Origin of the sequence: Parafrankia elaeagni (genome assembly GCF_000374165.1) — a bacterium.
GTDB classification, from domain to species: Bacteria; Actinomycetota; Actinomycetes; order Frankiales; family Frankiaceae; genus Parafrankia; species Parafrankia elaeagni.
Genome location: NZ_KB893750.1, coordinates 56,359 through 114,029 on the forward strand (window position 1 = coordinate 56,359; position 57,671 = coordinate 114,029).

48 protein-coding genes, 1 tRNA gene and 1 riboswitch (2 of these 50 only partly in view) are annotated in these 57,671 nt (G+C 72.9%); of the genes, 24 read left to right on the forward strand and 25 right to left on the reverse strand.

What is annotated here, in order from left to right:
• The 5 genes from B207_RS0123570 to B207_RS35230 all read left to right on the forward strand — a co-directional run.
• Positions 1–38, forward strand: partial view of an enoyl-CoA hydratase-related protein gene (locus tag B207_RS0123570; RefSeq protein WP_018639065.1) — the end only. It extends 622 nt beyond the left edge of the window; 38 of the gene's 660 nt are visible here — the last part of the coding sequence; the start codon falls outside the window, past its left edge; the stop codon is at positions 36–38.
• Between the two features lie 25 nt (positions 39–63).
• Entirely contained in the window at positions 64–252 is a 189-nt protein-coding gene (locus B207_RS0123575; RefSeq protein WP_018639066.1) for a ferredoxin, read from the forward strand.
• 238 nt (positions 253–490) lie between these two features.
• Positions 491–1,138: an excalibur calcium-binding domain-containing protein gene (locus B207_RS37220; RefSeq protein WP_230205183.1), complete on the forward strand. Its 648-nt coding sequence runs from the start codon at positions 491–493 to the stop codon at positions 1,136–1,138.
• 346 nt (positions 1,139–1,484) lie between these two features.
• Entirely contained in the window at positions 1,485–2,672 is a 1,188-nt protein-coding gene (locus B207_RS0123585; protein WP_018639068.1) for a cytochrome P450, read from the forward strand.
• A gap of 635 nt (positions 2,673–3,307) precedes the next feature.
• The gene (locus B207_RS35230) at positions 3,308–4,747 is read left to right on the forward strand and encodes a pyridoxal phosphate-dependent decarboxylase family protein (RefSeq protein ID WP_018639070.1); all 1,440 of its coding nucleotides are present in this window, start codon (positions 3,308–3,310) and stop codon (positions 4,745–4,747) included.
• Positions 4,748–5,015: 268 nt separating this feature from the next.
• Here the strand turns inward: B207_RS35230 and B207_RS0123600 are convergent, their stop codons facing one another.
• The 4 genes from B207_RS0123600 to B207_RS0123615 form a co-directional block, all read right to left on the reverse strand.
• The gene (locus B207_RS0123600; RefSeq protein ID WP_018639071.1) at positions 5,016–5,660 is read right to left on the reverse strand and encodes an NAD(P)-dependent oxidoreductase; all 645 of its coding nucleotides are present in this window, start codon (positions 5,658–5,660) and stop codon (positions 5,016–5,018) included.
• Between the two features lie 510 nt (positions 5,661–6,170).
• Positions 6,171–6,257: transfer RNA gene (locus tag B207_RS0123605), tRNA-Ser, on the reverse strand.
• 85 nt (positions 6,258–6,342) lie between these two features.
• Positions 6,343–6,825, reverse strand: coding sequence for a tRNA adenosine(34) deaminase TadA (gene tadA / locus B207_RS35235; protein WP_051102640.1), 483 nt, complete (start codon positions 6,823–6,825; stop codon positions 6,343–6,345).
• Positions 6,826–6,841: 16 nt separating this feature from the next.
• Positions 6,842–7,327 (reverse strand): tRNA adenosine deaminase-associated protein, encoded by a 486-nt coding sequence (locus B207_RS0123615; RefSeq protein WP_018639073.1) that lies wholly within the window; start codon positions 7,325–7,327, stop codon positions 6,842–6,844.
• Between the two features lie 445 nt (positions 7,328–7,772).
• Here B207_RS0123615 and B207_RS0123620 point away from each other — a divergent pair, with 445 nt between their 5' ends.
• The 3 genes from B207_RS0123620 to B207_RS0123630 all read left to right on the forward strand — a co-directional run bounded on the left by B207_RS0123620 (position 7,773) and on the right by B207_RS0123630 (position 10,550).
• Positions 7,773–9,023 carry a MurT ligase domain-containing protein gene (locus B207_RS0123620; protein WP_026311372.1) on the forward strand — a complete coding sequence of 417 codons (1,251 nt, stop codon included), beginning with the start codon at positions 7,773–7,775 and terminating at the stop codon, positions 9,021–9,023.
• Positions 9,020–9,772 carry a type 1 glutamine amidotransferase gene (locus B207_RS0123625; RefSeq protein WP_018639075.1) on the forward strand — a complete coding sequence of 251 codons (753 nt, stop codon included), beginning with the start codon at positions 9,020–9,022 and terminating at the stop codon, positions 9,770–9,772. Before B207_RS0123620 ends, B207_RS0123625 begins: the two co-directional genes overlap by 4 nt.
• Positions 9,773–9,878: 106 nt before the next feature.
• Positions 9,879–10,550 carry a plasmid partitioning protein gene (locus B207_RS0123630; RefSeq protein ID WP_018639076.1) on the forward strand — a complete coding sequence of 224 codons (672 nt, stop codon included), beginning with the start codon at positions 9,879–9,881 and terminating at the stop codon, positions 10,548–10,550.
• Between the two features lie 1,042 nt (positions 10,551–11,592).
• Here the strand turns inward: B207_RS0123630 and B207_RS0123635 are convergent.
• Positions 11,593–12,486 (reverse strand): C40 family peptidase, encoded by an 894-nt coding sequence (locus B207_RS0123635; RefSeq protein WP_018639077.1) that lies wholly within the window; start codon positions 12,484–12,486, stop codon positions 11,593–11,595.
• A gap of 220 nt (positions 12,487–12,706) precedes the next feature.
• Positions 12,707–12,883: riboswitch (cyclic di-AMP (ydaO/yuaA leader) on the reverse strand.
• A 790-nt stretch (positions 12,884–13,673) separates the two neighbouring features.
• Positions 13,674–14,066, reverse strand: coding sequence for a hypothetical protein (locus tag B207_RS0123640; protein WP_018639078.1), 393 nt, complete (start codon positions 14,064–14,066; stop codon positions 13,674–13,676).
• A gap of 1,047 nt (positions 14,067–15,113) precedes the next feature.
• Between B207_RS0123640 and B207_RS0123645 the strand changes: the two genes are divergently transcribed.
• The 6 genes from B207_RS0123645 (at position 15,114) to B207_RS0123670 (ending at position 22,348) form a co-directional block, all read left to right on the forward strand.
• Complete coding sequence (locus B207_RS0123645; protein WP_018639079.1) at positions 15,114–17,030, forward strand: DUF4139 domain-containing protein; 1,917 nt, start codon at positions 15,114–15,116, stop codon at positions 17,028–17,030.
• Between the two features lie 165 nt (positions 17,031–17,195).
• Positions 17,196–17,942 carry a hemerythrin domain-containing protein gene (locus B207_RS0123650; RefSeq protein ID WP_026311374.1) on the forward strand — a complete coding sequence of 249 codons (747 nt, stop codon included), beginning with the start codon at positions 17,196–17,198 and terminating at the stop codon, positions 17,940–17,942.
• A gap of 267 nt (positions 17,943–18,209) precedes the next feature.
• The gene (locus tag B207_RS0123655) at positions 18,210–19,409 is read left to right on the forward strand and encodes a PP2C family protein-serine/threonine phosphatase (RefSeq protein WP_035741992.1); all 1,200 of its coding nucleotides are present in this window, start codon (positions 18,210–18,212) and stop codon (positions 19,407–19,409) included.
• 44 nt (positions 19,410–19,453) lie between these two features.
• Positions 19,454–21,082, forward strand: a complete 1,629-nt coding sequence (locus tag B207_RS0123660; protein ID WP_035741994.1) for a sensor histidine kinase — start codon at positions 19,454–19,456, stop codon at positions 21,080–21,082.
• A complete protein-coding gene (locus B207_RS0123665; RefSeq protein WP_018639083.1) occupies positions 21,079–21,519 on the forward strand; it encodes a response regulator in 441 nt (146 codons plus the stop codon). Before B207_RS0123660 ends, B207_RS0123665 begins: the two co-directional genes overlap by 4 nt.
• 169 nt (positions 21,520–21,688) lie before the next feature.
• Positions 21,689–22,348 (forward strand): TIGR03085 family metal-binding protein, encoded by a 660-nt coding sequence (locus B207_RS0123670; RefSeq protein WP_154675580.1) that lies wholly within the window; start codon positions 21,689–21,691, stop codon positions 22,346–22,348.
• 191 nt (positions 22,349–22,539) lie between these two features.
• Here the strand turns inward: B207_RS0123670 and B207_RS0123675 are convergent, their stop codons facing one another.
• From B207_RS0123675 to B207_RS0123710, 8 genes are all read right to left on the reverse strand, one after another.
• On the reverse strand, positions 22,540–23,724 hold the full coding sequence (locus tag B207_RS0123675) for a glycoside hydrolase family 26 protein (RefSeq protein ID WP_018639085.1): 1,185 nt from the start codon (positions 23,722–23,724) through the stop codon (positions 22,540–22,542).
• A 453-nt stretch (positions 23,725–24,177) separates the two neighbouring features.
• The gene (locus tag B207_RS35240; RefSeq protein WP_018639086.1) at positions 24,178–24,921 is read right to left on the reverse strand and encodes a cytochrome b/b6 domain-containing protein; all 744 of its coding nucleotides are present in this window, start codon (positions 24,919–24,921) and stop codon (positions 24,178–24,180) included.
• Entirely contained in the window at positions 24,908–25,567 is a 660-nt protein-coding gene (locus B207_RS0123685; protein WP_018639087.1) for a molybdopterin-dependent oxidoreductase, read from the reverse strand. The genes B207_RS35240 and B207_RS0123685 overlap by 14 nt, the downstream gene beginning before the upstream one ends.
• Before the next feature lie 189 nt (positions 25,568–25,756).
• A complete protein-coding gene (locus B207_RS0123690; protein WP_018639088.1) occupies positions 25,757–26,626 on the reverse strand; it encodes a hypothetical protein in 870 nt (289 codons plus the stop codon).
• 271 nt (positions 26,627–26,897) lie between these two features.
• A complete protein-coding gene (locus B207_RS0123695; protein ID WP_154675582.1) occupies positions 26,898–27,392 on the reverse strand; it encodes a hypothetical protein in 495 nt (164 codons plus the stop codon).
• A 221-nt stretch (positions 27,393–27,613) separates the two neighbouring features.
• Positions 27,614–28,576, reverse strand: coding sequence for an acyl-ACP desaturase (locus B207_RS0123700; RefSeq protein WP_018639090.1), 963 nt, complete (start codon positions 28,574–28,576; stop codon positions 27,614–27,616).
• A 158-nt stretch (positions 28,577–28,734) separates the two neighbouring features.
• Complete coding sequence (locus B207_RS35245) at positions 28,735–29,508, reverse strand: dTMP kinase (protein ID WP_018639091.1); 774 nt, start codon at positions 29,506–29,508, stop codon at positions 28,735–28,737.
• A 9-nt stretch (positions 29,509–29,517) separates the two neighbouring features.
• On the reverse strand, positions 29,518–30,768 hold the full coding sequence (locus B207_RS0123710) for an amidohydrolase family protein (RefSeq protein WP_051102635.1): 1,251 nt from the start codon (positions 30,766–30,768) through the stop codon (positions 29,518–29,520).
• Positions 30,769–31,067: 299 nt separating this feature from the next.
• Here B207_RS0123710 and B207_RS0123715 point away from each other — a divergent pair, with 299 nt between their 5' ends.
• Together B207_RS0123715 and B207_RS0123720 are read left to right on the forward strand one after the other, a co-directional pair.
• Positions 31,068–32,528: a type I glutamate--ammonia ligase gene (locus B207_RS0123715; RefSeq protein WP_018639095.1), complete on the forward strand. Its 1,461-nt coding sequence runs from the start codon at positions 31,068–31,070 to the stop codon at positions 32,526–32,528.
• A 255-nt stretch (positions 32,529–32,783) separates the two neighbouring features.
• Complete coding sequence (locus B207_RS0123720) at positions 32,784–36,173, forward strand: pyruvate carboxylase (protein ID WP_018639097.1); 3,390 nt, start codon at positions 32,784–32,786, stop codon at positions 36,171–36,173.
• 81 nt (positions 36,174–36,254) lie between these two features.
• Here the strand turns inward: B207_RS0123720 and B207_RS0123725 are convergent, their stop codons facing one another.
• The 4 genes from B207_RS0123725 to B207_RS0123740 all read right to left on the reverse strand — a co-directional run bounded on the left by B207_RS0123725 (position 36,255) and on the right by B207_RS0123740 (position 42,752).
• Positions 36,255–37,574: a bifunctional glycosyltransferase family 2/GtrA family protein gene (locus tag B207_RS0123725; RefSeq protein WP_051102641.1), complete on the reverse strand. Its 1,320-nt coding sequence runs from the start codon at positions 37,572–37,574 to the stop codon at positions 36,255–36,257.
• A gap of 255 nt (positions 37,575–37,829) precedes the next feature.
• Positions 37,830–40,241: a glycosyltransferase family 39 protein gene (locus tag B207_RS0123730; protein ID WP_018639101.1), complete on the reverse strand. Its 2,412-nt coding sequence runs from the start codon at positions 40,239–40,241 to the stop codon at positions 37,830–37,832.
• 52 nt (positions 40,242–40,293) lie between these two features.
• On the reverse strand, positions 40,294–42,045 hold the full coding sequence (locus B207_RS0123735) for a sensor histidine kinase (protein ID WP_018639102.1): 1,752 nt from the start codon (positions 42,043–42,045) through the stop codon (positions 40,294–40,296).
• Between the two features lie 11 nt (positions 42,046–42,056).
• A complete protein-coding gene (locus B207_RS0123740) occupies positions 42,057–42,752 on the reverse strand; it encodes a response regulator transcription factor (protein WP_018639105.1) in 696 nt (231 codons plus the stop codon).
• A 215-nt stretch (positions 42,753–42,967) separates the two neighbouring features.
• Between B207_RS0123740 and B207_RS37225 the strand changes: the two genes are divergently transcribed.
• The 3 genes from B207_RS37225 (at position 42,968) to B207_RS0123755 (ending at position 45,192) form a co-directional block, all read left to right on the forward strand.
• Positions 42,968–43,945: a hypothetical protein gene (locus tag B207_RS37225; RefSeq protein ID WP_051102636.1), complete on the forward strand. Its 978-nt coding sequence runs from the start codon at positions 42,968–42,970 to the stop codon at positions 43,943–43,945.
• Positions 43,946–44,016: 71 nt separating this feature from the next.
• Complete coding sequence (locus B207_RS0123750; protein ID WP_018639107.1) at positions 44,017–44,724, forward strand: response regulator transcription factor; 708 nt, start codon at positions 44,017–44,019, stop codon at positions 44,722–44,724.
• Positions 44,725–44,775: 51 nt separating this feature from the next.
• On the forward strand, positions 44,776–45,192 hold the full coding sequence (locus B207_RS0123755; protein ID WP_018639109.1) for a response regulator: 417 nt from the start codon (positions 44,776–44,778) through the stop codon (positions 45,190–45,192).
• Between the two features lie 35 nt (positions 45,193–45,227).
• On the opposite strand, the gene B207_RS0123760 is transcribed toward B207_RS0123755, so the two are convergent.
• From B207_RS0123760 to B207_RS41820, 4 genes are all read right to left on the reverse strand, one after another.
• On the reverse strand, positions 45,228–47,867 hold the full coding sequence (locus B207_RS0123760; RefSeq protein WP_154675583.1) for an ABC transporter permease: 2,640 nt from the start codon (positions 47,865–47,867) through the stop codon (positions 45,228–45,230).
• A complete protein-coding gene (locus B207_RS0123765) occupies positions 47,864–49,552 on the reverse strand; it encodes a sensor histidine kinase (RefSeq protein ID WP_018639112.1) in 1,689 nt (562 codons plus the stop codon). Before B207_RS0123765 ends, B207_RS0123760 begins: the two co-directional genes overlap by 4 nt.
• Positions 49,549–50,307, reverse strand: a complete 759-nt coding sequence (locus B207_RS0123770) for an ABC transporter ATP-binding protein (protein WP_230205185.1) — start codon at positions 50,305–50,307, stop codon at positions 49,549–49,551. Before B207_RS0123770 ends, B207_RS0123765 begins: the two co-directional genes overlap by 4 nt.
• 367 nt (positions 50,308–50,674) lie before the next feature.
• The gene (locus B207_RS41820; RefSeq protein WP_018639114.1) at positions 50,675–50,956 is read right to left on the reverse strand and encodes a hypothetical protein; all 282 of its coding nucleotides are present in this window, start codon (positions 50,954–50,956) and stop codon (positions 50,675–50,677) included.
• On the opposite strand from B207_RS41820, the gene B207_RS41825 reads away from it, so the two are divergent.
• The gene (locus B207_RS41825) at positions 50,937–51,212 is read left to right on the forward strand and encodes a hypothetical protein (RefSeq protein WP_230205186.1); all 276 of its coding nucleotides are present in this window, start codon (positions 50,937–50,939) and stop codon (positions 51,210–51,212) included. The two genes, B207_RS41820 and B207_RS41825, sit on opposite strands and share 20 nt — an antisense overlap.
• A 271-nt stretch (positions 51,213–51,483) precedes the next feature.
• Positions 51,484–51,966 (forward strand): DUF3237 family protein, encoded by a 483-nt coding sequence (locus B207_RS0123780; RefSeq protein WP_018639117.1) that lies wholly within the window; start codon positions 51,484–51,486, stop codon positions 51,964–51,966.
• Here the strand turns inward: B207_RS0123780 and B207_RS0123785 are convergent.
• Positions 51,963–54,878 (reverse strand): helix-turn-helix transcriptional regulator, encoded by a 2,916-nt coding sequence (locus B207_RS0123785; protein ID WP_084692290.1) that lies wholly within the window; start codon positions 54,876–54,878, stop codon positions 51,963–51,965. The genes B207_RS0123780 and B207_RS0123785 overlap by 4 nt on opposite strands.
• A 66-nt stretch (positions 54,879–54,944) precedes the next feature.
• Here B207_RS0123785 and B207_RS0123790 point away from each other — a divergent pair, with 66 nt between their 5' ends.
• From B207_RS0123790 to B207_RS0123800, 3 genes are all read left to right on the forward strand, one after another.
• The gene (locus B207_RS0123790; RefSeq protein WP_018639120.1) at positions 54,945–55,733 is read left to right on the forward strand and encodes a maleylpyruvate isomerase family mycothiol-dependent enzyme; all 789 of its coding nucleotides are present in this window, start codon (positions 54,945–54,947) and stop codon (positions 55,731–55,733) included.
• 147 nt (positions 55,734–55,880) lie between these two features.
• The gene (locus B207_RS0123795) at positions 55,881–56,693 is read left to right on the forward strand and encodes an oxygen-binding di-iron domain-containing protein (protein WP_026311381.1); all 813 of its coding nucleotides are present in this window, start codon (positions 55,881–55,883) and stop codon (positions 56,691–56,693) included.
• 46 nt (positions 56,694–56,739) lie between these two features.
• Positions 56,740–57,042, forward strand: a complete 303-nt coding sequence (locus B207_RS0123800; protein WP_018639123.1) for a YdhR family protein — start codon at positions 56,740–56,742, stop codon at positions 57,040–57,042.
• A gap of 47 nt (positions 57,043–57,089) precedes the next feature.
• On the opposite strand, the gene mscL is transcribed toward B207_RS0123800, so the two are convergent.
• A complete protein-coding gene (gene mscL / locus B207_RS0123805) occupies positions 57,090–57,584 on the reverse strand; it encodes a large conductance mechanosensitive channel protein MscL (protein ID WP_018639125.1) in 495 nt (164 codons plus the stop codon).
• A gap of 69 nt (positions 57,585–57,653) precedes the next feature.
• Positions 57,654–57,671, reverse strand: partial view of an Hsp70 family protein gene (locus tag B207_RS0123810; RefSeq protein WP_018639126.1) — the 3' portion only. 2,331 nt of this gene lie beyond the right edge of the window; only the last 18 of its 2,349 coding nucleotides appear in the window; its start codon lies off the right edge, out of view — the gene reads right to left on this strand; it ends in the stop codon at positions 57,654–57,656.

Sequence of the window (57,671 nt, forward strand, 5' to 3'; positions counted from 1 at the left end):
ACGCTGCCGTGCTGACCGTGCTCCGCGGTCAGGGCTGACGGAGAGCCACGAAGGAGAGCAGCGATGAAGGTCTCGATCGATTCCGACCTCTGCCAGGGGCACGCCCGGTGCTGGGACATCTGTCCCGAGGTATTCGAGGTCGACGAACAGGGCTACGGATTAGTGGCCCTTCCGGAGGTCCCGCCCATCCACGAGGCCAGGGCGCGTGAGGCGGCGGAGAACTGCCCGGAACGGGCGATCACGATCGACTGAGGCGCGTCCGTCTCCCGTGAGGGGCGCGGCACCCGCCGGCACCCGCCGGCNCCCGCCGGCCCGTGTCGGGTGGCCGCGGGAGATCAGTTCCCGCCAAAAAGTGTAAGACTGTCCACGTAGAGCCATAAATGTCCCATTTCTGTCGAAACTATCCGTCGACAGAGGGAGACATGAGATGTGGCACGGCCCAGCGAAACTCAGGAACCGGATCGGCGGCTGGACCAGCCGGCATCCGCGGGTGAGCACCGGAGCTGGTGGGATCTTCCTGCTGCTGCTCCTCGGTGTTGCCCTGCTGCCGGCTCCGCGGTCGGCCGCGGAGCGGAGCGGCTCCGCGGCCGAGTCCAGCGGCCATCCGGGTGGGGCGATCGCCGGTACCGCGGATCGGGCGCCGACACCCGTCCCGTTGCCGCCTGCCTCGGGCACGCGGACGGGTCTCTCGGCGTCGCTGGCACCCTCGGTGCCGCCCGTCCGCGCCGCGACAGGTCCAGCCACCCCGATCGTCGCCGCTGAGCCGGTCGCTCCGGGCGCCGGTGAGGCCGTGGCCGGACTGGTGTCCACCGCCCCGCGTTCCACCGCCCCGCGCTCCGGTGCGCCCGGGGCGCCGTCCACGTCGCGTCAGCGGACGAAGCCGGGCTCGCCGACGCCCTCGGCGGCCGCGGAGGGATCTGCGTCCGCCTACTACCGGTCGTGCGGTGAGGCTCGCGCGGCGGGCGCCGCCCCGCTGGCCGCCGGGCAGCCGGGCTACCGGGCCGGCCTCGACCCGGACGGGGACGGGGTGGCCTGCGGGCGCGGCGGGCCGGCGGCGCGGTGCTCGACCGAGGGCTCGCGAGAGGTCCCCTTCTTGACCCGTTTTGGTTGCTGGATCTCGGGGCTGGGATCGTCCTGACGGGTAACTTTCCGTGTTTTGGCGGCTGCCGTTGAGTCACGAGTTAAGCGGAATGCATTCGTCCGGTTTCCTCGGGTGGCGGTTCGGGCCCGCTGGGCCGGCCGAGGCGGGTCCGGGGGCATGCTCCCTGCGCCGCAGGGGGTGGCTACGCCGCGTACCGGCGCGGGGAGTTCCTTGCTCGTGGGGTGTGAAACACGTCAATCTGCTCGTAGGCGTTGACGATCCAAGTGGCGCCCGCCCGGCGCTGTGCACCTGCCCGGGGTGTGGGACGCGGCTGACGTCGCGGAGACGGACTGTCCGTGGTGCCGATCGGCGCGGGCAAATGGCATGGGAAAGGGCTCGAACTGTGACGGACGACCTGTACTGGGACCCCTTCGACAAGATCGTCGATGTCAACCCGTACCCCGTGTGGCGCCGGATGCGGGACGAGATGCCGGTCTACCGGAACGACAAGCTCGACTTCTACGCGCTCTCCCGGCACAAGGACGTCGACGACGCGCACATCGACCCGGCGACCTTCAGCTCCGCGCACGGCACGGTCCTGGAGCTCATGGGCCCGGAGCCGTTCGAAACCGGACAGATCATCTTCATGGACCCGCCGACGCACACCCTGCTGCGGGTTCTCGTCTCCCGGGCGTTCACCCCGCGCCGGGTCAGCGCGCTGGAGGGGCACATCCGGCAGATCTGCGCCGACCTGCTCGACCCGCAGATCGGCGCCGGCGGCTTCGACTTCGTCCAGGACTTCGCGGCCCAGCTGCCCTCGCTGGTGATCTCGCAGCTGATCGGGGTCAACCCGGAGGACCGTGAGGAGATCCGCCAGACGATCGACCAGACCTTCCACATCGAGGAAGGCAAGGGGATGATCAACGACGTCTCCTTCGCCGCCCAGATCAAGATGCACACCTACTTCTCCGAGCAGATCGACATCCGGCGCCGCGAACCGCGAGACGACATGATGACCGGCCTCGCCCAGGCCGAGATCACCACCGACGAGGGGCCGCGCAGCCTGACCACCTCCGAGGCGGCCGACTTCACCAACCTCCTCGTCGCCGCCGGGACGGAGACCGTCGCCCGGCTGCTCGGCTGGGCCTGCGACCTGCTCGACTCGCACCCCGACCAGCGTGCCGACCTGGCCGCCGACTCGTCGCTGCTGCCGAACACCATCGAGGAGACGCTGCGCTACGAGGCGCCCTCACCGGTACAGGGCCGCACCACCACACGGGACGTCGAGCTGCACGGCACGACGATCCCGGCGGGATCGCGGGTGCTGCTGCTGACCGCCTCGGCCGGTCGCGACGAGCGGGCGTACCCCGACGCCGACACGTACGACATCAGGCGCAACTTCGACAGCCACGTCTCGTTCGGGCGCGGCCCGCACTTCTGCCTGGGCGCGGCGCTGGCCCGGATGGAGGGCCGCATCGCCCTGGAGGAGGCACTGCGCCGCTTCCCGAACTGGGAGGTCGACCGGGACCGCGCCGTGCGCCTGCACACCAGCACCGTGCGCGGCTACGAGAAGCTGCCGGTCATCGTCTGACCTCACCCTGCGGGCAGGTGCTCTGGCCTCGTGGCCGGTGGCTCGCGGTGGCACGGCTTCCGCCGCGAGCCCGGCCGCCCCTGGCCAGGGACCCCTGCCCGATCGGTACCAGTCCGGGCAGGACCAACCTGGGCAGGACCAGCGCGGGCACCCAGTGGGAAACGTGAATGCGCAGAAACCGGCAGCCTTCTTCCTGGCGGGGCCGCATGGTAATTCGGGCGTTCTGCGGAGTGCTGGTCGAGGTGTTCCCGGCTTCGGGTACGACTGTGAGGTGCCTGGATCGTCCGGGAAGAGTTCCCGTGGTGGTCCCGGCGCGCCGGGACCCAACAGAAATCCGCTCCCGGACAACGCTTCTTCACTTCCGCGCGGCAGGCCGATAGGGGCTTCCTCGGCCGGTATCATGTTTCCATGAACGTGGTGGTGGCCGGCGAGGTCGGTCACCACCAGTCCTCATCGTGGAGGTTTCGCATGAAGCGTGCCGGGCTTGTTGTCATGTTCTTCGCTCTCGTTGGCGGTGGTTTCCTCGTGCGGCGCCAGCGCGGCCAGTAGAGACCTTGTGGGCGGTGGTCGCCGCCTGCGAAGGCACCCGTTGATCGCCTCGGCGGTGGGGCCGGGGTCGACCTAGACTTCGGCGGGTGCACCGACCCGACGCTGCGATCTTCGATGTACTCGGCCCCGGCCTTGAAGAGGCGGTTGTCGACTACGCACGGGCGAGGATGAATCTCGATCCCGCCCCGCTGGACGGAACGGCCGCACCGGCCGAACTCGCGCGACAGGCGGGGCGCACGATCACTCCGGAAGGCGTCGGTGGGCTCGCGGCCCTGCGCGTCTTCGACGAGGTCCTGTCCCGGGCGTGCATATCGGCCGATCACCCGCGCAATCTGGCCTTCATCCCGGCTGCGCCGACACGGGCGTCGATTCTGTTCGACCTCGTCGTCGGTGCCTCGTCGATCTACGGCGGGAGCTGGCTCGAGGGCAGCGGTGCCATCCACGCCGAGAACGAGGCGCTGCGCTGGCTGTCCGATCTGGTCGGCTTCCCGCCCAGCGCCGGTGGCGCGTTCGTGCAGGGCGGCACGGTCGGGAACCTCTCGGCGCTGGTCGCGGCGCGGCACGCGGCGCGTGCCCGCCGGGTGGCCCTTGGGCTGCCGCTGCCGGCCCGCTGGTGCTTCCTGTGTGGGGCCGAGGCCCACTCGTCGCTGCGGCAGGCCGCCGAGGTGATGGACGTCGATCTCGTCTTCGTCTCCGCCGACGGCAGCGGGCGGCTGACCGGGGCCGCTGTGGCCGCCGCGCTGGACGCCCACAGCCTGGACCCGGTCGAGCGCGGTGCCACCGGCCGGAACGCACCGGGTACCGGAGTGTTCGCGGTCGTCGCGACGGCGGGGAGCACCCAGTTCGGGATCGTCGATGACATCGGCGGGATCGTCGACGCCGCGCACGCCCGGGACATCTGGGTGCATGTCGACGGCGCCTACGGTCTTGCCGGTATCGCCGCGCCGTCCGTTCGTCACCTCTTCGCCGGGGTCGGTGCTGCCGACTCCTTCATCGTCGATCCCCACAAGTGGCTGTTCGCACCCTTCGACGCCTGCGCGCTGGTCTACCGCGATCCCGCGGCGGCCCGGCTGGCGCACGCCCAGCAGGCGGGCTACCTGGAAGTCCTCGATCGGGACAGCGCCTGGAACCCGTCCGACTACCAGATCGGGCTGTCCCGGCGGGTGCGCGGCCTGCCGTTCTGGTTCTCCCTCGCGACCTATGGGACGCAGGCCTACGGACGGGCGGTGGAGCGCTGCCTCGCGACCGCCCGCGCCGCGGCGGACCTCGTGCGGGAGCTGCCCTACGTGGAGCTGGTCCGCGAGCCGGAGCTGTCGATCGTCGTCCTGCGCCGGCTCGGGTGGTCGCCGCCGGACTACCACCGGTGGTCCGACTGCCTGCTGCGCGGCGGGCTGGCCTTCGTCACCCCGACCGTGCACAACGGCGAGACGGTGACCCGCTTCGCCATCGTGAACCCGCGGACGACCTCCGACGACGTCGGGCGCATCCTCGCCACCATGGCGGACGACGCCCTCCCCACCTGCTGACGGCGCTGCCCCCACCCGCTGACGGCGCCGTCGGCGGACGTGCCGCGGGCCGGTCTCTCCGGGCCGGAAAGCCGGATGGCCGGGCCCGGACTGCGTACGTCCGGGCCCGGCCTTTCCCTGCTTCTGAACACGATCGGGGCTGACCGGGATCAGACCGGTCACCTCACGGGATCAGCGAACAGTCGGACCGCAGGGAATCAGCAAACGACTGACAGGCGGCTGTGGCGGCTGTGGCCGCTGCTGGCCGCGTCGCGCCGAAGAACGGGGCTCAGTACCCCACCGTGTAGCGCTTGTTGCGGAACTTCGGCTTCTCCGCCTCGTCCAGGACGGCGATGGCGAAATCCTCGTGCGAGATTCCCATGTTTCCCTGGGAGTCCATCACCGGGCGGTCGCCGGCGGTGCGGTAGGCCTCCCGGCGGCGCCCCGGGCCGAAGTTGCGCGGCGGCGGGGTGATGTACGACCACTTCACGCTGCCCTTGGCGGCGCGGAGCACATCAAGCGCGTCAGCCTGGTCCAGGGCCTCCTTGCGCTCGCCCGCGGGGAACTCCTGCGTGTCGACGATCCGCTCGCCGTCGGTGTTCTCCAGCAGCCCGCCGTTTCCGACGTGGATGACCGCGGGAGCCTTGTTCCCGAGCTTGCTCGCGACGTCGACCATCACGCGGGCGACGTTCGCGTGCTCGGGGCGGGCGCACCCGGCCAGCGCGACCACGACCACGTCGGCGCCCTGCGCCTGCTGGGCGACGACGTCGCGGGACGTGACATCCCCGGTCATCGGGTTGGCCTGCCGGGGAAGCGACTTCATCTGGTTCTGGTCCTGGTCGACCGCCGTGACCTCGTGACCGCGCTTGACGGCCTCGGCGACGATGGACCGACCTACCTGACCACCGGCACCGAGAACAACGATCCTTGCCATTACTGACCTCCGGATTGCGTTGACTGAGCCACCATGGAAATCGATCCGCTGGATCTGGCTTTGACCGCGGCATGGTCACGGTCTTTCACCTTGCGCATCGACTATGACACGCTCCGGAGTCGGCGCAACCTGAGTCCGTCTACGATCGAAGCGGAGATCCGGAACAAAGATCGGTGCGCCGGCACCCGGGATCAGAATCAACCGGCGTTCCGCGCGCTGCCGGCGCCGCGGTGGCGTGAAAATGGCGTGGGGTGGGGTGCATGGCGCCGAATTATTCCTTGCAGGTCGGTCGACCTTCGGCCAGGTCGCCCGGCACACGGGCTTCGCGACCGGGATCTCGCTGCGTCAGCGCTTCCGAGCCGCGACGGGTGTCTCACCAACCGCCTATCGGCAGACCTTCCGCGATTGCGGCGGTGCGACTCTCAACGGCCCAGCCCCGAAAAGCACGAAGCCCTGAACCCGAGATCGTGGGTTCAGGGCTATGCCGATGTCCCAAGACATCACACACGGCGGTGGAGGTGGGATTTGAACCCACGGAGGGGTTGCCCCCTCACACGCTTTCGAGGCGTGCGCCCTCGGCCACTAGGCGACTCCACCGCAGGCTAGCTTACGCGACGCCGTCCGGGTCCGGCCGACCGGGGGGTCGGTGTCCGTTTCGCGCCTGGCCGTTCGCGCCTGGCCGTCAGAGATCCGGGCCCGGTCCCGGGCTGTCGGATGTCCGCGCGGAGTGCGCGGAGCGCCGGGCGACGAAGAAGGCAGCCAGGTGCTCCGAGCACTCCTGTGCGCGAACGCCGGAGATCACCTCGGGACGGTGGTTCAGGCGCCGGTCGCGGACGACATCCCACAGCGAGCCCACGGCGCCGGCCTTGTCGTCGACGGCGCCGTACACAAGCCGGCCGACACGGGCGAGTACCAACGCCCCCGCGCACATCGTGCACGGCTCCAAAGTGACCACCAGCGTCGTCCCGTCGAGCCGCCAGGCCCCCAGCTCGCGCGCCGCGGCCCGGAGCGCGACCACCTCCGCGTGGGCGGTCGGATCCCCGCCGGCCTCCCGGGCGTTGTGCCCGCGCCCCAGGACGCGGCCGTCGGGCGCCACGACGACCGCCCCCACCGGCACGTCACCGGCCGCCTCGGCCAGCGCGGCCTCGGCGAGGGCGAGGCCCATGGCGTCGTGGTACCGATCAGCCACGGACGTCGTCGAAGATCTCCCCGGCGCCGGCCCGTTCGCTGACCGCGCTGATCACGTCGGCGGGCAGCATGCCCTCCTCGGCGATCAGCTCGAGCAGCGCCTCCGTCGGCGTCCCCAGATCGGCGAGGAGGTCCAGGTCACCGACCGGTGAGGCCTGCCCGACCGGTGCGTCGTCGTCCGAGTCGTCGTCGAGCCCGGCCATCGACGGCAGGGCGTCGGCGAACAGCCGCTCGGCATGGTCGGAAGTGAGCAGCACGCGCCGGTCCGAAAGGAAGACCTTCGGGTCGGGATCACGCGCCGTGATCCGCACGATGGCGAGATACTCGTCGTCCTCCTCGACGAACGCGATGACCGTCCCCGAGGAGAGGTCGTGCATCGCGTCGACGAGCGAGTCGAGATCCTCCATGTCGGCGATGTCGAGGTCGTGGGCCGTCCATCGCCCGGCGTTCTGGGCGATCGCTATCCCCTTGGTGCTCACAGTTCGTCCTCACGTCCCTTCCCGCCGGGCCTGCGTCGGTCCTCAGGCGATCTGCGTTCCTGCCGACCCGGGGTGCTGCCGTGTCCCTTCTGTGATTCTCACCTTCGAGCGTCCTACTCATCCATCAGGGGCCGGGCATGCCTACTCGAGAGTGCTCCGCCCCACCGGCGGGCGCCCGGCGACCCAGCGCCCTTCGGCGCCGTCCCGCCTGTGGCGGCGTTCCCGTGCCGGCGCGGCCAGGACACCGTGGGGCAGGAGGCGACCCGGCGGAACACGAGAACGGCACAGCGGAGTACGAGAAGAACACGGTGAGGCACGAGAAGGGCGTCGCGGGGCGCGGTGGTGGGCTGCGGCGGGCGGCGGTGGCGGGAGCGATCGGCGTGAACCGGCACACAGCGCGGGGCACGCATCACACCCGCGCGGGCTCATGGCACTCTGAGACGCGATGATGACACGCCTGCCACGCCGGATCTCCGCCCGCACGCGGTTCGCGCTCGCCGCCGAGCGGCTGGCCTCGGAGACATCCCGCCGCCTGGGCCGCGGCTCGGGTGAGATGATCGGCGGAAAGATCGCCCTGCGGATCTCTCCGGACGCACTGGCCGAGGTCGGTACGAACCGCCCCACCGCCTGCGTCTCGGCCACCAACGGCAAGACGACGACCACCCGGCTGCTGGCCCGCGCGCTCGGCACCCTCGGCCCGGTGAAGTCGAACAGCGGCGGCGCGAACATGGCGCCGGGCGTTCTGGCGGCCATGTCCAGGCCACCGTACGACAGCCCCGCGGCCCTGGAGGTCGACGAGATCTGGCTGCCCCGGGTGGCCAGGGCGATCGTGCCGCGGGTGGTGCTCCTGCTCAACATCTCGCGCGACCAGCTCGACCGGTCGAACGAGACCCGCCGCATCGCCGCGCTGTGGCGGGAGCTGGGCGAGGACCTCCACGACACGGTCGTCGTGGCGAACGTCGACGATCCGCTTGTGGCCTGGGCGGCCATGACCTGGTCGCGCCAGGTCTGGGTCGCCGCCGGCCAGAACTGGACCGCCGACGCGATGGTCTGCCCGCAGTGCGCCCGGCTGCTGCACCGCAACGCCTCCGGCTGGTGGTGCGAGTGCGGCCTGGCCCGGCCGGAGCCGATCGTCTCGGTGGCCGGGCTCGACGAACTGATGTGGTTCGGCCGCCGCATCCCGGCGCGCATCGACCTTCCCGGGCGGGTCAACCTCGCCAACGCGGCCATGGCCGCCGCGGCCGCCCGTGAGTTCGGGGTCGAGGTCGAGGACGCCCTCGCCGCCATGCGGGGCATCGGCGACGTCCAGGGGCGCTATCAGGAGGTGCCGCTCGGCCCGGACGGGAAGCGGGCCCGGCTGCTGCTGGCGAAGAACCCGGCCGGCTGGGTGGAGATGATGGAGCTGCTGAACTCCGGCCCCCCGCGACCGGTCGTGATCGATTTCAACTCGCAGACGGCGGACGGCCGTGACCCGTCCTGGATCTGGGACGTGCCCTTCGAGCGGCTCGCCGGCCGCCAGGTGCTGGTCACCGGGGGCCGCAAGGAGGACATGAGCGTGCGTCTGGCCTATGCCGAGGTACCCCACACCGTCCACGCCGACGCCGAGGCCGCCGCCGCGGCGGCGAACGACAAGGGCGTGGACGTCGTGGCGAACTACACCGCGTTCCGTGACCTGCTCGTCCGGACCACCCGGTGATCCGCCAGTCGGCGACCCGGATCGCCCTGATCTACCCGGAGCTGCTCGGCACCTACGGCGACGGCGGGAACGCGACCGTCCTGGCCCAGCGGCTGCGCTGGCGCGGCCTGCACGCCGAGATCGTCGAGGTGCCGGCCGGCGAGGTGGTGCCGGCCGAATGCGACATCTACCTGCTGGGCGGCGGTGAGGACGAGCCGCAGGTGCTCGCCGCGGACGGCATGCGCCGCAACCGGTCCCTGGCGCGGGCGGTCTCGGGCGGTGCGGCCGTGCTGGCGGTGTGCGCCGGGTACCAGGTGATCGGCGCCACGTTCCCGGCCGGTGACGGGCGGATCCACGAGGGTGTTCACCTCGTCGACGTGGAGACCCGCCGGTCCTTCGACCCGCCGGACGCCCCGCTGCCGCCCCGGGCGGTCGGCGACATCGTGGTGGAGCCTGGTCCGGAGCTCGGGCTGCCGACGCTGTACGGGTACGAGAACCACGGCGGGCGGACCCGCCCGCTGCCCGGCTTCCGCGGGATCCCGCTCGGGACGGTGCGCCTCGGTGTCGGGGACGGCACTCCTGCCCGCACCGATGGTGTGGTCGACCGCAAGGTCATCGGCACCTACCTGCACGGGCCGGTGCTGGCCCAGAATCCGGCTCTGGCCGACCTGCTGCTGAGCTGGGTGCACGGCCCGCTGGCGCCGCTGGACGGCCCCCGTGAGGTCGGAGTTCTCCGGGCTGCCAGGGCCCGCGCGCTCGCGGCCACGTGACCGGCCACGTGACCGGCCACGTGACCTGATGCCGCGCCGCTCGGCGTCGTCCTGACCGGGTCTGCCGGGACGCGCTGAGCGGAATCCGGCGATTTCCGGAGGCGCGGTGTGGTTCGGTTGGATCGTGGCGTCGAATCCCCTTGCCGGTTGGTGGGGCAAGAACAAGAAGAATGTGATCATTGTCGGAGTCGCGCTGGTTGCCGTGTGGTGGCTGGTGGCGGGCCGAGGTCGACCCGAGGTCGAGCAGGTCGACATCCCGGACGACTATCCGTCGGCCGGGCGGGAACTACGCGTTCAGGCGCCGTCCGACCCCGATGAGCCGCTGCCCCTGGTCATCATCCTGCACGACGACAATGCGGATGCGCAGTCGCTGGAACGGGCGAGCGACGCGTCCTCGCTGGCCAATCGCCGGGATTTCGCGCTCGCCTTCCCGGAGGCGGTCGCGGGAACCTGGCGACTGGACGACCCGAATGGCCCGGATCTGCAGTATCTGCGCGACGTCGTACGTTTCATGGACGAGGAACGCACGGATGTCGACCTGGACCGGGTGTACATCTGGGGCATCGGCGAGGGCGCCCGGCTCGCGTTGCTCGCTGCCTGCGGACCGGGCGATCCGGTGTACGCCGGGGTCGGGGTCGTTGGGCAGTTCGAGACGGAACCCGGTCCGACCTGTGATGCGGTTACCCCGCATGGCCGGGTCGCGGAGACCGCGTGGGACGATGACGTGACGGACGCCCTCTGGGACTTCTCCCATGACAAGCGGCGGCGTTCGGCGTGACGCCCCGGGTGTGGCTGCGTGCGCGGCGCCGGCTTCCAGTGTCACCGGGCCCGGTGCCGCCCCTGGCGGGCGGAGCCGATGCGGTGGCAGGGGCTAGCTGATTTGTGTTAGTTGCAAAGAACTAGTCAACTTCGTCCTCGGACCGCCGAACGACTGTCGGCGCGGGCCCCAGTAGTCAGTTCGGCTCTTGCGCCCGCTGCTGCGGGCGGATCCGCCCGCCCCGTTCGCGGGAGATCCGAGCTCCTGTCGGCAGGGCGGTGGGGTTCCGTGCCCCGGCCGCAGCCCCTTGCAAGGGGCTGCGGCCGGGGCCGGTGCGGTCTGTCGGCGTCGCCGGGAGGGGGTTAACGGCCCCGACAGACCCAGAGGTGGCCGGATGGCTGGCCGGAGAGTCCGCTGGTCGCCCGGTCCGATGGGGGGGGGATCGGGACGAGCGACCAGCGGAGTCCGGGGCCTTCCGGCCGGACGGACGTCAGATGGGGGGGGATCTGACGTCCGTCCGGCCGGAAGGATCTCGGTGGTGCGCCGGTGTGGTTCAGGTGTTTCCGTCTTCGATCTGTAGGGCGTTCGTTGATGCCCGATGGTCGCATTCTGGACGGTTTTCGCCCCATCTACACCGCTTATGCCGAAGTAGAATGATGTCGCAACGGCCTACCGGCCTTGGAGTCCGCAGCTCGCCTGAGGCGGGCGTTTCCCAAGGTCACAGACGTTGTGACGAGTTCAGGGCAAGGCGGAGCGATCACTGAGGGCTGCGCCGGTCCGGTGCAGGGGACCTGTCGACGGGGTCTGGTTGGTGCGCCGTCCAGTGGCGTGCGGTCTGGAACCGCGCGTGGTCTGGTGCCCGCCGGGTCGGAGTCGATCCCGACAACCCCGACCCGGCGGCGAAGCCGTGCGCGACCGGAGGGGGAGATCGCGCGGCGGCTCGTTCCGGGGACAGGGTTGCCAGCGCTGCTGGCCACCCCGTCAACGGTTCGTACGGGCTCTCAGAGGGGCAGAGAGCAACGGTTCCAGGGCTGTGCCCTGTGGACCGCGGCTCACGGCTGCGTCAGGGGATGCGACCGACCAGGTACGAGGTCGTGTAGATCGTCTGCAGCTTGACGACATCACCGCTGCGGGGCGCGACCCACATCTTGCCATCACCGGCGTAGATGCCGACGTGGTAGATGTTGCCCGGGCTGCCGAAGAAGATCAGATCGCCGGGCGCCTTGTTGTACTGGGAGATGCGAGTGGTGGCCGCGTACTGCTGGTCTGTCGTGCGCGGCAGGTTCTTGCCGAGCTGCCGGTAGACGTACTGCACGAGCCCGGAGCAGTCGAAGGAGCTGGGGCCCTCGGCGCCGTAGACGTAGGGCTTGCCGGCATGCAGCGAGGCCAGGTAGACGGCCTTCTCACCGATCGAGCTGGCCGGCAGATTGACGTTGACCGCGGGGGTGTCCACGCTCACGGCCGGGCGGTCCGCACGGCGGGAGGCCTGCGGCGGCGGCGGTGTCGGCCGGACGGTCAGCGTCGCGTCGTTCTCGGAGTGGGCGGACTGCAGAGCGTCCGACCCGTCGAAGATCGCGGTGACGTTCGTGGTGGTCAGCACCCGGGCGGTGTACGAGGCGAAGCCGCGGTCGTCCGTGGTCAGGTGCAGGAAGGTCGCCCACCCGGTGGGGAGCTTGACCTGAACCTTGATGAGCTGGTCGGCCAGCGGAGCGTCGTTCTGCTCGTTGTACAGCGAGAAACCGATGTTGACCGGCTCGTTCGCGTTGACCGTGACCTCGGGGGTGGTCACCCGCAGGCCGACATCGATCTTCGAGGAGAGCGTCGGAGCGGAGATGTCGGTGGTCGCGTCGAGGACGGTACCCGTGCTGCCACCGGTCGTGGTCGCTGCCTGGATGGCCCCGTCGACTGCCAGCCGCGAGCCGATCTGGGTCGCGAGGGTCATCGGGGCGGTGTTCATGCCCTCGTCGAACGCGGCATCCGCGTTGATGTCGGTAGCGCAACCGGCGAGTGCTACGCCGGAGACCGCGACGGTTCCCGTGGTGACGGCTGCAACCGTTCGGGCTCTGGCCCTGGCTCGACTCGACGCCGAGGGAGCGGACGGCGCACGGTGGCGACCGCGGCCTTCCTGCTGCCGGCGTCTCTCGGTATCAAGCTGCACGCTTTGCGCAGACAACGTTGCGTTCCTTCCCGTACGCCTGCGAGGTGAGCTGTCGGGTTCGGGCTGGGCTGCCCGGTCCGTCGCGCGACCTTCACGCGATGGACTTCACCCCTAGACCCGCACCACTTCTTGGTGCCGGTCGGTGGAGGTGGGTCCCCCGCTCCTGCCCGAGGTGACGACTCGGAGGGGACACCGGGGCCGCGGGCAGGATTCGGCGTTCGGCCCGGTGTTGTCGTGACGTCGCAAGCGAGACTAGTCCACACGGATGGTGTGGGTAAACACTAGTCCCCCCCAACTACGTCGAGTGTGCGAAGAAGGGCCCCTTGCGGAGTCGCATAAGCCCAGGTCAGAGGGGGTGCTGAGCTTCCCGTCACGTTTTCGGGCGGCCACACGAGGATCACGGACAAACACGTTAGGTGACGAGGTTTTCCCGGCTTGCGGGGCCGTGGCGAGGCGCTCGGCAAGCGTCCTTCAGGGCTGCGAGAGGGGATGGGGGAGGGGATGCGCGAGGCGGCTCCGGCTGGCGCGCCAGGCTGTCGGAGGTCATCGGGGGATCCGCCGGAGACACTGGTCCGTCCCGGCCGAATCGTGAATACGCGGCCCGCGCCGCCCGGCGCTCACCGGTGCGTCGGTGCGTCGGTGCCTGCGTCATGCCAGTTCCGCCTGATGCCGACTGGGCCTGGTCATCGGCCTGGCCGGAGCCCGGGACGCGGATGGCGCGGATGGCGCGGATGGTCGCCGCGCGCGTGGCGCTCGGAGGTCATGGACGGTCCGGCGGTCGCCGCACGCGAAGGGCTGGCGAATGTCATCTGCCAGAAGGCTGCGGAGCGTGACCCGGCTTCAGATCGGCTCCGGACGCCGACGCCGGACACCTCCGGTCGACGGCGTCGGTCAACACAGTCTCGTCAGCACAGTCCGGTCGGCACGGTGTTGCTGGCGCCACTGGTCGGCGCCACTGGTCGGCGCCGCCTGTCAGTACGGGCTGGTCAGCGCGGCCGACTCTGGCGGCGGCTCAGGAAACCGGAGTTGTCGAGGACCTGTAGCTCGACCTCGAGCTGGCGCACCTCGGGCAGCAGCGTCCGATGGCTGCCGTGCAGGGCCTCGACGGCTGCCCGGGCATGTTCGGCCAGATCGTCCAACGCCTGCTGGCGCTGGCGCATGCGGGCGCGCTCCTCCTGCAGTGTCCGGACGGTGTCCTCCTGCCACTGCCGCGTGCGCAGGATGTGCTCTCCGGCGTCAGCGGCCTGGCGCTCGGCGTCCTCCAGGCGGTTCAGCAGCGCGTCCAACGCCTCCAGGCGACTGGCGAGCTCGGCCATCAGGTCGCCGCGGCCGGGAAGGATGGAGATCTCGTGGTGCCTCGGGTACGGCTGCTGCGTCATGCTCGGCTCCGGATGCTGGTGACCGTGCCGGACCGGCCGGCAGGCGCCGCGCTGCCGGCGTAGGGGAGCTGGGAGGAGCACCACCGCGCCGCTCGCGACCGTCGCCGAAGTTCCGACACGGTTGGTTACGTTAGTCGACGCACAGGCCTTTCGGCATGTTCTCGGCCGGATCCGGCCGACAGCCAACGGAAGGCGACCGGAACGGGTACCGCCTGGCGGGTGTCGACCAACGGATGCCCCCGTGCGAGTCCGATCGGCCCGGATCGGGGTGGGTACGGACGACTGTCGAACTCCCGTCCCACAACAGTCGATCCGGGGATCCCCCGCTGGCGGGTACCGGGGTGGTGGCGGTCATCGTTGATGCGCACGGATTCACTTCGGCCCGATAACTACGTTGGGTGACGATCACTGATGGTCCGAATCTTGTCCCGGCCGGGCGCGGTGTCATGTTTTCCGCGAACTGCGGTGTGCTCGACCGGCCACCAACGGTGATGGCGCCGTGCCGGCCGGAGCGCGGATCGGGTGGGCCGGAGAAAAAGGGAGTGGGGTCGTGGAGATCGCGTGAATCCTATTCCGTAATTCGGTTCGAATGATCGCCGCAGAGCATCTGCCGGTATATCCGCAGTCGGGCCCCGGTCGGCTCCACCCGCGTGTATGGCGCGGATCGGGGGATCGTCAGGAGGAATCTCCGTGCTACGCCCGCTTCGTTTTCGAAGGACCGGCCGGGCCGGTCCGACCGGCTGGCCACAATGGCCCGGCGGGCCCGCGCCGCCTTCGACCGCCCCCGCGGCGGCACCTGTCCGGCCGCACCTGTGCGGGGCAGCCGCGCCGGCATGGAAGAGTCCGGAGTAGGCGGTGCTCTCGCCCTGCCGGGCGGTCTGCGCCGAGCCCCCTGCCCAGAGCATCGGTCTCGTACGGTGACGAGAAGTGCTCCCTCGGTCCGTCCGGGTCGAGGGGTCGCCGGCGCCCGGCGGCTCGGAGCGGCCACGCGTCCCGCGGCTCGCGGGACGGGGGATCGTCGATCGTTCTGCGCCGTATGGTGATCGCATGGTGGCCACCGCGGACGACGCGCCGGACGTCCCAGGCTCGACGGGCGCGGGTGCGCCGGATGGTGGCCGTACGGACGGCGGTCTGCCGGGATCCGGGTCCGGGTCCGGCGGCCGGGAGACCGCGGGCCCGCCGGCCGTGGTGGAGCTCGACGCGCCGATCACTGCCGTGGTCGTGTACCCCACCGCCGCTCGGGTGACGCGGCGCGGCCGGCTCGATGCCGCCGCGCACGCCGCGCACGCCGCGCGTCCGGCCACAGCCTCGGCAGCCGGCTCGCCGGACGCGGGCCCGGTGGTGGCTCGGGTGGAAGTGGCCGTCCACGGACTGCCGCTCGGTCTCGACGAGGACTCGGTGCGGGTGGGCGGTACGGGTCCGGCCCGGGTGCTGGGGGTCCGGGTGGTGTCGCAGGCGCGGGCGGTGCCTGATGCCGGCGCACTGGCTGATCTGCGGGCCCGACAGGACGAGCTGCGCGCTCTCCTGGCAGAGATCGCCGACGGCGACGAGACCGAGCGTGCCCGCCGTTCCTTTCTGGACGTGGCGGCGCGGGTGGGCGCCGGCGCACTCGCCCGCGGCTGGGCCGCCGGCAGCGCGGCGGCGGCCGGTGATGCCCGGGCTGGTGCCGGGGCGGGGGGCACCGATGCGGCGGCACAGCTCCTGCTGGTCGGCGATGCCCTCGCCGCGCAGATCGCCGCGGTGCACACGCGCCGCCGGGCTCTTTCCGAGCAGCGTGACCGCGCGGAGAAGGAGCTCTCGGCGATCGGCAGGATGATCGAGGCCCGCCGGGCGCAGCCGGCTCCCGACACCCGCACGATCGTCGTCGACCTGGAACTGCCCGCCGTCACGACAGCCCCGGGACAGGCGTGTCCGTCCTCCGGGGGGGAGCCCGCGGCCACGGCGGCGGAGGCGGGGGAGCTGGAGGTCTCCTACCTGGTCAGGTCAGCCTCCTGGACGTCGGGCTATGACGCCCGTCTGGAGGGCGAGCGGGTGACCCTCACCTGGTTCGCGATGATCAGTCAGCGGACGGGTGAGGACTGGCCGGCCGCCGACCTGCGGCTGTCCACCGCGCGCCCCGCCGGTGGGGCCGATCTGCCCGAGCTGGTCCCGCAGTTCGTCGATCTCCGCCGCCCGAAGCCGGAGCACTACCCGCGAGCGAGGGGCGCGGCGCCGGGCGGTGCGCCCGAGCCCGCCGGCTGGGATGCCGCCGAGGCGGCGGCGGGCATGCCCGCCGCACCGATGGCAGCCCGCCCGGTGGCGCTGGCCGAGCCCATCTCCGCAGTGCAGGCGACCCTGGAGTCCGCGGGGGCCGCGTCGACGTACCGCCCGCCCCGCCCGGTGGCGGTGCCCGCGGATGGCGACCCGCACCGCGCGACGGTCGCCGTGCTGGTGCTTGACGCGGTGCTCGACCATGTCACCGCCCCGAAGCTCGCCGCCGAGGCGCATCTGCGGGCCGCGGTCGGAAACACGTCCCCACACACGCTGCCGGCGGGGAAGGTGTCGGTGTTCCACGGCCAGGAGTTCGTCGGCACCGCCCGGCTCGACCTCGTCCCGCCCGGCGGGGAGATGGAGCTGCGGCTCGGCGTCGACGACCGGGTCCAGGTCGAGCGAGAACTGGTCCGCCGCGTGACCGGCCGGCGGATGGTCGGCAACACCCGGCGGACGGATGTCAGCTACCGCATCGTGGTCACCAACCGGGCGCCGCTGCGGGCTCGGGTGACGGTGCGCGACCAGGTGCCGGTGTCCCGGCATGAGAGCGTCGCGGTCCGGGACGTGGTGGCCGAGCCGGCAGCGGACGAGCACACCGACCTGGGGCTGCTGACCTGGCAGGTGGAGCTTGAACCGGGCGCCAGTCGTGAGATCGGGCTGTCCTACCGGCTTGAGCACCCGCGTGGCGCCGAACTCACCGGCTGGGGCGACTGATCCGCCCGTAGGGCGTGGTTCCGAGGTCTGCCCGGGTGTCCGAGGTCTGCCCGGGTGTGCGGGGTCTGCCCGGGTGTGCGGGGTCTGCCCGGGTGTGCGGGGTGTCCGCACGGTGTGGATGCGGGCGGGTACGGGCCGGCGTAACTTGGGTTGCGGGAGGCGGTCATGACCGGTGTGGAGACAACGACCAGCTCTTCTCTGGCCAGTCTGGTGCACGCCGCGCACCGCGACATCGGCGGTCTGTTCGATCTCGCCGGCGGTGACTTCGCCGGCATCGCTGGCCTCGACGGCGTCGGTCGCCGAGGGGAGGCCCGGGCGGCGGACCCGCGGCTGACCCTGCACGCTAGTGACGCCGCGGTCGCCGCCTTCAGCGCGCACCTCAGCGTCATGGAGGACGTGGTCTATCCGGCCGCGGCCGTGGTCGTCCCGGACGGGCGCGCCCGCACCGCGGCACTGCGCGGCACGGCCCGCGAGGCGGCGGCGGTGATGCGCGGCCTCCAGCAGTACGTGCAGGGCGATCGGTACCACCCGCGGCGCGGCCCGTCCGGGCTGCGGGACGAGCTTGCCGAGCTGGCCCGGGCACACTCCCTGGTGGAGGATCGACTGCTGCGCGACCTGGAGGCACGGCTGGATGCGGCGCGGCTGCGCCGGCTCCGCGAGAACGTCGAGCGGGGGATGCGGCGGGCGCCGACCCGGCCGCACCCGCACCTCGGCCACGGCGCCAGCCGGCGTAGCCGGCTCGCCGCTCGGCTGGCCGGGCGATGGGACCATGTGCTGGACATCGTGGACGCCCGTGTGGTGGCGGGCCGCCCGGTCCGCGCGCCGGCACCGGCCGGTCTGTGGGGCTGGTACCTGCTGGGCCGGCCGACCAGCGACGAGATTGCGCCCGGTCAGGACCATCCGGTGGAGTGATTACCATCATACTGTGACAAGGCGGACCTGAGATCCTGCGGTCCGCATGGTCTCTGACGGGGCATTTCGATGCTCCGGCGCTCGCGGGCGGCCTCTTTCGTGCCATGCTGCGAAGTCTCTGGGCGGGCTGGCGCAGTCTGCCCGTGAGCAGCGGCGACGGCTCGCCTGTGACCCGTCGCCCTGTGCCCCGCCGCCCTGTGTCCCGTCGCTGTAACCCCCTGCCGAGGAGATGTGACCGGAAGCGAGATTCCCGCCATGCGGCCGTCGATGGCCGCTACGGAAAGTGCGGGTGCGGTGGCAGGTGTGGATGGTGCGGAGGGTGTTCGGTGGCCCCTCCTGCTGGTCGAGGACGACGACGCCGACGCCTATCTGGTGTCGGAGCTGCTCGACGAGGTGTCCGCCCCCGTTGATCTGACGCGCGTACGGACGGTCGCGGAGGCTGTTCTGCAGGCGCGGCACGCTACCTGCATCCTGCTGGACCTCGGCCTGCCCGACAGCGCGGGTCTGTCGGCGTTGCGCCGCCTGTTGTCCATCGACGGCGGCGCACCCGTCGTCGTCCTGACCGGTCTGGTGGACGAGTACCGCGGCGCCGAAGCCGTCGCCGCCGGTGCCCAGGACTACCTGGTCAAAGGTCAGGTCGACGGTCGCGATCTGGTCCGTGCGGTGCGGTACGCGATCGAGCGCGAGCGGGCCGACACCGCGGCCCGGGCGCTGCGCGAGTCCGAGCTGCGGGCGGAGGAGAAGGCTCGGCTGGAGCGGGGCCTGCTTCCCCGCCCGCTGATGGACGACCCGACGATGGACCACCGGACCCGTTACCGGCCCGGGCACCGCCAGGCCCTGCTCGGCGGCGACTTCTACGACATGGTGTCCACCGCGGACGGGACGGTCCGCGTGCTCCTCGGTGACGTCTGCGGGCACGGGCCGGACGAGGCCGCGCTCGGGGTCAGTCTGCGCATCGCGTGGCGGACACTCGTCCTGGCCGGGGTGCCGGACCCCGCCCGGCTCGGCTTCCTGCAGCAGGTGCTGGTGAGCGAGCGGGAGCACGACGAGATCTTCGCCACCGTCTGCGAGCTGGCGATCGCGCCGGATCGCCGTAGCCTGCGCATGGTTCTGGCCGGCCACCCGCCGCCCGCGCTGCTCTCGCCGAGCACCATGGCCCTGCGTGGTGATGTGGTCGGTCCCGCGCTGGGCATCCTCGACGATGTGGTGAGTGACGAGGTGACGGTGGAGCTCGGTGAGAACTGGGCCCTGCTGCTGGCGACGGACGGCCTGCTCGAGGGTCGGGACGGTCCGGGCGGCGAGCCCCTGGGCTGGGAGGGGGTGCTGCCCGAGGTGGCTGATCTGTGGCCTGACTCCGGCCCGGACGGGCTTCTCGACGCGCTCATCGACCGGGTCGAGGAGCGCAACGGCGGCCCCCTCACCGACGACGTGGCCCTGCTGCTGGTGCTGCGCGGGCGGCAGAGGTGAGCGACGCCGCCGAGCGCCGGGACGACCGCTCCGTGCTTGCGGTGATGCGCGGCTGGCGGCTGCGCCGGCGCCTCGCGGCGGTCTACTCCGTGCTGTCGGTGGTCCTGCTGCTGGCCTCGGGGGTGATCGCCTGGTCCATGGTGCGGCTGGACGACGCCATCCACACCCGCAGCGACGTTCTGGCGCCCATCCAGGTCAGCACGGTCCGGCTTGTCGCCAGCCTCGTCGACCAGGAGACGGGGATGCGCGGCTACCTCCTGCAGGGGGACGACTCGTTCCTCGAGCCGTACGAGGTGGGACGCACGTCGGAGACGGAGCTGCGTGCCAGCCTCGCCACCCGGGTCGCCGGGCGGCCGGACCTGCAGCGCCGGCTTGACGTCCTGCGGCAACGCATCGACGAGTGGCACCGCGACTACGCCGACCCGGCCATCGCCGCGGTCCGTGCCGGCGGCACCGACGCGTCGACCCTGCGCGACCCCGCCCTGGGTAAGGAACACTTCGACGCCGTGCGCCTCGCCGGCACCGACCTCGACGACGCCGTCCGTGCCGCCGCCCTGCGGGCCAGGGAGGACGTGACCGGCGCGGTGCGAACCCTGGTTGTCTCGCTCGTGGTGGCGGCGGTGGCGCTCATCGTGCTGCTGGTCCTGATCTTCCGGGCCCTGCGGGTGTGGGTGACCCGCCCGCTCGGCGCGGTCGGGAGCGACGTGCGCCGGGTGGCTGGCGGCGACCTGGAACACGTGATCGCCGCCACCGGACCGCCGGACATCGAGACACTGGTGTCGGACGTCGAGCTGATGCGGCTGCAGCTGCTCGGTGAGCTCGGCGTGGCCCGCAGCGCGCGGGCGTCGATCGAGTCGCAGGCGGAGATCCTGCGCCGCTCCAACCGCGACCTGGAGCAGTTCGCCTACGTCGCGTCGCACGATCTGCAGGAACCGCTGCGCAAGGTCGCGAGCTTCTGCCAGCTGCTGGAGCGGCGCTACGGCGACAAGCTGGACGAGCGCGGCAGCCAGTACATCCACTTCGCGGTCGACGGCGCGAAGCGCATGCAGAAGCTCATCAACGACCTGCTCGCGTTCTCCCGGGTCGGCCGCACCACCGAGACGTTCGTGGACGTCGACCTCGCGGAGGTCGTCCAGCGGACCGAGACGACACTGTCGATCGTGCTGGAGACCACCGGTGGCGAGGTGGTCACCTCGGAGCTGCCGACCGTCCCCGGCGACCCGGTGCTGCTCACCCAGCTGTTCCAGAACCTGGTCGGGAACGCGGTGAAGTTCCACGGCGAGCAGCCTCCGCGGATCCGGATCGAGGCGGTGGAGCGCGACACCGAGTGGGAGCTGTCCTGTGCGGACAACGGCATCGGCATCGAGCCGGAGTACGCCGACAAGATCTTCGTCATCTTCCAGCGCCTGCACGGTCGGGACGCCTACGAGGGAACCGGCATCGGCCTCGCACTGTGCCGCAAAATCGTCGAGTTCCACGGGGGCCGCATCTGGCTCGACGGTACGGTGAACTCCGGAACCACCTTCCGCTGGACGTTGCCCAAGCGGCGTGCCGTGGCACTGCCGTCCGACCTGGGCCTGCATCACGGCCCGCCGGCGATCCCGGCGCCGGCCCGGCCCGACGCGCGCAGCGGCTCGCCCACCGCACCGTCGAAATCAGGAGGTCCGACGTGACCCACCCCGTAGTCCCGGTCGAGGTCCTGCTGGTCGAGGACGATCCCGGTGACGTCCTGATGACGCGTGAGGCGTTCGAGGACCACAAGCTCAAGAACAACCTGAACGTGGTCAGCGACGGCGTGGAGGCGCTCGCCTACCTGCGGGGGGAGGATCCCTACGTCGGCGCGGCCCGGCCCGATCTCATTCTGCTCGACCTCAACCTCCCGCGCCGTGACGGCCGGGAGGTGCTCGCGGAGGTCAAGGCGGACGAGCAGCTGCGGCGGATCCCGATCGTCGTCCTCACCACCTCCGAGGCGGAGGAGGACGTGCTGCGCAGCTACGACCTGCACGCCAACGCCTACATCACCAAGCCTGTGGACTTCGAGCGGTTCGTGTCGGTCGTCCGCCAGATCGACGACTTCTTCATCACGGTCGCCCGGCTCCCCGCCCAGTAGCCCGCCGGCCGCCCACGCGGCCACGGGCCGGCTCCCCGCGTGCGGGCTGGGACGTCCCGTGGCAGGCCCGAAACGTTGCGGTGTCGGGGTGACCCGGTCAGGCGGCGCACCGCGCCCGGCGGAGATCCGAAAAGCCGCCACTCCCGGAGACATGGCCTACAGTCACTCCATGGCTGCTGGGCGCGCAAGGGTGAGGCGGGGGATACTCGCGGATCTTCTCCGCGAACTCGGGCCGGCGAGCCCCACCCTGTGCGCGGGGTGGACGGCGCACGACCTGGCTGCCCACCTCGTCACCCGCGAGCGGGTGCCGTGGGCCGGGCCCGGTCTGGTCGTGGGGGCCCTGCACGGGATCACCGAACGCGCCGAACGTGCCACGATGCGCGCCCACACCTACCCCGAGCTGGTGGAGATGTTCCGGGCGGGGCCGCCGCGGTGGCATCCGACCCGGTTCGCCGCCGTCGACGACGCCGCCAACCTGATCGAGTTCTACGTCCACACCGAGGACCTGCGCAGAGCCATGCCCGGTCATGACGTAGCCGGCTGGAACGCGGCGGAGAGCGACGCCGCCCCCGACCGGAACGCCATGTGGGCCTCGCTGCGCCTGATCGGTCTCGCGGGCTTCCGTCAGAGCACGATCGGGGTGGTCGCGGAGCGCACCGATGCCCCGGGCCGGCTCACTCTGCGTCGCCGTGAGCCGGTGGTGGAGATCGTGGGGCCGCCCGAGGAGCTCCTCCTCTATGCCTTCGGGCGGCGGGCCGCCGCCCGGGTCGAGCTACGCGGCGATCCCGAGGCCGTCGAGAGGCTGGCCGGGGCTCCGTCCGGAGTGTGAGCACGGGGATCCGGTCCCGAGGCCTGGGCACGGCCCCCGCGCCCGGGACGCCCGACCGGCCCCACCGCCTGGAGCCCTGACACGGCGAACGGGCCCCGGCACCGTGTTCCGGTGCCGGGACCCGTTCGACTGCCTGACCTGCCGTGCTGCTCTGGACCTGCCGTGCTGCTCTGGACCTGCCGTACTCCGTACTACCAGAGGGAGGCGTAGACCCCCGCGGAGTTCGGGTTCTCGTTCGGGCTGACCAGGGACGAGTGGACGTTCCCGGCCCGGGAATCGTTGAAGTACGTCTCATAGGCCAGGACGTCGGCGTTCGCCCGGAGGGTCTCGTACATCTTCTGGATGTAGACCGGGTTGTCCCCGCCGGCCTGCCCGGCCCGGCCCGCCTCGGTGTCCGACCGCCCGACCAGACCCCACTCGGGCACGGAGAACTGCTTGCCGTGATCACGCGCGAACCTGATCGCCGAGCACAGGCCGATCGGCTTGTTGCACTGCTTGTCGAACTCGGCCGGGCTGGTGCTGGCGGGCCACTGGTCATAGGTGTCGATGCCGATGATGTCCACGTACTCGTCGCCCGGGTAGGCCTCCCACGGGCTGCTGCTGTGCGCGTTCATCGCCCAGTCGAACCGGGCCTGCGGGTCCGTGGACCGAACCGCGGACACCACCTGGCGGAAGCAGCTCGCGTACGCGCTGGGATTGCCGCGCACCGACCACTCGAACCAGTTCCCGTTGAACTCCCAGGCCAGACGGACGATCGTCGCCGGTCGGCCCTTGCTGACCAGCCAGCGACCGAACTCGGCCCAGTGGCTGTTGTAGGCACCGGACGCGCACGCCGCCAGGCTTCCCTGGCCGGTCGGATAGAACGGCTGGGAGATGACCCAGGTGCCCGGGAAGGTGGAGAACTTCTCCGGGCTGCCGCCCACCCACGGGTGGGTGATGGTCTCCCAGCTGCCGCGGTCGGAGAAGGTCAGGACGACGTTCACCGGCGAGCCGCGCAGCGCTTCCCAGCTGCGCACCGTCGCCATCGAGTTCGCGTAGACGCCGCTCATGCCGCCCGGGACGCGCCCGCCGCCGCCGCCGGCGGGCCGGTCGCTGCCGGCCGCGCCGAGCGCCGTGCGCGGCGCGGGTGGTGGTGGTGGCGCGGCGGTGGCGGTTGGCGGCGGCGCCTGTGCCGTGGCCGTCGCCGGAACGGGGGAGGGGCTCAGGCTCACAACCGGTGAGGGCGATGCGTCCGGACCGCCGGTCGACGTGGTTCCCGGCGGGGTCCTGCGCAGGTCACTGGGATCGATGGCCGAGGCCTCGACCACGGCCGACGAGTCGCCGTCACTGCCTTCCGGCGCCAGCGTCCAACCGACGGCGACTGCGACAAAAGCCATAACACTGAGTGACGCGATCCAGGCGGGGCTATGGGCGGAACGGCGCCGCCTGCGCGCGTCGTTGCGCGAATTCGGAGAGCTGGGCTGGCCCTCCGCACGATGTCTCACCGCGGACATCCCTCCGTGCCCGGCATCTGACGTGCCGGACGGTGTCGTTGTGGACCCCCCGGTCCCACCCGCTGACTCCTGAGCGGACGACCCTCCACAGCCTTGGCTGGAGAAACTCGTTCTGGCCACCCTGACGTGACTAGACAGATGTGACGGGAGCCTACACGGAGGTGGATGGCCAGGTCGGTGGGGGGAGGGATCCCTTACGGACTGTGGTGCTGCGTGTCCGATGGTTGTTTCGGGCCGCACCTTGTCGTCTGGACGACAAGGTGCGGTGATATTCGCGTCATACCGCCCCTCTTGACGAGGAGCAGTCACCTGCCGTCACGCATTACGCGTGCATGGTTACTCGGAGTCATTCACTCTTCGGGGTCGTGCGCCCTCACCCGGGGTGTCCTGGTCACTCCCCGCGTAGGGGGTGGGCGGGGCGGCGGGCTGCGACTGGTCGGTGGAGTCCGGGCCCGGGTGCCAGGCGGGGTGTTCACGCCGGGCCCAGGGCAGCGGAACCAGGCCGGTGCGCATGCCAAGCCGGGCGACCGGGTCGCGTGAGGCCATCCACAGATGGCCGCAGACTCCGAGGAACAGGCCAAGGGCCAGCAGGTCGTGGACGAACGTGGCGCCGGTGCGGTAGCTGACCGGAAACGGACCGCCGAACTCCATGAGTGCCCCGGTCCCGAGCATGACCAGGACGGAGCCCGCGACGAACGCCGCATACAGCTTCTGGCCGGCGTTGAACTTCCCGACCGCAGTGGTGTCCCGACGGCGCGGCCGGGTCCGCAGCCAGGCCCAGTCGGTGGTGGTGAACCGGTCGAGCTCGGCGAGGTCACGCCGGTAGGCCGCGGACACCGCCGCGGCCAGCATCGGAACCGGAAGGGCGAGCCCCGTGTACAGGTGCACCGTTGCCACCAGCGGCCGCCGGCCCACCAGGGTCGCCAGTGGTCCGAGGTAGAGCACGGCGGCCGTGGCCAGGCAGACGGCCGTCAACGCGGCCGTGCACCAGTGCGCCCACCGCGACGCCAGCCCGAACCGCTCGACGACCCGCGGCGCCGGCTGGAACGGGCCGGCGGCCGGAGGATCAGACAGGCTCATCGTCCCGGCCGTTCGACCGGCCGATCCAGCCGTCGACGTCGTAGCCCTCCCGCTCCCAGAAACCGGGGGCGACGGTGGCAACCGCCTCGATCTCGGCGAGCCACTTGAGCGACTTGTAGCCGTACATCGGTGCCACGTAGAGCCGGACCGGCCCGCCGTGATCGTGGGTGATCGGGCCGTCGAGCATGGTGAGCGCGACGAGGACATCCGGCCGGCGGGCCTGCTCGATGGTCAGGCTCTCGTCGTAGACGCCGTCGAAGGAACGGAAGGTCAGCGCCGCCGCACCCGCGCGGAGGCCGGCCGCCTCCAGCACCGCCGCGAGGCGCACGCCCGTCCAGCGGACGTCGGCCACCCGCCACCCGGTCACGCACTGGAAGTCGCGGACGAGTTCGGTCTGCGGCATCCGGGCGAGATCGCCCATGGTCAGGTCGAGGGGGCGGTCGACCAGCCCGTGAACGCGGAGCACGTAGTCCGCGGGTGTCCGCGTCGGGACGTGGCCGACCACCGAGTAGTAGCGGAACCCGCCGGAGGGGAGCAGGCCGGTCAGCCCGGTCGGGTCGTTCTCCCGCAGCGGTGCGACGAACCGTTCGGTGCTGCGCTGCAGGTCCGCACCGACGACGACGCCGAGTGCCCCGAGCCCGAGCATGGCAAAGACCACCCGTCGCCCCACCGGAGCCCCCTTGGTCACCGCCCCCACGGTAGACGTCGGAAACGGCGAAACCATCCGTCGGGGCGCGTATCCGTTACTACTCGCTCTGACGTGTCGCTCTGACGTATCGCTCTGACGTGTCGCCCGGAGGTGGTCCCGTTGGTGTGCGGTCGGTGCGACGGGCGGCTAACGGCCTGCCGGGGCGCACCGTTCGAACCGCAGTCGCAGACCCTCGGGTGTCGCGACCGCGTCGGCGAGGCGGGTCCCGCGGGGGAAGGCCGGCAGGATGACCACCGGCTCGGCGAAGACCGCGGTGTCCGCAGGTGTCATCAGCTCCCCGGGCAGGCGCTGGTTCCCCAGGACGATCTCGTCGGGCAGCAGCGCGAGCCGGCCGTCCCGCACCAGGGGGATTCCGATGATCCGGATCGGCAACGACCGGTTCCCGAGACCGATCTCGGTCCCGATGGACAGTCGGTCACCGCCGCCGTAGGTGATCTCCGTCCACCGGGCCCCGGGCGAGGGCGCTGTGTCCGAACCGGTCCCGAAGACCGGGCCGCAGGAGTCTCCGAACACTCCCGCATAGCCTCCGAACAGCGACATCAGCGCGTAGGCGGGGTCGTCCCAGGTGTTGCCCAGTGCGTCGCAGCCGCGCCGGAGCCGGCACAGCTCGCCGTAGGACGCGGTGGCGCTGACGTCCAGCGGCGCCTGCCGCCCGGTCGCCGCGTGCAGCAGCGAGGGGAAGCCCGGCGGACGGACCCGCAGGGTTGTGCGCAGCGTTCCGAGCGGTCCGCTCCCCGGGCGGCTTGTGCGGGTGGCGGTGCGGGTGGCGGCGAGGCTGGCGGCAAGCCGGTCCACCGCGGTGCCGGCGAGTGCGCCGCCGATCACGGCGAGCACCGCGGCCGGTGACCTGTGGGCAGCCGGCCGTTCCGCCGTCCACCGACGGGTGGCCGCCCTGAGCCGGCCGACCGGTCCGCGGGGGGTGCCCGGGTCACGGCCGACCTCCGGTGCGGGAAGGACAGCGGACGGGCGCGGTGGCCTGCTGGCTGGCGGCGGCATGGCAGCTCCTCGAGGTTCCGTGGCGGCAGCCAGGCGCTCGCGTCCGTCTGATCGCGTCCACCCCGGCGGTACCGGCGGCGGCCACCACTGCTGACCGCATGCCATTCACCTGTGAGCTGGATGCGAGACGACGGTGAGCTACCTGTGCACCCCTGGTACGTCGCGGAACCGTGCGAAACCTCACGCCGACAGGTGCTCCCCCGGGCATCCTCCGCCCGGCATCCCCCGAACGGGACACCGGCGGCGTGGTGGGCGCATCGGCGCCCGGAGGTCAGCGGCAGTCGACGATGCAGGTGGGCACCGGCACAGGCGGCAGCCTCAGGTCCAGAACGGGCTCCTGGCCGTCGCGCGGGCGGGTGGGCCGAGTCTGCGGGCGTGTCCCGCCCGGCCACCCGTCCCTCGATCCGGTCGTGCCGGGTCCGCTGCCACCCGAGCCGCCGCCGGCCGTCCCGGTGACGCCGAGGGCTGCGGTGCCGCTGGTCTCGGCGGCGGTGGACGGCCGCGGGGTGGTGCGCTTGCTGCCGGGCTCGGCGCTGGAGGTCGGGGTGACGCCCCCGCCGGCCGCCGGGGTGGACGGTGCGGCGGACGGGCGGCAGTCCGCCCCGGCTCCGCCGCCGCCGGGCCCGCAGACCTCGGCGACCGGCGATGCCCCGTCGGAGCCCTTCTGCCCGAGCAGAACCGCTACCAGCAACGCGATCACGGCCAGAGCGCCGAGTGCGAGCTGAACTCTGGGGACTGGTCGCGCGGAGCCGCGATGTGTGCTCAATCCGCTCCGTCCGTTCCGTGCGTGGCGGGCCTGAGCGCCGGCTGTTCCCGGTTTTCACACCGGGAACCCGACCGACTTACCACGGACACTACGGACATCGGGCAACGGTTACGACACCAGCCCCGGCGACCCTCGGTCTCCGTCGCGCCTGCCGCCGGGCCTCTCCGTGGAGGCGCCGGGCGGGGTGCGGGGATCGGGAGCGGTTCCAGCCCGGAGCGCGGTCAGCCGACGGGCACGGTGGCTGCCTGTTCCGGCCGGTTCGCCTCCCTGCGGGCCGCCCGGCGGGCCTCGGCAGCCTGCTGCTTCTCCTCCTGGCGGGTGGCGAGTGCGTCGAGCCCCGCCACGAACGAGATGATCTCCCCCTGGGCCCGGGCGGCCTCGTCGGCCAGCCCTTCCAGCTCGGCGATCTTCCAGTGCCGGAGGACGGGGGCGACGACGTCGTCATGGTGGGTGCGCAGGTTGTAGATGCCGGCCTGCGCGATGTAACGCGCCTTGCGGCCGAAGTCGCGGATGCCGGTGCCGGGCATCTCGAACTTGACCAGCTCGTCCCGGATGACCGGGACCATCCGGTCCGGAGCCAGTTCCAGCGCCGCCGCGACCAGGTTCCGGTAGAAGATCATGTGCAGGTTCTCGTCGGCGGCCACCCGGGCGAGCAGCTTCTCGGCGAACGGCTCGCCGGTGAAGCGGCCGGTGTTGCGGTGGCTGATCCGGGTCGCCAGCTCCTGGAACGACACGTAGGCCATCGCCTCGAGCGGTGTCTTCGCCCCGGAGTCGTAGCCGCGCTGCATCTGGAGCATCCGGTCACGTTCGAGTGTCACCGGGTCGACCGAGCGGGTGACCAGTAGGTAGTCGCGCATCGCCATCGCGTGGCGGCCCTCCTCGGCGGTCCACCGGCCGACCCAGGTGCCCCATGCGCCGTCGCGGCCGAAGGCGACGGCGATCTCACGGTGGTAGCTGGGCAGGTTGTCCTCGGTGAGCAGGTTGACCTCGAAGGCCATCTGGGCGACTTCGGACAGCGCGGACTGCTCCGGTTCCCAGGGCGTCGCGTCGAAGTCGCGCCCCTGGCTCCACGGGACGTACTCGTGCGGCATCCACTCCGCGGCAATGCTGAGGTGCCGGTTCACGTTCGCCTCGGCGACGGGTTCAAGCTCGCGCAACAGGTCGATGTCCGTAGGTGATCCCATGGGTGAACTCTTGCATCGCACCCTGATCGGTGGCCATGGCCGTGCGGTGTGGAATCCGAAGACAAGACTGTTCCGAGAGAACAGTTCTGCTCCAGATCGTCCGCTCGGTCAGGGAACATCCCAGCGCTCCGGGACAACTCCCGCGGCCGGGGTGCGCTTCAGCCGGCCACCGCGGGCCAGGCGGCGACGCGAGGGGCGCACAGCCCCCGCGGCGCCTCCGGCGGGCCGGGCGCCTCCGGCGGGAGCCCGGCGCGCAGGTCACGCAGCGCTCCCAGGACCGCCGCCGGGCCGGCGGCGCGGTCGACGACCAGCCACGGGGCCACCCAGCCGGACCGCGCGAGCGTCCGGTACACCTCGGCACAGCGCTCCTGCAGGCCATCGTCGCTTTCGAAGGTGTCCAGCGCGCGGGACGTGTCGGCCGCGGCCCGGGTACGCGCGCCGGCCCGCGCCGTCTCCACCGGGACGTCCAGGAGAACCTGCAGGTCCGGCCGGGGCAGCCGCAGGTCGGCGAGCTCCAGCTCGGCGATCCAGGACAGGAACCCGGCCCGCTCGTCGGGGGGGAGCCTGGCCGCTCCGTACGCGGCGTTCGAGGCCAGGTACCGGTCGACGATGAGGATGTCGTGCCCGGCGGCGTGCGCGGCCAGCTCGGGCAGCGCGTTCGTCCGGTCGAGTGCGAACAGCAGCGCGGTGGCGCGGGCCGAGCCGGCCAGCCCGGCGAGCCGCTCGTCTCCGTCGAGCATCGCGCGGACGGCGGTACCCAGTGGCCCGGACGCATAGCGGGGGAACGAGAACGTGCCCACCGATCGGCCCTGGGCGGTGAGCTCCTGGACGAGGCGCGACGTCAGGGTGTGCTTTCCGGCGCCGTCGACGCCTTCGATGGCCACGAGCGTCGCGCTGTGCTGCTGTCGGTTGTTTCTGGCGGCGGCTGACACGGCAGCAGCCTAGTGCCGGGCACCGCGCTCAGTGGAGGGGAGGGAATCCCGGGCACGCGAGGTGGTGACGGCTGTCGTCTCGCGGCCCGGCTCGCCAAGGCGGTAGATCCGCCGGGCGTTGCCGGCGCCGATGAGGTCGGCGACCCGGGCGGCGTCGGTCTCCGTCCAGTCGCCTTCCGCGATGCCCTCGCTGAGCACGGCGGACAGAGCGCGCCGGAACAGCAGCGCGCCGAGCAGGTACAGCTCGCCGAGCCCGAACGCGTCGGACGAGAAGAGGAACCTGCTGAACGGGACCAGTTCCAGCGCCTCGCCGAGTACCGCCGTGGCCCGGCGGCCGACGTTCTGCACCGCCAGCCCGACATCCATGTGCACGGTGGGAAGGAGCTGCGCGAGGTAACCGGCCTCGCGGTGGTAGGGGTAGCAGTGCAGGAGCAGGATGGGCACGCCGGTCGGCGCCAGGGTGCGCAGCAGGCCGGTGAGCAGCAGCGGATTGCACCGCTGGAGGTCGAGGTCCGCGTCGCCGTAGCCGACGTGGATCTGGATGGGCAGGCCGGCGTCCGCGCCGGTCCAGATGAGAAAGGCGTGCAGCAGTGGGCTGGCCAGCCGGATGGGTGCGCCGCGGCGGATCATGGCGAGCCATTCGCGGGCCGCGGCGGTGACCTCGCGGTCGGTCGGCCGGGTGGCGGGCAGCGCGAGGCCGACGCGATAGGCGGCGACGGACTTGAGGCCCACGGTCGTCGGGCCCGCCCCGGCCAGCCGCTCGCGGACGGTGTCCGCGAAGTGGGTGACCCCGAGCTGGCCGGTCACGATGTCGACGGCGAGGGACTCGGCGAGCCGTTCGAGGCGCAGGATGTCGTGGCCCGTCCCGCCGCAGGTGGTGCCGAGTTCGCTCGCGGACATGAGCGGTTCGGGCAGATAGCCGGCGTCGACGCAGAACGCGCTGATGCCGGCCGCGCTCAGGAACCGTCGGTTGGCCTCGTCGACGCCGAGCTCCCGGCGACGGGCCAGGTACTCCTCGGGTCCGCTCAGCGGTGGCAGGTCGAGGACGGGAGCGCACCAGCGCCGCACCGCGAACCCGATGTTGCTGTCGAACAGGGTCGTCCCCGCAGGTGTCGGTGCGTCGGACTCGGTGAGCATCCGCTCGAAGCCCGCCCGGTCGAGGTCGCGGGTGAGCAGCCCGTGGCAGTGATGGTCCACGAGGCGGAGGCTCTCCACACAGGGCAGCACCACATGATCGTGCCCGCTCCACGGCGTCGGCATGCCTGCCGTCGCACCACCATCACTTTCTGCGACTGGAGTTGGGCGTCTGCCGTGCGCCGTGCCACGCATCCGGTCTGTGGATAACTTGTGGATGGTGGGGGAATTCCTGGGGACAACGGTCGCCAGGGTCCCGGTATGACCCTGCTGACAGCGGCTTTGTGGCACATCCCCCTGTGGACGAACATGCCGTGCTCCTGGGCGGGGCGCGCGGAAGGGCGGTGTTCCGAGTTCCGGCGCCGGCAGCGGGGAATCCCGCCGGCCCGGCTTTCTGTGACAGGCAGGTGACGGAAGGTGCTGCCATGATCGAAGGCATGCTGACCGAGGACGCCGGGACGGAAGGGGTGGTCGAGGCGGTCGGGGCGGTCGGCGCCGTGGCCGGACTGGCGGCGCGCGGCGTCGTCGCGGTCGCCCTCACCTGGGTCGACAACGCCGGGCTGACCCGGGTGAAAGGCGTGCCACTGGGACGTCTGTCCCGCGCGGTGACCCACGGGGTCGGCGCCTCGCCCTCGTTCGACACGTTCCTGGTCGACGACAGCTCGATCGTCGCCCGGTACGCGGGCGGGCCCGTCGGGGACCTGCGCCTGCGGCCCGACCTGAGCCGCCTCACCCAACTGCGCGCCCAGCCGGGCTGGGCGTGGGCCCCGGCCGACCGCTACGCGCTCACCGGTCACCCGCATCCCCAGGACGCCCGTGCCTTCGCCCGTGCCCAGGCCGAGGGGCTGAGGCGCCGCGGCCTGCACGCCCTCGCCGGGTTCGAGATCGAGTGGATGGTGTCGCCGGCCGGGAGCGACGACTTCACCGCGGCCTGCTCCGGTCCCGCGTACGGGATGGTCAGGGTCGTCGAGCTGTCCGACTACCTGCGTGACCTGGTGGAGGCGCTGACGGCACAGGGAATCGAGCTGCTGCAGATCCATCCCGAGTACGCGGCCGGGCAGTTCGAGGTGTCGGTCGCGCCGGAGGACCCGGTCGCCGCGGCGGACACGTCCGTCCTGGTCCGGCAGACGGTGCGCGGTGTCGCGGCGCGGCACGGGCTGCGGGTCTCGTTCGCGCCCCAGGCCCTCGCCGGCAGCGTGGGCAACGGCGGCCACCTGCACCTCAGCCTGCACGGCGGCGTGAGCCTGCCCAACGGCGTGCCCAACGGCGTGCCCAACGGCGGGCCCGGCGGCGGGCCCGGCGGCGGGCCGCTGATGGCGGGCGGGTCGGGGCTGTTCGGCCTGACGGCCGCTGGAGAGGCCTTCGTCGCCGGTGTGCTGCGGCATCTCCCGGCGCTGATGGCGCTCGGCGCGCCGAGCGTCACCTCCTACCTGCGGCTCGTGCCCTCGAACTGGGCGGGGGCCTACGCCTGCTGGGGGCTCGAGAACCGGGAGGCGGCGATCCGGATGATCACAGGGGCGGCGGGCGAGCCGGGTGGGGCGAACATCGAGGTGAAGTGCTTCGATCTCGCCGCCAATCCGTACCTGCTGATCGGCGGGGTGCTCGCCGCCGGTATCGACGGCCTCGCCGCGGCGGCGACGCTGCCGGAGCCGTTCGACGGTGATCCGGCCTCCTGCGCCGGTGTGGAGCTGGCCCGCCTGGGCGTCCGCCGTCTTCCGACCGACCTCGGGGAGGCCGTGGCCGCCTTCGGGGCCGACGAGGTACTGCGCACCGCCCTCGGCGTCGAACTGCACGACACGATCGGCGCGGTACGCCGGGGCGAGATCGAGCTGTTCGCCGGACTGGACCCGAGCGCGGTCGTCGACCGGGTCCGGTGGCGTTACTGACCGAGGCGTTACTGGCCGGAGTGCTAACGGCCGGGTACGGAGCGCCGTGCGGACGCGGCACCGTCGTTGTTGTTGGGTTGTGGCGTCTTCGTGCTTGCGCGGGGTAACACACCGGGACCGGGGGTGGCGGCATCCCGGGCACTGCAACGCAATATGTGTCACCAATCTTGGCGCACGGCGACGAAACCGTCGAAACTTGGCGGACTCCCTGGTCCGTGCGGGACGTTCCGGGGCCACTGGTGTGAGGAGCTGCGCGTGCGCAAGGTGCTTGTGGCAAACCGCAGTGAGATCGCGGTCCGGGTTTTCCGGGCCGCGCAGGAGCTGGGGCTGCGCACGGTCGCGGTCTACACCCCCGAGGACGTGTCCGCGCTGCACCGGACGAAGGCGTCCGAGGCCTACGAACTGTGCGAGCCGGGGCATCCGGTGCGCGGCTATCTCGACATCGAGGCGCTGCTGCGGGTCGCGAAGATCGCGGATGCGGACACACTGCATCCGGGGTACGGCTTCCTGTCGGAGTCGGCGGTGCTGGCGGAGGCATGCGCGGCGGCTGGCGTGACGTTCGTCGGCCCACCGCCTGCTGTTCTCCGGCTCACCGGGGACAAGGTCGCGGCGCGTAACGCGGCGATCGCGGCGGGGTTGCCGGTGCTGCGGGCGTCCGACCCGCTGCCGGACGGCGAGGGGTTCGTCGAGGCGGCCGCGGAGGTCGGGTTCCCCCTGTTCGTCAAGGCGTCCGGCGGCGGCGGCGGGCGCGGGCTGCGTCGGGTGCTGCGCCCGGAGGACCTGGCGGACGCCGTCGCGAGCGCGTCGCGCGAGGCGGCGGCGGCGTTCGGCGACGGCACGGTGTTCCTGGAGCAGGCGGTGGACCGGCCGCGGCACGTCGAGGTGCAGGTCCTGGCCGATTCCTACGGCAACGTGATCCACCTGTTCGAGCGGGACTGCTCGGTGCAGCGCCGCCACCAGAAGGTCGTCGAGATCGCACCCGCCCCCGCCCTGGAGGAGAGCGTCCGCGACGCGCTGTGTGACGCGGCGGTGCGGTTCGCCCGCCATGTCGGGTATGTCAACGCCGGCACCGTCGAGTTCCTCGTCGGCCCGGACGGGGCGTTCACCTTCATGGAGATGAACCCGCGTATCCAGGTGGAGCACACGGTGACCGAGGAGGTCACCGGCGTCGACATCGTCGGCGCGCAGTTGCGGATCGCCGCCGGCGAGAGCCTTGACGACCTGAACCTCACCCAGGACGCAGTCTCCCTGCGGGGCACCGCGATCCAGTGCCGGGTGACAACCGAGGACCCGTCGGACGGCTTCCGCCCAGACACCGGGACGATCACCTTCTACCAGTCGCCCGGCGGGCCGGGCGTGCGGCTGGACGGCGCGACGTACCCCGGCGCGGAGGTCAGCCCCTACTTCGACTCGCTGCTGGTCAAGCTGACCGCGCGCGGCGCCACCCTGGAGAAGGCGTCGCGGCGGGCCCGCCGCGCGCTCAAGGAGTTCCGGGTGCGCGGGGTGCGCACCAACATCGAGTTCCTGACGAAGCTGCTGGCCGACCCGGCCTTCCTCGCCGGCGGGGTGACGACCTCCTTCATCGACGAGCGCCCCGGCCTGCTGAGCGCCGTCGACGACGGGGATCCGACCAGCCGCATGCTGGCCCGCCTCGCCGAGAGCACCGTCAACGGGCACACCCGCCCCACCGGGGTCGCCCTGACCGAGCCGCGCACCATGCTCCCGCCGCTGAACCTGGCCGGCACCGCACCGGCCGCCGGCTCGCGCCAGCTGCTCACCGAGCTCGGCCCGGCGGGCTGGGCCGCCGACCTGCGGGGGCGTACCGCCCTGGCGGTCACCGACACCACCCTGCGTGACGCCCACCAGTCGCTGCTGGCGACCCGGCTGCGCAGCTTCGACATCCTCGCCGCGGCGCCGGCGTTCGCCGCGCTCACCCCGAACCTGCTCAGCCTCGAGTGCTGGGGCGGCGCGACCTACGACGTGGCGCTGCGGTTCCTCGCCGAGGACCCGTGGGAGCGCCTCGCCGCGATCCGCGCGGCCGTGCCGAACATCTGCCTGCAGATGCTGCTGCGCGGCCGCAACGCCGTCGGCTACACCCCCTACCCGGACGACGTCGTGCGCGCGTTCGTCGCCGAGGCGGCGGCGAACGGCCTGGACATCTTCCGGATCTTCGACGCGCTCAACGACATGGAGCAGATGCGCCCCGCGATCCAGGCGGTCCTGGAGACCGGGACGGCGATCGCCGAGGGCACCCTGTGCTACACCGGCGACCTCACCGACCCCGGCGAGCAGATCTACACCCTCGACTACTACCTGCGCCTCGCGGACCAGCTCGTCGACGCCGGCGTCCACGTGCTGGCCATCAAGGACATGGCCGGCCTGCTGCGCCCGGCCGCCGCGAGCCGGCTGGTCACCGCGCTGCGGGAGCGCTTCGACCTGCCTGTCCACCTGCACACCCACGACACCGCCGGGGGCCAGCTCGCCACCCTCATCGCCGCGAACGCCGCCGGGGTCGACGCCGTCGACGCCGCCGCCGCGCCGATGTCGGGGGGGACCAGCCAGCCGAACCTGTCCGCCCTCGTCGCCGCCACCGACCACACCGAGCGCGCCACCGGCATCGGACTGGCAGCCCTGTCGTCGATGGAGGCGTACTGGGAGGCGGTCCGCGACCTCTACTCGCCGTTCGAGGCCGGGCTGCGCGCCCCCACCGGGGCCGTCTACCGGCACGAGATCCCCGGCGGTCAGCTCACCAACCTGCGCCAGCAGGCCATCTCCCTCGGCCTCGGCGACCGCTGGACCCAGGTCACCGAGTGCTACGCGGTCGCCAACGACCTGCTCGGCAAGCCGATCAAGGTCACGCCCACCAGCAAGGTCGTCGGCGACCTCGCGCTGTTCATCGCCGGCGGTTCGGTGGACGTCGACCGGCTGCGCGACCATCCCGAGGAGTACGACCTGCCCGCCAGCGTGCTGGGCTACCTCGCGGGGGAACTGGGCACACCGCCCGCCGGCTTCGCCGAGCCGTTCCGGGAGCGGGCGCTGGCCGGGCGCCGCCCCGAGCCCCCGGCGGCCACCCTCGCCCCCGACGACGCCGCCGCCCTCGCCGCACCGGGCGCCGACCGCCGCGCGGCCCTGTCCCGGCTGCTGTTCCCCGGCCCCTGGAAGGACTACCAGCAGGCGGTCGCCACCTACGGCAACTCGTCGGTGATCCCCACCGAGGCGTTCCTGTTCGGCCTGCAGCCCGGACGTCCCGTCAGCGTCTTCCTCGAACCGGGCGTCGAGATCATCGTCACCCTGGAGACCATCGGCGAGGCCGACGACGCCGGCATGCGCACCCTCTACCTGCGCGTCAACGGCCAGCCGCGGCCGGTGCGGGTCCGCGACACCTCCATCAGGGCGACGACCACCGCCGCCCGCCGGGCCGACCCCACCGACCCGGCGCAGGTCGGCGCCGGCCTGCCCGGCATCGTCACCCTCGCGGTCGCCGTCGGCGACACCATCGAGAAGGGCCAGAAGCTGGCCGTGATCGAGGCGATGAAGATGGAGGCGGCGGTCACCAGCCCCGCCGCCGGGACGGTCGCCGAGATCGTGCGCGCGAACGGCGAGTCGGTGGAGGTCGGCGACCTGCTCCTCATCCTGCGCCCCTGACCGTGGAGCGCCCCTGACCGTGGACGGCGGCTGCCGGCCAGGCTGACAGCTGGTCAGCCTGGCCGGCAGCCGCCCCCGGGCTCAGCGGCCGGCAGTGTGCCTGACACCGGTCTCCCGGCCGTACCGGCCCAGCCGGGACGGGTGGAACACCCAGGCGCGCAGCAGCAGGAAGCGGACGACGGTCGAGGCGAGGTTCGCCAGGACGAGAACGCTGACCTCCAGCAGGCGACCTGGCTCATCGCTCGCCGCGTGCAGGGCGGCCAGCGAGCCGCTGGTCAGCGCCAGGCCGATCGCGAAGACGAGCAGACCCTGCAGGTGGTGTCGGCCGGCGTCGTCGCGGCCGCTGACCCCGAACGTGAGCCGCCGGTTCGCGGCGGTGTTCGCCACCGCGGTCACCAGCAGTGCGATGAGGTTCGCCGCCTGCGCACCGGCCACCCCGCGGAGCAGGACGAACAGCACCAGGTAGGCCAGCGTGCTGGCGACGCCCACCCCGGCGAAGCGCAGCAGCTGCCCGGTCAGCCCCGCGGGCACTCCGGGAACCGCGGGCGCGGGCGCCGCCGCCCCGTTGCCGTTCGCGTTCCCGTTCCCGTTCACAGCCCTGTCCCCACTGCCCATCCCCTCGTTCAGGCTGGTGCCGGGCAGGGGGGCACGGCCGAACTCGCGGCGCAGCTGGGTGAGGGGCAGCGCGCCCGTGCCGAGCGCGCGGGCGAGGCGCGCGACGCCCCTGAGATCGGCCATCGCGGTCGCGAGAACGTCGACCCTGCTGTCGGGGTCGTCGATCCAGTCCACCGGCACCTCGTGGATGCGCAGGCCGCTGCGCTGGGCGATGACCAGCATCTCGGTGTCGAAGAACCATTCGCCGTCCTGCACGAGTGGCAGCAGGCTGGCGGCGACATCCGCCCGGATGGCCTTGAAACCGCACTGCGCGTCGGTGAACCGGACGGCCAGCGTGCCGCGCAGCAGCAGGTTGTAACAGCGGGAGATCACCTCGCGTCGGGGGCCCCGCACGACCCGGGAGGAGCGGGACAGCCGGGTCCCGATGGCCAGATCCGAATGCCCGGAGATCAGCGGCGCGACCAGGGGAAGCAACGCGGCCAGGTCGGTCGAGAGATCGACGTCCATATAGGCCAGGACGGGTGCGGTCGAGACGCCCCAGGCCGCGCGCAGCGCCCGGCCGCGGCCTTTGGCGTCGAGGTGGATGACGGAGACCTCGGGGATCTCCCGCGCCAGCTCCTGGGCGATCGCCAGCGTCGTGTCGGTGCTGGCATTGTCGGCGACGGTGATCTGGAAAGGGTAGGGAAAGGTGGTCCGCAGATGGGCGTGCAGTCTGCGGATACACGGTGCCAGGTCTTTTTCCTCGTTGTACACCGGAATGACGACATCGAGCACCGGGTCATCCATGAAGGTCTGTTCGTTCCGGGGCCTGGACAGCAGGTCGGTGGTGGTCGTCGACACGATGCTCCTCACCGGGTGCGTGGTGCGTGGTGCGTACGGGAGTCTGGCCGTTCCCGCCGGTCGTCCCGGGTTTTCGCGCAACCCGGTTCCGGCTTCGCCGGCCGGTTCCGGACAGTCGGGTGGGAATGCGTGGCCGTGGTGGCCGGGCTGCCCCTGTGGACCGCCCGGCCGCCGCCGGGACCGTGTGCGGAGCGCGTCGACTCAGGTGTTCGAGGCGCCCGACGACGTTTCTGTCGAGGCCGTGGACGTCGATGCGGTCAGGTCGTACAGGGTGACGTTGTCGACAGTGATCGCGGTGAAGTTCTCCTGGACCCAGGCGGCGATTTCTCCGGACGCGGAGCTTCCGCCGTTCTGCCCGCCGAAACCGCCGCCACCGATGAAGTAGTGGATGCGTCCGTCCGTCACGTACTGCTGGAACTGTTCCAAAGTCGGGGACGGGTCGCTGCCGTTGAAGCCGCCGATCGCCATCACCGGATCGCCGGTGGCGAGCTGGTAGCCGGCCGCGTTGTTCGACCCGACGGAGGCCGCCACCCAGGTGTATGACGAGGCGTTCTCCTCGAGCGTCGCGACGATCTCGTCGCCGGGGTCGCCGGCCCCGAGCAGGCCGCCCATGCCGCCGCCACCGCCCATGCCGCCGCCACCCGGCCCGGTGCGACCCGGCGCCGCCATGCCACCCGGCGCCGCCATGCCACCTGGCGCCGTCATGCCACCCGCCTGGCCCGGAACCTGCTGGCCACCTGCACCTGCACCGGCCCCGCCGCCCTGACCAGCGCCGCCGGGGGCGGTGGTGCCGCCTGGGCCGCCGAAGAGCATCGGCCGGCCGCCTCCGCCGCCCGGCCCACCGAAACCGCTACCGCCCGGACCGGCCGACGGGATGGAACCGGTGTGCGGGACAGCCGCCGTCGCCACCGAGTACCCCAGCGGCCCGAGCAGGGCCGCGACCAGCGCCGCGGTCGTCACCACCAGCCGTGCCGGCCGGGGGAGCCAGGCTAGGACGATGAACAGCAGAGCCGCCGCGAAGCCGGCGATCAGCACCGTCCACCTGATCCAGGGGTGCCAGTCGGACGTCCGGTTCAGCAGGATGAAGGACCAGATCGTGGTCAGGAGCACGGCTCCGGCCAGGGTGGCCGTGGCGGCGGGGTGTGCCCGTCGACGCCACAGCGCCGCGCTGCCCATGCCGACGAGCGCGCCGATCGCCGGCGCGAGAGCCACCGTGTAGTAGGGGTGGAAGATCCCCTTCATCTGGCTGAACACGATGCCGGTGACCAGCAGCCAGCCGCCCCAGAGCGCGAACGCGGCCCGGCCCGCATCGGTACGCGGCGCCCGCCGGGTCACCCACAGGCCGGCGACGAGCAGCACCAGGGCGGTCGGGATCAGCCAGGAGACCTGTGTGCCCACCTCGGACCCGAACATCCGGCCCCAGCCGGTGGAGCCCCACATGCCGCCACCGCCACCGGGGCCGCCACCGCCACCGGGGCCACCGCCGGCACCTCCGCCGCCGACGCTCCCGGTCTCGTTGCCGGTCAGCCGCCCGAGCCCGTTGTAGCCCAGCGTGAGCTCGAGGAGGCTGTTGTTCTGCGACCCGCCGATGTACGGGCGGGACGACTCCGGGACGAGCTCGACGACCGCGATGAAGAGCCCGGCCGGGACGACCAGGCCGAGCGTGGCGGCGCCGACCTGCCACAGCCGCCGGGTGAACCGGGTGGGCGCGACGGCCAGGTAGACCAGCGCCAGCACCGGAACGATCAGCAGAGCCTGCAGCATCTTGGTCAGGAACCCGAAGCTGATGAACACCCCGGCCCACACCAGCCAGCGGGTGCTCGCCGTCTCGACGGCCCGCAACGTCGCGTAGGCGGCGGAGACCATCAGCAGGACGAGCAGGGCATCCGGATTGTTGAACCGGAACATCAGGGTGGCGACCGGGGTCAGGGCGAGGACCGCGCCGGCGAGCAGCGCCGCGCCCGCGGGGAACACCCGGCGCACGGTCAGGTAGAGCATCCCGACGGAGGCGACGCCCATCAGCGCCTCCGGGACGAGGATGCTCCAGGAGCTCACCCCGAAGATGCGCGCCGACAGCGCCATCACCCACATCGCCGCCGGGGGCTTGTCGACGGTGATGGAGTTCCCCGCGTCCGACGACGCGTAGAACAACGCCTTCCAGCTCACCGAGCCGGCCTGCGCCGATGCCGAGTAGAAGGCGTTCGCCCAGCCCGAGGCACCCAGATCCCACAGGTAGAGCACGGCCGTCGCCACGAGCAGGCCGAACAGCGCCGGCCGTACCCAGCGGGGGTCCTCCGGCCGCCCGCGGACCAGCCTGGCCAGCCGCCCCCCGTGCCCGGCCAGCCGATCACCGCGCGGGCGTGCACCCGCCGCACCATGCCGCCGCCCCGGCACCGGGCCGTCGAGCTCCCCGGCAGCGGTGGGACTCCGCCGGTCGGGCTGACGGACATCCGGCATGGTGGCCTGGCTGGCCCACAGGTGGGTGGGCTGCTCCGGCCCGGTGTACCGGTCCCCGGCAGGGGCGGGAACGGCGGCGGGCCGGGGCCCGGGCCCCGTCGCGCCCGGGGGACCGGGGTGGCCGGTCGGAGGCGGCTGCGTCGGTGAGGTCGGCATACGGATCAGAGTCGGATCCGGAGCTGTCCCGGTCGTGTGCCCGGCCTGTGCCTCAGCTGTGAGAGTGCGGGCCCCGGTGCGGAACGGGGGCGTCGCCGGCGGCGATCGCCGGCTCTGGTTCCGCCCGGTGGCGCGGGCCGTCCGCCGCGGCCATCGGGAGGATCACCGTGAACACCGTCTGACCGGGCCTGCTGGCGACGTCCACCCGACCGCCGTGCGCCTCCACCACCGCGGCCACGATGGACAGGCCCAGGCCGGTGCTGCCGGCGGCCCGGGAGCGGGAGCGCTCGCCCCGGGCGAAGCGTTCGAAGACCCGGGGGAGCAGGTCGGGCGGGATGCCGGGGCCGTCGTCGATCACCTGCAGCACGGCGCGGGCGCCGAGCGGGGCGGGCATGCCCGGGGAGCCGGCGGTACCCGGTGCGGCCGGGACCACCTGGGTCGTCAGCCGGGCGGTGACCGCGCTCCCCGACGGGGTGTGGGCGCGGGCGTTGGCCAGCAGGTTCGTGAGCACCTGGTGCAGGCGTGCCGGGTCCCCGACAGCCGTCACCGGCTCGTCGGGCAGGTCGAGCTGGAAGCGGTGGGTGGGCGCGGCGACATGGGCGTCGCTGACGGCGTCCACCACGAGCCGTGACAGGTCGACGGCCTCGCGGTCCAGCGGCCGGCCGGAGTCCAGGCGGGCGAGCAGCAGCAGGTCGGAGACGAGTGCCGTCATCCGCGCGCTCTCGGACTCGACGCGTGCCATGGCGTACACGACGTCGGGCGGGACGGTGTCGCGGGTGCGGCGGGTGAGCTGCGCGTACCCGCTGATCGCGGCGAGCGGTGTCCGCAGCTCGTGGCTGGCGTCCGCGAGGAACTGGCGCATCCGGGTCTCGGTGGCGTGCCGCGCGGCGAAGGCAGCTCCGATGTGGCCGAGCATCTGGTCGAGGGCCGCGCCGACCTGCCCGACCTCGGTGCGCGGATCGGTGTCGACGTTCGGTTCGAGTGCGGGGAGGTCGACAGCCCCACGGTGGAGCGGCAGCTTCGCCACCTGCGCCGCGGCGGCCGCCACCCGGCGCAGGGGGCGCAGCGTCACCCGGATGATCGCAGCGCCCGCCACTGCCGCGGCGAGCACACCCAGCGCCGCGACGCCGGCGCCGATCCCGGCCGTCCTGGTCAGGGTGGAGCCGAGCTCGTCCATCGGCAGGCCGGTGACGAGGATGGCCCGCCCGTCCGGCTCGGGCCGGGCGATCAGGCGGTAGTCGCCGTGACCGTCGATCGCGTAGGTGTGCGGCTGACCGTCGAGCGGGACCCGCGCCACCGTGGCGAGAACCTCGCCGGAGAGCGTGGTCAGCGACGATCCGTCACCGATGATCGCGGCGGTCACCCCGCTGATCAGGACGGCGACGTCCTGATCGACGGCGGCGGGTGGGGCCTCGGGCCCGGCGGCCGGCACGGGTATGGGATGCCGCAGCTCCAGGATGGCGCCGAGGGTCCCGGGCGACTGGCCGCGGCCGAGGGCCAGGTCGAGGCGCTGGGTCGCCGTCAGCGTGGACGGATCGAGTTCCGGCCTGAGCACGTCGGCGCTGCTCCCGGGAGCAGCGCCGACGTAGCCGGGCCGCATTCCCGCCGGGGGCAGCAGCACCCCGACCTGGCGCCCGCTCGCGCCCCTCAACCGGTCGTCGAGCTGCTCGACGAGCACACCGCGCAGCGCGACCACCGTCACGAGAACGATCACCGCGGACACGACGGCGAGCAGCGCGAGGAGCAGCGCGAGGAGCCTGGTCCGTAGCGACCACCCGGCCGGGCCGCGCCACCGCTCCGCCATCGCGGGGCGGCTCAGGCCGCCGGGCGCAGCACGTAGCCGGCCCCGCGCATGGTGTGGATCATGGGAGGGTGACCGGCGTCGATCTTCCGGCGCAGGTAGGAGACGTACAGCTCGACGACGTTCACCTGGCCGCCGAAGTCGTAGTTCCAGACGCGGTCGAGGATCTGCGCCTTGCTCAGTACTCGCCGCGGGTTGCGCATGAAGAAGCGCAGCAGCTCGAACTCGGTCGCGGTCAGCCGCACCTCGTGCCCGCCCCGGGTGACCTCCCGGCTGTCCTCGTTCATGACGAGGTCGCCGACGACGAGGACCGCCTCGTCCGGCGCCGTGGCGCGGTGCAGCCTGCGGAGGAGGCCACGCAGCCGGGCGACCAGCTCCTCCAGGCTGAACGGCTTGGTGACGTAGTCGTCGCCGCCGGCGGTCAGGCCGGCCACCCTGTCCTCGACGGCGTCACGGGCGGTGAGGAACAGCACCGGGACATCGGGGCGCTCCGCGCGCAGCCTGCGCAGGACGTCCAGGCCGTCCATGTCCGGCAGCATCATGTCGAGGACGACCGCGTCCGGGCGGAACCCGCGGGCGACCTGCAGCGCTTCGCGCCCGTCCGGTGCGGTGCGGACCTCCCAGCCCTCGTAGCGCAGGGCCATCGACAGCAGCTCCGACAGCGTGCTCTCGTCATCGACGACAAGGATGCGGGGGCTCGGCGGCTGCATGGAGTCAGGATGAGAGCGTTTCCTGTGGGTTCTCTGAAGATCTTCTGTGGATCCCCTGTGTTCTCGGTCGCTCTGCCCGGTGCGCTGGCCGCCCGGTGCGCCGGCTGTGATCACACATCCGGTGCCCAGCGTCATCACAGGTTGCCCACAGCTTCGTGGTGAACCGTCCTCCCCGACGGCGCGGTGACCGACCGGCCGGGACGAGGAGAACGGACATGATTCATGTCGGGCCCACCGACCCGCCCACGTCCCCGCCGATGCCGCCGGCCGGGCCGGCACCCGCGACTGGTCCGGCATCGCCGCCGATCCCTCCGGCGGCTGCGCAGGGGTCCGCCCGGGAGGCCGTCGGCGGGCCGCGGCACTGGGGCCTGGGCCGCACGGCCGTGGTGGGTGCCGCCGCGCTCGCCCTCGCCGTCGGCGCGGCGGCCGCTGTCAACGCGAGCAGCCTCGGCGACGGGCAGGGGAGCGGCGGGCCCGGCGGCCTGCGGATGGGGGGACCGCTCCAGGCCGGTGCTCCCACCGGCACCGGGAGCAGTCTGGGTGCCGGTGTCACCGCCTCCCTGCACGGGGAGTTCGTCACCGCTGACGGCTCCGGCGGCTACCAGACCGTCCGGACACAGTCCGGCGAGGTCTCCGCGGTGGACACCGCCTCCGTGACGGTCCGCAGCCCCGACGACTTCACCGCCACCTACACCGTCACCGGGGACACGGCCGTCGGCACCGGCACCGGCACCGGCGGGCGGATCGACGACATCGAGGTCGGTGACTCCGTCCGCGTGACCGCGACCGTGGCGGACGGGGCCGCCGCCGGCACCGCCGCGACCGCCACCGCGATCACCGAGGGTGCCGCGGACGGGCAGACCGCACCGGGCGGCGGCTTCCCGGGGCAGGGCCAGGGCGCGGGCGGCGCCGGCGTCCCGGGTCAACTGCCGGGCGGCGCCACCGGCCAGGGCTTCGGCGGCGGTGGCGGTGGCGGTGGGTCGGACCAGACTGACTCCGTCCAGGCTGACTCCGTCCAGGCTGATTCGGTTCAGGCCGGCCCGGTGTCGCCCGGCGGAACCCCGCCGCTGCCGCCGCCTCCGCCGGTCCTGGCGGGTCCGCTCGCGCGCCAGGTCGCGTTGGTGGCACCGACCGCGGTCCCGGACCGCGGGCGGGGCGGTACCGAGACCGGCACCGCGGCGGCGTCCGCCTGAGGTCCTGATCCGGACATCGGACGGCTTCGTCGCGCCGGTTGGGCGCGTTGATCCAGGCCTAGAGTGGACGGATGGCCGTTCGTGTCGTCCTTGCTGAGGACAATGCACTGCTCCGGCATGGTCTTGCGACGCTCATCGAGCGGGCGGACGGGCTCGACCTGGTCGGCACCGCCACCGACCGGCCGTCGCTGGAACAGGCCGTCCGCGATCACGATCCGGATGTCGTGGTCACCGACATCCGGATGCCGCCGTCCCGTTCCGATGAGGGCATCAAGGTCGCCGGGTGGCTGCGCCGCGAGCGGCCGCGGGTCGGAGTGGTCGTGCTGAGCCAGCACGCCGAGGCGACCTACGCGCTGGCGCTGCTAGAAGGCGGCTCGTCGGGCCGTGCCTACCTGCTCAAGGAGCGGGTGGCGGGTGTGGACGATCTGCTCCGTGCGATCCGCGCCGTCGCGGCCGGGGAGTCGGTGATCGACCCGGCCGTGGTGGAGGGCCTCGTCGCCGCGAACGCCCGCCGGCAGCACAGCGAGCTGGAAAGGCTGACCCCGCGGGAGCTGGAGGTGCTGAGCCACATGGCCCAGGGCTGGAGCAACGCGGCGATCGCCGCGGCGCTCGTCCTGTCCGAACGGGCGGTGGAGAAGCACTCCAACTCGATCTTCGCGAAGCTCGGCCTCACCGACGAGCCGGACCTGAACCGGCGGGTGAAGGCCGTCCTGCTGTATCTGCACTCCGGGCATCGCCCGGCCAGCGGGCCGACGGGGAAGGTAGCCACACCGGGCTGATGACATGGCTACACCCTTGGGCGCCGGGCCGGGTCCGGCCAGACTGATGTCATGAGCTCCCCCCCGGCGGTCTCCGTGCTGGTCGTCGATGACCAGCGCCCCTTCCGGCTCGCGGTGCGGGCCGTGCTGCGCCGCGCCGCCGGCTTCGTTCTCGCCGGTGAGGCCGAGACGGGCGAGGCCGCCCTGACCGCCGCCGCCGAACTGCGCCCTGACCTGGTGCTGATGGATGTGAACCTGCCGGGTATCAACGGGGTCGTCGCCGGATCCCGGATCCGCCACGACGCCCCGGGCACGGTCGTCGTCCTCTGCTCCACCTACGGCCGGACGGATCTTCCGGCCGCCGTCGCCGACAGCGGGCTGGACTATCTGTGCAAGGAGGACCTGGCCCCGAACGTGCTGCGCGACATCTGGCACCGGCACGCCCCGCCTCCCAGCGCCCCGCCTTCCAGCCCCGCGCAGGATCTGTAGACGGCCCCGCCGGCGGGGCCGTCCGACGAAGCGGGCTATTCGCCCCGCAGGACAGCGCCGGGCAGCAGCCGCCCCGCCCGCGCGGCCGGCAGGGCGGCGATGACCAGGGCGGTCAGCATCGCGGCCGGGGGCAGGGCGACCAGCAGGCCGACCGGCACCGCCAGGTCGGTGGACACACCGGTGGCCATGGCGATCTCCCACCAGGCCAGCCGGCCGATCAGCAGCCCGAGCGGAATCCCGACGCCGACTGCCAGCGCGGCGGTCACACAGGACGTCACCAGCGGGATCCGCGCGGTCTGCCCGGGCGTGAACCCGAGGGTGCGCAGGATGGCGAGCTCGCCCTGCGAGGAACGCCAGGTGGTTCCGACGGCGTGGCCGGCGGCGGCGATGGCGAGGGCCGCCAGAACGGTCTGCAGCATCGTCGGCAGCCGCCCCATGCCGCCGAGGTTCGCCACCTCGGTCGGTACGAACCCGGTGTCGATCTCGTACTCGGTGCCGAGGGCGGCGGCGAGGTTGACCGGGTCGACCTGCGGGATGGCCCGCACGAGGCCGCTGCGCAGCGGCTGGGTGCGCTGGACGCGGGTGAGCATGTCGGGCTCCACCAGCATGCTCTCGCCGAGACGCTCGCCGCTGAGGACGGGGCCGATCCCGATGCCGGTGACCCGCAGCTGGGCGTGGCCGCCGTTGTTCGTGGCGACGCTGAGGTGGTCGCCGACGTCCAGGTCGAGCTGGCGGGCGGTCCGCGGGCCGATCGCCACCTCGTTCGTGCGCCGCGGTGCCAGCCCTTCGAAGAGGGTCCAGCCGATGTCGGGCCCGGCCGCCCCCGGTTTGGGGGAGAGCGCGTAGACGGTGACGTCAACCCCGGGGTCGACGTCACCGCGGCCGATCGCGCCCGGCCCGGCGTCACCGGGCCCGATGCCCACCAGCGTGTCCGGAGCGGGCAGCGCGTGCCCGTCCTCGTCGATCTCGACGGTCGCGGTCGAGGCGTCGAGCATGCTGACCGCGGCGACCCGCGGGTCCGCCGCCAGCCGGTTGACGATGTCCGGGCGAGCGTCGGTGATCTCCAGATCGGCGTTCCAGCCGTACCGGTGCGGATCGTCGGCGAGCCGGCTCATCCCGCCCGCGATCGTCGCGGCGGCGATGAGCCCGGTCACCCCGATGGCCGTCCCGGTGATGGCGGGCCGGCGGGCCGCCGTCACCCGGTCCCGCCCGCGGTCGAGCGCGAACGAGGCGCCGATCCACAGCCAGACGGGGCCCCGTCTGGCCACCGCGTTACCGGGACTGCCGGCCCGGCGGGACACCGGTGCCCCACCTGGCAGGGACCCGCGCGGCGGGCGGGGCTGACCGGGCGCCGCGGGCCATCCTGACGTCGCGGGCCATCCTGACGTCGCGGGCCATCCTGACGTCGCGGACCATCCGGGCGCCGCCACGCCGGGCCGCCCGGTGAACACCCGGCCGAGTTCGCCCGGGCGCTGGCCCGCCCGGATGGCGGTGATGGCCGCGATCAGGGCTGTCGCCAGCAGGCCGGCCCCGGCGGCGATGCAGGTCAGAGCGGTGTTCCCGGCGTAGCCGGGGTGCGGCTCCATCCCGGCGAGCGGCCCGAGCGGTTCGAAGCGGCCCGCGAGCAGGGGACCGGCCGCGGCGACAGCGGCGGCGACCGCGGCGGCCGGTGCGGCGGCGAGCACCCGGGCACCTGCCCGCCCCAGCGCGGGCAGGCCGAGCACCGCCTCGATCTGCTGGGTACGCGCGCCGGCGGCGTGATGGCGGAAGAAGGCCTGGCTCGCCGCGGCCATCCCCGCCACCCCGACCACGGCGGCAAAGACGATCAGTCCCGTGACCAGGACCCGCTGCGTCGCGGCGATGCGGGCGTCGCCGTCGGTGGCCGGCCGAGACACCTGCAGCGCGGGGAACTCGCTGGCGAGCGGGTCGGTGCGCAGACCCAGCCCGATGCGCCGCAGCGCCGAGGATGCTGTCGCCATGGCCTCCGGGCCCGGCTTCAGCCGCAGCATGACCAGGGTCGTCACGGCGTCGAGCCGCGCGGCGAGCGCCGGGGAGACCATGAGGGGCATCTGGCGGACGTTCTCGCCCGCCATCCGGGTCAGGCCGGTCACCACCAGCTTCAGGACCGGCCCGCCCGGCGTCCCGAAACCGGTGTCGAAGTTCAGGAAGTCAGAGGTCGTGAGCAGGCGCAGCGTGATGGTGTCGCCGACGTCGAACCCCCACCAGTCCGCCGCCCGCTCGTCCAGCAGCACCTCGTCGGGCGAGCGCGGGTCGTAGCCGTGGCCCTTGACAACCACGGGCGCGTACAGGCCACGTGGGCCGCTGGTGTCCCCGCCGCCGGTGTCCCCGAGGATGCCGATGTAGGAGACGGACGCTCTGTCCTCGATCCGCCCGACCGCGCCGACTGCCGTCCTGGAGCCGACGACGCCCGGCACCGCGGCTATCTGGCGGGCCACCTCCGGATCCCGGCCGAGGTAGTTGACCTGCAGGTCGGGCACGGCGGAGGCGCGTTCGAGACGGTCGTGGGCGGTGGCGGTGCGCCGGATCAGCGCCGCCGTCCCGGCGACGACCCCGACGACCACGCCGATCAGGACGCCGAGCGCGGTGAGGGCCACCCAGCGGCGCCGCAGCTCGGCCCGCGCGATCATGCCGACCGCGCCCAGGGCGCCTCTCATCGTGCCGCCGGGACGATCCCGAGCACCCGCGTCCCCGTTCCCACCGCGGACTCCCAGCGCAACGTTCCGCCGATGGCGCCGATCCGGTCCGCCATGTTGGTCATGCCATGGCCGCGTTCGGATCGCTGCGGGTCGAAGCCGGGGCCGTTGTCACGAACGGTGAACGTGAGTGCGCTTTCCTCCTCGACGAGAAGGATGTCCACGGAGCAGCCGGCCGCATGCTTCGCCGCGTTCTGGAGGGCCTCCAGGCAGCAGAAGTAGACGGCGGCCTCGATGTCGGGCGGGTAGCGGCCGATCCCGTCGGCACCGACCGTGACGCCGAGCGCCGACCGCTGTCCCGCGGCGCGAAGCGCCTCGGCCAGGCCGGAGGAGCGCAGCAGCGGCGGGTAGATGCCGTGGGCGAGGTTGCGGACCTCGGCGATCGTCTCGGTCACCTGCTCGGCCATGGCGGTGAGCAGCTCGTCGGCGGCCGCGGCGTCCTCGTTCCGAGCGGCGACGGCGTCCTCGTTCCTAGCAGCGGCGGTCTCCTCGCCCATGCTGTCCGCGACGAGGTCACGGACCAGCCGCAGCCCGACGGCGAGCGAGACGAGCTGCTGCTGGGCCCCGTCGTGCAGGTCCCGTTCGATCCGTCGCCGCTCGGCGTCGGCCGTGGCCACCAGACGCGCCCGGGAGACCCGCAGCTCGTCGTTGGCGTGACGCAGGTCGGCGAGGGCGTCCCGCAGGTTGGCGTCCAGCTGACGGTTGTGCAGGACGGTGCCGAGTCGGGTCCCGAGCTCGGCCAGCATGCGGTCCTCCTGCTCGGAGAAGCGCGGCGCCTCCGGCGGGCGGCTCACCACGAGCATGCCGAGCAGCGCGCCGCCGGCGCGGGCGGGGATCACCCGGACCTGCAGGTCACCGTGCCTGCGGGCGAGGCTCGGCACCCACAGGGCGAGCCAGCCGGGTCCCGCCACCCGGGTCCGGGCGAGCGCGACCAGATCGGCCACGGTGAGGTTCATCGCCGACCCCACCTGCGCTCCACCGCCCGTGGCGTCGCCTTCGCCGTCGGCATCGCTGCTGCTGTCGCTGATGGCGACACCGGCGCCCGCGGGTGGGGTGCCCTCGATGTCGGGAAGGACGACGGCGGCGGTCAGGCGGCCGGCGGCTCCGGTCCAGATCTCCACCCGCTGCAGCGTCAGGCCGCGCCGCAGCGCCTCGCCGAGCCCGCGGAGGGTCTCGTTCAGGCCGACGCCACGGCTGGCGTCCTCGCCGAACGTCCGCAGGACGTCGTCCGGCGCGTACCGGGCACCTCGTACCACGCCGAGGACCACATTCAGCGTGCGGGCGCGGGCGCCCGCCGCCGTGGCCGCGGCGAGTGCGGTGGCGACCAGTACCGGTCCGGTGAAGTCCTCACCGCCGTCGAGCGGACGGTGCCCCAGCACGGCCAGCGCGGCCGCCAGGCCCAGCGCGGCGACCCCGGCCAGGCAGGCCAGGTCCGCCGCGATCATCAGGGCTCGCTCGGACCGCAGCCGTGCCCAGGGAACCCAGCCGGCCCCCACCCCGACCACGAGCAGCACGACGTCCACTGCCAGCGGGACCGACCAGCCGGGGCTGTGCCCGCCGAGCAGTCGGGGGGCCGCGCACATCGCGGTCACCGCCACGGCGGTCAGCAGCGCGGCCGCCGCCAGCTGGCGGCGCGGATGCGTCATGCCACCACCTCGGACGCCCCGGCCACCTCGGACGCCTGGGCCCGGTCGGGTGACGCCGACGCCTCGGGCGGGGCTGAGACCCGACCGTCGCGCATGGTCACGATCCGCTCGGCGCCGGCGGCGACCTGGCGGTCGTGGGTGACCATGAGAATGGTCTGGCCGCGGCGGTGCAGCCGGGTGAACAGGTCGAGGACCTCGGCGGCCCCGGCGGAGTCCAGCGCACCGGTCGGTTCGTCCGCCAGCAGGACCGTCGGCTCGTTGGCCAGCGCCCGCGCGATGGCCAGCCGCTGGCGCTGCCCGCCGGAGAGCGTGCCGGGCAGCGCGTCGGCCCGCTCCAACAGACCGAGCAGGTCCAGCAGGTCGTGCCCGCGCCGGACGGCGGCCCGTCGGCCGGCCCCGGACAGCCGCGCCGCCAGGACCACGTTGTCCGCGACCGTCATCGTCTCCAGCAGGTGGAAGAACTGGAACACCATGCCGACGTGGCGGCGGCGCATCCGCGCCAGGTCGGCCTCCGAGCGGGCGACCAGGGACATGCCGGCGACCGTCACGGCCCCCTCGTCAACCCGCTCCAGGCCGGCGACGACGTTCAGCAGGGTCGACTTCCCGCTCCCGGACGGCCCCATCACCGCCACGAACTCGCCGCGCGCGACCGTCAGCCCCGCGCCGCGCAGCGCGTGCACCGGCGCGGTGTCGGCGGCGAACGTCCGGTAGACCGAGCGCAGCACGACCACCGGGTTCTCCACATCCCCTGACACTGCGTCCGCCCCCCACGTCCGCGCCCGGGCGCGGCCTGTCCCCGTCTGTCCGTCGGCCCGTCTGTCTGACGGCCCTCCACCGGCCTGTTCTCCGGCGGCCCGTCCGCCGGTCGGATCGGACTGCTCATTTCACCCGATCGCGGCCTGTCGGGGAACATCCCCGGCGCGACGGGCGTCCGAGCCGGGTCCGGACGCGGGCCGGAATCTGGCCCCCTGTGGCTTCTGGGTGGGCCAGGAGTCGTTGCGCCTCAATGGATATGGTTCGTGTGCTGTGGGTCGGATGTGGTCTGTCGCCAGCCTGACCGCGAAACTCGCTCGATTTGGGGGGTTCACCTGCGCAGACTGGGTAGGTGCAGCCAATGGCCCGTCACCGCCGTCCCGTCTCGCCCAGCCGGACCTCACGCCCGGGCAGCCGCAGCCGCGTTCGCGTCGCGCGTCCCGCGGTCGCCGCGGCGGCCAGTGTCGTGGCGGCCGGCGCGGTCACCGCCGGCACGGCCTTCGCCGTGTCCACGGGTCCGGCGCCCGCGAGCCAGATTCCCGTGCCGAGGGCTGACGTCGTGACCGCCTCGATCGACCGCCCCGGCGCCGTGCCGCCCTCGCCGAGCGAGTCCGCGGTGATCGCGGAGGCGGTGCGGAGCAGCTCGCTCACCTCCGCCGTGCCGGCGCGCAGCTACCAGGTGACGGGAACGGTGCTGGCCGCCTCCGACCAGACCTGGGCCTGGGTCGAGCTCCTGCCCGTGGCCGACGACGTCGACCGCGCCGAGGCCGTGCTGCACCGCGGCGCGGGAGGCTGGGAGCTGGTGCAGCTCGGCAGCTACGAGGTCGGCTGCGGCCTCGTGCCCGACAGCGTCGCCGCGGACCTCGACCTGGAGTGCCCGGACGACGCGCCCCGGTACGACGCCTGACGGGAGCTACCGGGTCGGCGTAGGGCCGGCCCGGTGCTCCGGTGCTCCGGTGCTCCGGTGCTCTGTGTCTCGCCGTGCTCCGGTGCTCCGCCGGCAGTCCAGGCCCCGCCGGCCGGAGCCGGACCACGGCCGCGAGGACCAGCGCTAACTGGGTGGGTTCGAGCCGTAGGCGGGGGTCGCCGCCACCTGGGCCGGGTCCTCGGACGCCGGCAGCCTGGTCGACAGGCACGGCGGCCGCCACGGAGGGCGGTCGGGCCACGAGGAGGACCTGATGGATGCGAAGCTGTTCTACCGGATGGACGGCACCTTCGACCGGATCGAGATGATCGGCGCGGTGCCGGGCGGGGTGCGGATGAACGGCTACTTCGGCGGACGGCTGTCGGGCGGGCCGCTGGACGGAGCCACGATGACCGGCGTGGACCACTTCCGGGTGCGTCCCGACGGCGTGGGCGTGGTCGACGGCCACGAGCTGGTGCGGCTCGGCACCGCCCAGGTCGCCGTGCGGATCACCGGCTACGCTCTCCCGCCGGAGGGGATGGCGGTCCCGCCCGCGGAGGTGCTCACAGCGGACGGGTTCACCTGGCCGGACGTGCCGTTCGCGCTCGAGGTCTTCGCGACGTTCGAGACGGGCGTCCCGGCGTTGGCCGACCTGAACCGGGTTGCGGTCGCCCACACCGGATTCGTCAACATGGGCACCGGTGAGCTGGTCGTGCGGGCCCACCGCCTCGGCCGGGTCGCCGTTCCGGCACGCTAGGGCCCGATGCCCCGGCCGCCCGGGTACCGGGCGCGCAGCCCTGCGCGGTTGGGCTCGCCGGTCTTGGCCAGCAGGCTCGCTACGTGCTTCTCGACCGTCTTGGCGGACACGACGAGGCGCTCGGCGATCTGCCGGTTGGTCAGGCCGGAGGCGAGCAGGCGCAGAACGTCGACCTCGCGGCTGGTGACGCCGAGCGCGCGTAGGGAGTCCGGCACCGGGGACACGCCCCGTCCGCTGCGGGGGACCACGGCGCCGGACTCCCGCAGCAGACGCCGAGCCGACGTGGCGAGCGGCTCGTGCCCGTGGTCGGCGAACCAGCGGACGGCGGCCTGCAGCCAGCCGACCGGGTCACCCCAGCCGTCCGCGGCCGCGGACGGCGCCAGCAGCCATCCGAAGAGATGGACGAACCACTGCGCGCCCTGGTAGCCGCGGACATCGGTCACGGCGGCGTCCCGGTGTGCCGCCGCGGCCGCCGCGTCGCCGGCCCGGCCGGCGACGACCGCCTCGGCGGCCCGTAGCGCCGCGCGGTTGAACCGGGTGTCCGAGCCAGCCGCGGCGGCCGCCGCGGCGCGCTCGTCCGCGCCGCGGTCCGCGCCGCCGCGCTCGCCGTCGTGGCCGTCCTCGCCGAGGGTGCACAGCAGCGCCCACAGGCCGCGGTGCGGGTCGTGCTCACCGGGGCAGGCGCGCAGCAGTACCGCCGAGCGGTCGAGGGCGGCGCGCGCGCCGGCGGCGTCCGCGCTGTGCAGGGCGAGCATCGCGTACACGTGGCTGTGCACCGCCGCCTCGACCGCCGGATCGTCGGGAGCGGCCTCGGTGATGCGGGCGACGACGGCCGCGACCTGGGCCTGGTCGCGTTCGTGCGCGTAGGAGCGGGCCAGGATGGTGAGCGCCGGCGGTAGCACGGCCAGGCGCAGGCGGCTGGCGAGATCCACCGCACGCAGGGCCGCGGCGCGGCCGTCCGCGAGGTTGTTGCGCGCGATCAGCGCCGAGGCGAGGTGGAAGTCGGCGACCGCGGCCAGCGCCGGGGAACCGGCCTCGATCGCCGCGCGCCGGGCGGTGGCCAGCCGGTCGGTCGACATCCGGTCGAGCAGGTCGATGGTGCCGAGTTCGTGCAGGGCCCGGGCGCGCCACAGACTGAGCTGGTGGCGCTCGGCCACGTCCAGCGCGGAGGTGAACAGCTTCTCCGCGGCGGTGACGTCGTGGATCCGCCGGGCGCGGCCGAGAACCTCCAGCGCCTCGCACCGCACCTCCGGAACGTCGTCGCCGATCAGGTCGAGCACCTCGCCGGCGAGTCGCTCGGCGTCCGCGACCGATCCCCGGCTCACCGCGATCTGCGCGGCGAGTACCACCGCCCGCGCCCGCCGGACGGTGTCGGCCGCGGAGCCCGCCGCCGACGCCGCGGCCTCCGCGTGCCGCTCGGCACGCGGGTAGGCGCCGGCGGTCAGCGCGGCCCTGCCCAGCAGAAGCTCCAGGTCGGCGAGACGACGGGGGCTGTCGCCGCGGGCGCGGCGGGTGGCGAGCGCGGGTTCGGCCAGGGCGGTCGCCGCCTCGACGTCGCCGGCCAGGGCGTGCACCTCGGCGAGCCGTTCGGCGACCTCCACAGCCGCGTCCGGCCCGGCCAGTCGCGCCGCGTGCTCCAGTCGCGCGGCGGCGGTGGCCAGGGCCCCGTGGTCGCGGGCCCTGGCCGCGGCGGCCAGCAGACTGTCCGTCGCCCGGGCGGTGTCCCCTGCCATGAGCGCGAGCTCGGCGGCCCGGTCGGGGTCGGAGGTCACCGCGGCGGCGAGGGCTCGCCCGGCGAGGGCCGCCCGTTCCGGCGGCAGCATCTGGTCCAGGATGTACTGGCGGGTCAGCGCGTGCCGGAACCGCAGCGTGCCGCCGTCGCCGGTGAGCAGCTGCGCGGCGGTCGCGGCCCGCAGTGCGTCGAGGACCTGCTCGGGCGGTGTGCCGCTGACCCGCGTCAGTGCGTCCCAGTCGATGTCGCGGCCGAGCAGGGCCGTGGCGCGCAGCACCCGGCTCTGCTCGTCGGACAGCTCGGCCATCCGGCCGGCGATGGACGCGGCGAAGCTCGTCGGGAGCACGACCGGCAGCGGCCCATGAGACCGATGAGGCCCCTGCGGGGTCCGGTCGCCTGCCCGCGGATCGAGCAGATCGGCGCCGGCGAGCCCGGCGAGGAGTTCCTCCACGAGGAACGGGACGCCGTCGGCATGCTCGTGGACGAACGCCAGCAGCTCGCCGGGGACGGCGTCGCGGTCCAGGTACGCCAGCGTCAGGCGTTCGACGTCGGCGGGTGGGAGCGGGCCGACCGGCAGGAGTTCGATGGCTCGCCGGTCGGCGAGCCGTCGCACCGCCCGCGCGGCCCCGGGCGGCCCCGGGCGCACCGTGAACACGCAGGCCGCCTGGTGGGTGCCGGTGTTGTCCGCGAGGTACTCCAGCACCTCCAGCGTGTCGCGATCGGCCCAGTGCAGGTCCTCGACGACGAGGAGCGTGCCGCGCCCGCGACCGGCGATCTGCATGAGCCGCAGCAGCGCCTCGGCGATCGCGAGTGTCGAGGTGTGCGGAGCGAGCCGGGTCGACCAGTGCGGCACGAGGTGCGCCAGCGTCGGCAGCAGCGCGGTGACCGCCGGCTCCGAGGGGGGTGGCTGGCCGCGGAAGCCTCCGTGCAACGCCTCGGACAGGGGACGGAACGGCGCCGTGGACGTGCCGCCGGCAGCGCGCCCGCACAGCACGAGCAGGCCGCGGTCACGGGCGCGGTCCACGGCATGGCCGGCCAGCCGGGACTTGCCGATGCCGGCCTCCCCGACCAGCGCCAGCGCGCCGCCGCGGCCCTGCCCGGCCTCGTCGACGGCGCGGTCGAGCCGCGCGACCTCCGCGACCCGGCCCACCAGCCGCGGGCCTGGGCGCTGCGTGCTCATGGATCAAGCCTGCCACGACGCGGCACCGGGATGTCGCCGGTGACAGAGGATTGATGCTGTCCGACGATGCAGGCGATGCGGCTGGGGGAGGCGGGTCGGGTGACGGCGCTGCGGGTAGAGGAGATCCCACCGATCACGGCGTACGAGGCCGGAGTCCTCGCCGCCGCCGAGTACGACCGGTTCGCCCGGCTGCTGCGGGACCTTCAGGACGTCGACTGGTCCCGGCCCACCGACTGCCAGGGCTGGGACGTACGCCGGTTGGCGGCCCACGTCCTCGGCGCCACCGAGGCCAACGCCCACCCGGTGGAGATGGCGCGCCAGCTTCGCCGCGGCCGGGCGGGGCTCGCGTTCGCCGTCGATCCGGTGTCGGCCTATCAGGTCTCGTGCCGTGAGGGGCTCGACCCGACGGAACTGATCGCCCGGTTCGAGGCGGCGGCCGGCCTCGCCGTGCGCTGGCGCGGGCGGATGGCCACCTGGGCCCGGATGATCCCGGTGCGGATCGGTGAGCCCGTGTACGAGACCTGGCGGCTGGGCTTCCTCGCCGGCACGATCTACACCCGCGACACGTGGATGCACCGGATCGACATCTGCCGCGCCACCGGTCGTTCCCCGCTGCTCACCGCGGCGCATGACGGTCGGATCGTCGCCGACATCGTCGCCGAGTGGGTGCGCCGGCACCGCCGGCCCGTCCGGCTGAGTCTCACCGGGCCGGCCGGAGGCGAGTTCGAGCACCGCCGCGAAGAGGAGCGCGAGGGCGAGGGCGGGCGCGAGTCCCTCACCGCCGACGCGGTCGAGTTCTGCCGGGCGGTGTCCGGCCGCGGCGAGCCCCCGCTGGCCACGCCCGTCCCGTTCTGACGGCGGGTGTTCCGACGGCGGGCCCGGGAGCTAGCTGGGTGACCGTGGGCGTTGACCGGGGGTCCGTTCCCCACCCCTGCCCGTCCCGCGCGCTGACAGGATCGACCACACCGGACACCGACTGTGAGGAGAGATCCCGTGGAACCCATGGTGCTGGAGCCGTTCGCCGCGACGCGCGACGTCCACGTCATCCCGACCCTGTTCCCCGTGCCGAACGTGGGTGTCATCCCGATGAACGCCTTCGTCCTGCGCGCCGCCGAACCCGTCCTCGTCGACACCGGGGCGGGGGTGCTCAGTGAGCAGTTCCTCGACGCGCTGTCCTCGATCATGCGGATCGAGGACCTGGCCTGGATCTGGCTGACCCACGAGGACGCCGACCACACCGGCAGCCTGGAGCGTCTGCTGGAGCTGGCGCCGCGCGCCCGGGTCGCGACCGACTTCTTCGCCGTCGGGCGCATGCTCCCCGCGCGCCCGTTCCCGCTGGACCGGCTGCGCCTGGTCACCCCCGGCGAGCGTCTGCCGGCCGGCGACCGTGAGCTGGTGGCGCTGCGCCCGCCGCTGTTCGACAGCCCCGCCACGCTGGGCCTGCTCGACGACAGCAGCGGCGTGCTGTTCAGCTCGGACGCCTTCGGCGCGCCGCTGCCCACCGCCCAGGAGGCTGCGGCCACCTCGATCGCCGATCTCGACCCGGGTGTCGTCGCCGCCGCGCAGGCCGCGTGGGCGAACGTGGACAGCCCCTGGGTCGGCAGTGTCGACCCGGCGGTCTTCGCCCGGTCCCTCGACGCGGTCCGCCGGCTCGAACCGACCGCGATCCTCAGCTCCCACCTGCCGCCGGCGCACGGGCAGACCGAGACGATGCTCGCCAACCTGGCCGCGGCGGTGACGACGACCCCACCGCCCGCGACCACGCAGGCCCAGCTCGACGTCCTGCTGGCCGGCATGGCGCCGGCCGCCGTCTGAGGCGTCCCCGAACATGCAGGCCCCGAATACACAGGAGGAACAGACCGTGCACGTTCAGATCGTCACTTTTCATCTTGACGGCCTCGACGAGGCCTCCTACCGCAACCACGTCGACACGATCGCGCCCACCTTCGCCGGGCTGCGCGGGCTGCGGTCGAAGGTCTGGCTCGGCGACACCGGCACGAACACCTACGGTGGCGTCTATCTCTGGGACGACGAGGCGTCGATGCGCGCGTACCAGAACGGAGAGATCTTCGCCGGGTTGCGGGCCAACCCCGCGATGGCGGACGTCGTCTCCCGCGACTTCGCCGTCCTGCGCGCACCGACGGAGATCACCCGCGGTTGCTGACCCGGCCAGGGTGAGCCGTCGCGGACGTCCGACGGCGAGGCGGCGGCTCAGCGCTGCTGCGGCGGGACCGTCCCGGTGGGCCGGCCGGTGGCGAGCAGGTCCCGGATCTCGATGAGCAGCCGGGCCTCGTCACTGATCACCGGCTCCTCCTCGACCGGCTGCGGCTCGCCGCGCCGCCGCAGCTCGTTCGCCTTCGCGATCGGGAGGACGACCAGGAAGTAGATCGTGGCGGCGACGATCAGGAAGGCGAGCACGTCGTTGATGAAGGTGCCGTAGCGGAAAACGCTGCCGTTGATCGTGAACGTCAGGCCGTCGAAGTCCGGCTCCCCGCCGATGGCGGCGATCAACGGGGTGAACAGATTCTTCACCAGGGACGTCACAACGGCGGTGAACGCGGTGCCGATGACCACCGCGATGGCCAGGTCGACGATGTTGCCCCGCATCAGGAACTGCTTGAAGCCCCGCAGCCCCGGCCCGATCAGGCGGGTGGGTGTCTCGACGACCCCGCGCCCCCTGCCTGCGGCCCTCTCCCATCCGGACATGCCCGCACCTCCGCACTCTCCCCCGTATGTCTGCCGTTGGCAGGGTAATGGGGGGTTGCTCGGGGGTGGTCAGCGGATGGTGCTGTC

Coding starts and splice junctions, on each gene's coding strand:
- B207_RS0123660 (WP_035741994.1), top strand. CDS start 19,454: ATGCGCGGCTGGCGGCTGCGCCGGCGCCTCGCGGCGGTCTACTCCGTG.
- B207_RS0123650 (WP_026311374.1), top strand. CDS start 17,196: ATGACCGGTGTGGAGACAACGACCAGCTCTTCTCTGGCCAGTCTGGTG.
- B207_RS0123635 (WP_018639077.1), bottom strand. CDS start 12,486: ATGAACACCGCCCCGATGACCCTCGCGACCCAGATCGGCTCGCGGCTG.
- B207_RS0123795 (WP_026311381.1), top strand. CDS start 55,881: ATGGTGCTGGAGCCGTTCGCCGCGACGCGCGACGTCCACGTCATCCCG.
- B207_RS0123715 (WP_018639095.1), top strand. CDS start 31,068: ATGATCGAAGGCATGCTGACCGAGGACGCCGGGACGGAAGGGGTGGTC.
- tadA (WP_051102640.1), bottom strand. CDS start 6,825: ATGGGCCTCGCCCTCGCCGAGGCCGCGCTGGCCGAGGCGGCCGGTGAC.
- B207_RS37225 (WP_051102636.1), top strand. CDS start 42,968: ATGATTCATGTCGGGCCCACCGACCCGCCCACGTCCCCGCCGATGCCG.
- B207_RS0123645 (WP_018639079.1), top strand. CDS start 15,114: ATGGTGGCCACCGCGGACGACGCGCCGGACGTCCCAGGCTCGACGGGC.
- B207_RS0123700 (WP_018639090.1), bottom strand. CDS start 28,576: ATGGGATCACCTACGGACATCGACCTGTTGCGCGAGCTTGAACCCGTC.
- B207_RS0123690 (WP_018639088.1), bottom strand. CDS start 26,626: ATGCCGCCGCCAGCCAGCAGGCCACCGCGCCCGTCCGCTGTCCTTCCC.
- B207_RS0123730 (WP_018639101.1), bottom strand. CDS start 40,241: ATGCCGACCTCACCGACGCAGCCGCCTCCGACCGGCCACCCCGGTCCC.
- B207_RS0123710 (WP_051102635.1), bottom strand. CDS start 30,768: ATGCCGACGCCGTGGAGCGGGCACGATCATGTGGTGCTGCCCTGTGTG.
- B207_RS0123780 (WP_018639117.1), top strand. CDS start 51,484: ATGGATGCGAAGCTGTTCTACCGGATGGACGGCACCTTCGACCGGATC.
- B207_RS0123740 (WP_018639105.1), bottom strand. CDS start 42,752: ATGCAGCCGCCGAGCCCCCGCATCCTTGTCGTCGATGACGAGAGCACG.
- B207_RS0123755 (WP_018639109.1), top strand. CDS start 44,776: ATGAGCTCCCCCCCGGCGGTCTCCGTGCTGGTCGTCGATGACCAGCGC.
- B207_RS0123790 (WP_018639120.1), top strand. CDS start 54,945: ATGCAGGCGATGCGGCTGGGGGAGGCGGGTCGGGTGACGGCGCTGCGG.
- B207_RS0123725 (WP_051102641.1), bottom strand. CDS start 37,574: ATGGATGACCCGGTGCTCGATGTCGTCATTCCGGTGTACAACGAGGAA.
- B207_RS0123765 (WP_018639112.1), bottom strand. CDS start 49,552: ATGACGCATCCGCGCCGCCAGCTGGCGGCGGCCGCGCTGCTGACCGCC.
- B207_RS0123785 (WP_084692290.1), bottom strand. CDS start 54,878: ATGAGCACGCAGCGCCCAGGCCCGCGGCTGGTGGGCCGGGTCGCGGAG.
- B207_RS0123575 (WP_018639066.1), top strand. CDS start 64: ATGAAGGTCTCGATCGATTCCGACCTCTGCCAGGGGCACGCCCGGTGC.
- B207_RS0123675 (WP_018639085.1), bottom strand. CDS start 23,724: ATGGCTTTTGTCGCAGTCGCCGTCGGTTGGACGCTGGCGCCGGAAGGC.
- B207_RS0123600 (WP_018639071.1), bottom strand. CDS start 5,660: ATGGCAAGGATCGTTGTTCTCGGTGCCGGTGGTCAGGTAGGTCGGTCC.
- B207_RS0123670 (WP_154675580.1), top strand. CDS start 21,689: ATGGCTGCTGGGCGCGCAAGGGTGAGGCGGGGGATACTCGCGGATCTT.
- B207_RS35240 (WP_018639086.1), bottom strand. CDS start 24,921: ATGAGCCTGTCTGATCCTCCGGCCGCCGGCCCGTTCCAGCCGGCGCCG.
- B207_RS0123655 (WP_035741992.1), top strand. CDS start 18,210: ATGGCCGCTACGGAAAGTGCGGGTGCGGTGGCAGGTGTGGATGGTGCG.
- B207_RS0123750 (WP_018639107.1), top strand. CDS start 44,017: ATGGCCGTTCGTGTCGTCCTTGCTGAGGACAATGCACTGCTCCGGCAT.
- mscL (WP_018639125.1), bottom strand. CDS start 57,584: ATGTCCGGATGGGAGAGGGCCGCAGGCAGGGGGCGCGGGGTCGTCGAG.
- B207_RS0123685 (WP_018639087.1), bottom strand. CDS start 25,567: ATGCTCGGGCTCGGGGCACTCGGCGTCGTCGTCGGTGCGGACCTGCAG.
- B207_RS0123760 (WP_154675583.1), bottom strand. CDS start 47,867: ATGAGAGGCGCCCTGGGCGCGGTCGGCATGATCGCGCGGGCCGAGCTG.
- B207_RS0123735 (WP_018639102.1), bottom strand. CDS start 42,045: ATGGCGGAGCGGTGGCGCGGCCCGGCCGGGTGGTCGCTACGGACCAGG.
- B207_RS0123620 (WP_026311372.1), top strand. CDS start 7,773: ATGATGACACGCCTGCCACGCCGGATCTCCGCCCGCACGCGGTTCGCG.
- B207_RS0123640 (WP_018639078.1), bottom strand. CDS start 14,066: ATGACGCAGCAGCCGTACCCGAGGCACCACGAGATCTCCATCCTTCCC.